The sequence below is a fragment of the Planococcus sp. BI3 genome (genome assembly GCF_056680115.1).
This window is the reverse complement of sequence record NZ_CM155266.1, coordinates 2,102,501-2,158,662: the sequence shown is the minus strand read 5'-3', so window position 1 is coordinate 2,158,662 and position 56,162 is coordinate 2,102,501. Positions and strand designations below refer to the sequence as shown.

The 56,162-nt window shown below is 45.8% G+C and carries 63 protein-coding genes (2 of these 63 running past the window's edge); 46 read left to right on the top strand and 17 right to left on the bottom strand.

All coding sequences use genetic code 11. From position 1 onward, the window contains the following. Positions 1–6, bottom strand: partial view of a hypothetical protein gene (locus tag AC1MEO_RS10770; RefSeq protein ID WP_480330242.1) — the 5' end (the start) only. The gene continues 354 nt to the left of window position 1, outside the view; 6 of the gene's 360 nt are visible here — the first part of the coding sequence; it begins with the start codon at positions 4–6; its stop codon lies off the left edge, out of view. A gap of 250 nt (positions 7–256) precedes the next feature. Here AC1MEO_RS10770 and AC1MEO_RS10765 point away from each other — a divergent pair, with 250 nt between their 5' ends. From AC1MEO_RS10765 to AC1MEO_RS10755, 3 genes are all read left to right on the top strand, one after another. Further along, positions 257–940 carry a hypothetical protein gene (locus AC1MEO_RS10765; protein ID WP_480330240.1) on the top strand — a complete coding sequence of 228 codons (684 nt, stop codon included), beginning with the start codon at positions 257–259 and terminating at the stop codon, positions 938–940. Positions 941–1,088: 148 nt separating this feature from the next. Continuing rightward, positions 1,089–1,442 carry a fluoride efflux transporter FluC gene (locus AC1MEO_RS10760; protein ID WP_480330238.1) on the top strand — a complete coding sequence of 118 codons (354 nt, stop codon included), beginning with the start codon at positions 1,089–1,091 and terminating at the stop codon, positions 1,440–1,442. Then, a complete protein-coding gene (locus AC1MEO_RS10755) occupies positions 1,439–1,771 on the top strand; it encodes a fluoride efflux transporter FluC (protein ID WP_480330236.1) in 333 nt (110 codons plus the stop codon). Before AC1MEO_RS10760 ends, AC1MEO_RS10755 begins: the two co-directional genes overlap by 4 nt. Positions 1,772–1,877: 106 nt before the next feature. Here AC1MEO_RS10755 and AC1MEO_RS10750 read toward each other — a convergent pair whose 3' ends face one another. Continuing rightward, complete coding sequence (locus AC1MEO_RS10750; protein WP_480330233.1) at positions 1,878–2,297, bottom strand: universal stress protein; 420 nt, start codon at positions 2,295–2,297, stop codon at positions 1,878–1,880. A gap of 11 nt (positions 2,298–2,308) precedes the next feature. Next, positions 2,309–3,775: a SulP family inorganic anion transporter gene (locus AC1MEO_RS10745; RefSeq protein WP_480330231.1), complete on the bottom strand. Its 1,467-nt coding sequence runs from the start codon at positions 3,773–3,775 to the stop codon at positions 2,309–2,311. A 247-nt stretch (positions 3,776–4,022) separates the two neighbouring features. On the opposite strand from AC1MEO_RS10745, the gene AC1MEO_RS10740 reads away from it, so the two are divergent. Genes AC1MEO_RS10740 through AC1MEO_RS10730 form a run of 3 tightly spaced genes read left to right on the top strand, consistent with a single transcriptional unit; the run spans position 4,023 to position 7,581 of the window. Then, entirely contained in the window at positions 4,023–4,379 is a 357-nt protein-coding gene (locus tag AC1MEO_RS10740) for an ArsR/SmtB family transcription factor (RefSeq protein WP_480330229.1), read from the top strand. Then, on the top strand, positions 4,372–6,441 hold the full coding sequence (locus AC1MEO_RS10735) for a heavy metal translocating P-type ATPase (protein WP_480330227.1): 2,070 nt from the start codon (positions 4,372–4,374) through the stop codon (positions 6,439–6,441). The genes AC1MEO_RS10740 and AC1MEO_RS10735 overlap by 8 nt, the downstream gene beginning before the upstream one ends. Before the next feature lie 21 nt (positions 6,442–6,462). Then, positions 6,463–7,581 (top strand): GNAT family N-acetyltransferase, encoded by a 1,119-nt coding sequence (locus AC1MEO_RS10730; RefSeq protein WP_480330225.1) that lies wholly within the window; start codon positions 6,463–6,465, stop codon positions 7,579–7,581. A gap of 163 nt (positions 7,582–7,744) precedes the next feature. On the opposite strand, the gene AC1MEO_RS10725 is transcribed toward AC1MEO_RS10730, so the two are convergent. Beyond that, positions 7,745–7,900, bottom strand: coding sequence for a lmo0937 family membrane protein (locus tag AC1MEO_RS10725; protein WP_146558271.1), 156 nt, complete (start codon positions 7,898–7,900; stop codon positions 7,745–7,747). Between the two features lie 175 nt (positions 7,901–8,075). Here AC1MEO_RS10725 and mntR point away from each other — a divergent pair, with 175 nt between their 5' ends. The 6 genes from mntR to AC1MEO_RS10695 all read left to right on the top strand — a co-directional run bounded on the left by mntR (position 8,076) and on the right by AC1MEO_RS10695 (position 12,680). Continuing rightward, positions 8,076–8,498 (top strand): transcriptional regulator MntR, encoded by a 423-nt coding sequence (mntR, locus tag AC1MEO_RS10720; protein ID WP_480330223.1) that lies wholly within the window; start codon positions 8,076–8,078, stop codon positions 8,496–8,498. Between the two features lie 22 nt (positions 8,499–8,520). Then, positions 8,521–9,381, top strand: a complete 861-nt coding sequence (locus AC1MEO_RS10715) for a CvfB family protein (protein WP_480330221.1) — start codon at positions 8,521–8,523, stop codon at positions 9,379–9,381. 53 nt (positions 9,382–9,434) lie between these two features. Further along, positions 9,435–10,322, top strand: a complete 888-nt coding sequence (locus AC1MEO_RS10710; protein WP_480330219.1) for a DUF1002 domain-containing protein — start codon at positions 9,435–9,437, stop codon at positions 10,320–10,322. A 131-nt stretch (positions 10,323–10,453) separates the two neighbouring features. Beyond that, positions 10,454–11,422, top strand: a complete 969-nt coding sequence (locus tag AC1MEO_RS10705) for a ring-cleaving dioxygenase (protein ID WP_480330217.1) — start codon at positions 10,454–10,456, stop codon at positions 11,420–11,422. Between the two features lie 18 nt (positions 11,423–11,440). Next, positions 11,441–11,722 carry a GNAT family N-acetyltransferase gene (locus AC1MEO_RS10700; protein WP_480330215.1) on the top strand — a complete coding sequence of 94 codons (282 nt, stop codon included), beginning with the start codon at positions 11,441–11,443 and terminating at the stop codon, positions 11,720–11,722. A gap of 370 nt (positions 11,723–12,092) precedes the next feature. Beyond that, complete coding sequence (locus tag AC1MEO_RS10695; RefSeq protein WP_480330213.1) at positions 12,093–12,680, top strand: DUF4064 domain-containing protein; 588 nt, start codon at positions 12,093–12,095, stop codon at positions 12,678–12,680. Positions 12,681–12,764: 84 nt separating this feature from the next. Here the strand turns inward: AC1MEO_RS10695 and AC1MEO_RS10690 are convergent, their stop codons facing one another. Beyond that, entirely contained in the window at positions 12,765–13,256 is a 492-nt protein-coding gene (locus tag AC1MEO_RS10690; RefSeq protein ID WP_480330211.1) for an N-acetyltransferase family protein, read from the bottom strand. A gap of 95 nt (positions 13,257–13,351) precedes the next feature. Here AC1MEO_RS10690 and AC1MEO_RS10685 point away from each other — a divergent pair, with 95 nt between their 5' ends. Together AC1MEO_RS10685 and AC1MEO_RS10680 are read left to right on the top strand one after the other, a co-directional pair. Beyond that, positions 13,352–13,798, top strand: coding sequence for a GNAT family N-acetyltransferase (locus tag AC1MEO_RS10685; RefSeq protein WP_480330209.1), 447 nt, complete (start codon positions 13,352–13,354; stop codon positions 13,796–13,798). A gap of 93 nt (positions 13,799–13,891) precedes the next feature. Further along, a complete protein-coding gene (locus AC1MEO_RS10680) occupies positions 13,892–14,287 on the top strand; it encodes a hypothetical protein (RefSeq protein ID WP_480330207.1) in 396 nt (131 codons plus the stop codon). Positions 14,288–14,454: 167 nt separating this feature from the next. On the opposite strand, the gene AC1MEO_RS10675 is transcribed toward AC1MEO_RS10680, so the two are convergent. Beyond that, the gene (locus AC1MEO_RS10675; protein ID WP_480330205.1) at positions 14,455–15,582 is read right to left on the bottom strand and encodes an MFS transporter; all 1,128 of its coding nucleotides are present in this window, start codon (positions 15,580–15,582) and stop codon (positions 14,455–14,457) included. A gap of 102 nt (positions 15,583–15,684) precedes the next feature. Here AC1MEO_RS10675 and AC1MEO_RS10670 point away from each other — a divergent pair, with 102 nt between their 5' ends. The 5 genes from AC1MEO_RS10670 (at position 15,685) to AC1MEO_RS10650 (ending at position 20,131) form a co-directional block, all read left to right on the top strand. Further along, a complete protein-coding gene (locus AC1MEO_RS10670; protein WP_480330203.1) occupies positions 15,685–16,578 on the top strand; it encodes a diacylglycerol/lipid kinase family protein in 894 nt (297 codons plus the stop codon). 351 nt (positions 16,579–16,929) lie between these two features. After that, the gene (locus AC1MEO_RS10665; RefSeq protein WP_215100132.1) at positions 16,930–17,715 is read left to right on the top strand and encodes a helix-turn-helix domain-containing protein; all 786 of its coding nucleotides are present in this window, start codon (positions 16,930–16,932) and stop codon (positions 17,713–17,715) included. A 173-nt stretch (positions 17,716–17,888) separates the two neighbouring features. After that, the gene (yidC, locus tag AC1MEO_RS10660) at positions 17,889–18,668 is read left to right on the top strand and encodes a membrane protein insertase YidC (RefSeq protein WP_480330201.1); all 780 of its coding nucleotides are present in this window, start codon (positions 17,889–17,891) and stop codon (positions 18,666–18,668) included. Between the two features lie 52 nt (positions 18,669–18,720). Then, positions 18,721–18,966, top strand: a complete 246-nt coding sequence (locus AC1MEO_RS10655) for a hypothetical protein (protein WP_480330199.1) — start codon at positions 18,721–18,723, stop codon at positions 18,964–18,966. A gap of 334 nt (positions 18,967–19,300) precedes the next feature. Continuing rightward, positions 19,301–20,131 carry a M15 family metallopeptidase gene (locus AC1MEO_RS10650; RefSeq protein WP_480330197.1) on the top strand — a complete coding sequence of 277 codons (831 nt, stop codon included), beginning with the start codon at positions 19,301–19,303 and terminating at the stop codon, positions 20,129–20,131. Between the two features lie 100 nt (positions 20,132–20,231). Here AC1MEO_RS10650 and cls read toward each other — a convergent pair whose 3' ends face one another. From cls to AC1MEO_RS10625, 5 genes are all read right to left on the bottom strand, one after another. Then, positions 20,232–21,686 (bottom strand): cardiolipin synthase, encoded by a 1,455-nt coding sequence (gene cls, locus AC1MEO_RS10645; RefSeq protein WP_480330195.1) that lies wholly within the window; start codon positions 21,684–21,686, stop codon positions 20,232–20,234. A 354-nt stretch (positions 21,687–22,040) separates the two neighbouring features. After that, positions 22,041–22,871 carry a squalene/phytoene synthase family protein gene (locus AC1MEO_RS10640; RefSeq protein WP_480330193.1) on the bottom strand — a complete coding sequence of 277 codons (831 nt, stop codon included), beginning with the start codon at positions 22,869–22,871 and terminating at the stop codon, positions 22,041–22,043. Positions 22,872–23,059: 188 nt separating this feature from the next. Then, positions 23,060–23,761, bottom strand: coding sequence for an HAD-IIB family hydrolase (locus tag AC1MEO_RS10635; RefSeq protein WP_480330191.1), 702 nt, complete (start codon positions 23,759–23,761; stop codon positions 23,060–23,062). Then, positions 23,721–24,986 carry a glycosyltransferase gene (locus AC1MEO_RS10630; protein ID WP_480330189.1) on the bottom strand — a complete coding sequence of 422 codons (1,266 nt, stop codon included), beginning with the start codon at positions 24,984–24,986 and terminating at the stop codon, positions 23,721–23,723. The genes AC1MEO_RS10635 and AC1MEO_RS10630 overlap by 41 nt, the downstream gene beginning before the upstream one ends. Positions 24,987–25,166: 180 nt before the next feature. Continuing rightward, positions 25,167–26,012: an MBL fold metallo-hydrolase gene (locus tag AC1MEO_RS10625; RefSeq protein WP_480330187.1), complete on the bottom strand. Its 846-nt coding sequence runs from the start codon at positions 26,010–26,012 to the stop codon at positions 25,167–25,169. A 165-nt stretch (positions 26,013–26,177) separates the two neighbouring features. Here AC1MEO_RS10625 and AC1MEO_RS10620 point away from each other — a divergent pair, with 165 nt between their 5' ends. The 4 genes from AC1MEO_RS10620 to AC1MEO_RS10605 all read left to right on the top strand — a co-directional run bounded on the left by AC1MEO_RS10620 (position 26,178) and on the right by AC1MEO_RS10605 (position 29,599). Then, entirely contained in the window at positions 26,178–27,293 is a 1,116-nt protein-coding gene (locus tag AC1MEO_RS10620; RefSeq protein WP_480330185.1) for an NAD(P)/FAD-dependent oxidoreductase, read from the top strand. Positions 27,294–27,308: 15 nt separating this feature from the next. Beyond that, positions 27,309–28,862: a GNAT family N-acetyltransferase gene (locus AC1MEO_RS10615; RefSeq protein ID WP_480330183.1), complete on the top strand. Its 1,554-nt coding sequence runs from the start codon at positions 27,309–27,311 to the stop codon at positions 28,860–28,862. Between the two features lie 15 nt (positions 28,863–28,877). Next, positions 28,878–29,090 carry a hypothetical protein gene (locus tag AC1MEO_RS10610; protein ID WP_480330181.1) on the top strand — a complete coding sequence of 71 codons (213 nt, stop codon included), beginning with the start codon at positions 28,878–28,880 and terminating at the stop codon, positions 29,088–29,090. Positions 29,091–29,275: 185 nt separating this feature from the next. Then, the gene (locus AC1MEO_RS10605; protein WP_480330179.1) at positions 29,276–29,599 is read left to right on the top strand and encodes a DUF5658 family protein; all 324 of its coding nucleotides are present in this window, start codon (positions 29,276–29,278) and stop codon (positions 29,597–29,599) included. Between the two features lie 72 nt (positions 29,600–29,671). Here AC1MEO_RS10605 and AC1MEO_RS10600 read toward each other — a convergent pair whose 3' ends face one another. The 4 genes from AC1MEO_RS10600 to AC1MEO_RS10585 form a co-directional block, all read right to left on the bottom strand. Further along, the gene (locus tag AC1MEO_RS10600) at positions 29,672–30,853 is read right to left on the bottom strand and encodes an MFS transporter (RefSeq protein ID WP_480330177.1); all 1,182 of its coding nucleotides are present in this window, start codon (positions 30,851–30,853) and stop codon (positions 29,672–29,674) included. Between the two features lie 115 nt (positions 30,854–30,968). Further along, on the bottom strand, positions 30,969–33,356 hold the full coding sequence (locus tag AC1MEO_RS10595; RefSeq protein WP_480330175.1) for a heavy metal translocating P-type ATPase: 2,388 nt from the start codon (positions 33,354–33,356) through the stop codon (positions 30,969–30,971). Positions 33,357–33,432: 76 nt separating this feature from the next. After that, complete coding sequence (gene copZ, locus AC1MEO_RS10590; RefSeq protein WP_480330173.1) at positions 33,433–33,654, bottom strand: copper chaperone CopZ; 222 nt, start codon at positions 33,652–33,654, stop codon at positions 33,433–33,435. 15 nt (positions 33,655–33,669) lie between these two features. Continuing rightward, complete coding sequence (locus tag AC1MEO_RS10585; RefSeq protein ID WP_480330171.1) at positions 33,670–33,993, bottom strand: metal-sensitive transcriptional regulator; 324 nt, start codon at positions 33,991–33,993, stop codon at positions 33,670–33,672. A 231-nt stretch (positions 33,994–34,224) separates the two neighbouring features. Between AC1MEO_RS10585 and AC1MEO_RS10580 the strand changes: the two genes are divergently transcribed. Further along, positions 34,225–34,365, top strand: a complete 141-nt coding sequence (locus AC1MEO_RS10580; protein ID WP_186759981.1) for an Lmo0850 family protein — start codon at positions 34,225–34,227, stop codon at positions 34,363–34,365. 27 nt (positions 34,366–34,392) lie between these two features. Here the strand turns inward: AC1MEO_RS10580 and AC1MEO_RS10575 are convergent, their stop codons facing one another. Further along, positions 34,393–35,574, bottom strand: a complete 1,182-nt coding sequence (locus tag AC1MEO_RS10575) for an FtsW/RodA/SpoVE family cell cycle protein (RefSeq protein WP_480330169.1) — start codon at positions 35,572–35,574, stop codon at positions 34,393–34,395. Between the two features lie 158 nt (positions 35,575–35,732). Between AC1MEO_RS10575 and AC1MEO_RS10570 the strand changes: the two genes are divergently transcribed. From AC1MEO_RS10570 to AC1MEO_RS10530, 9 genes are all read left to right on the top strand, one after another. Next, positions 35,733–36,503, top strand: coding sequence for a hypothetical protein (locus AC1MEO_RS10570; protein WP_480330167.1), 771 nt, complete (start codon positions 35,733–35,735; stop codon positions 36,501–36,503). An 86-nt stretch (positions 36,504–36,589) separates the two neighbouring features. Further along, positions 36,590–36,937 (top strand): DMT family transporter, encoded by a 348-nt coding sequence (locus AC1MEO_RS10565; protein WP_480330165.1) that lies wholly within the window; start codon positions 36,590–36,592, stop codon positions 36,935–36,937. After that, complete coding sequence (locus tag AC1MEO_RS10560; RefSeq protein ID WP_480336082.1) at positions 36,937–37,254, top strand: DMT family transporter; 318 nt, start codon at positions 36,937–36,939, stop codon at positions 37,252–37,254. The genes AC1MEO_RS10565 and AC1MEO_RS10560 overlap by 1 nt, the downstream gene beginning before the upstream one ends. Before the next feature lie 73 nt (positions 37,255–37,327). Beyond that, complete coding sequence (locus AC1MEO_RS10555; RefSeq protein ID WP_480330163.1) at positions 37,328–38,398, top strand: D-alanine--D-alanine ligase; 1,071 nt, start codon at positions 37,328–37,330, stop codon at positions 38,396–38,398. A 13-nt stretch (positions 38,399–38,411) separates the two neighbouring features. Beyond that, positions 38,412–39,770 carry a UDP-N-acetylmuramoyl-tripeptide--D-alanyl-D-alanine ligase gene (locus AC1MEO_RS10550; RefSeq protein ID WP_480330161.1) on the top strand — a complete coding sequence of 453 codons (1,359 nt, stop codon included), beginning with the start codon at positions 38,412–38,414 and terminating at the stop codon, positions 39,768–39,770. 76 nt (positions 39,771–39,846) lie between these two features. Further along, on the top strand, positions 39,847–40,545 hold the full coding sequence (locus tag AC1MEO_RS10545; RefSeq protein ID WP_480330159.1) for an alpha/beta hydrolase: 699 nt from the start codon (positions 39,847–39,849) through the stop codon (positions 40,543–40,545). Positions 40,546–40,878: 333 nt separating this feature from the next. Beyond that, on the top strand, positions 40,879–42,408 hold the full coding sequence (gene cshA / locus AC1MEO_RS10540) for a degradosome RNA helicase CshA (protein WP_480330157.1): 1,530 nt from the start codon (positions 40,879–40,881) through the stop codon (positions 42,406–42,408). Positions 42,409–42,553: 145 nt separating this feature from the next. Beyond that, positions 42,554–43,033 (top strand): PH domain-containing protein, encoded by a 480-nt coding sequence (locus AC1MEO_RS10535; RefSeq protein ID WP_480330155.1) that lies wholly within the window; start codon positions 42,554–42,556, stop codon positions 43,031–43,033. Continuing rightward, entirely contained in the window at positions 43,026–44,537 is a 1,512-nt protein-coding gene (locus AC1MEO_RS10530; protein WP_480336080.1) for a PH domain-containing protein, read from the top strand. The genes AC1MEO_RS10535 and AC1MEO_RS10530 overlap by 8 nt, the downstream gene beginning before the upstream one ends. Positions 44,538–44,591: 54 nt before the next feature. Here AC1MEO_RS10530 and AC1MEO_RS10525 read toward each other — a convergent pair whose 3' ends face one another. Next, on the bottom strand, positions 44,592–45,200 hold the full coding sequence (locus AC1MEO_RS10525) for a rhomboid family intramembrane serine protease (protein WP_480330153.1): 609 nt from the start codon (positions 45,198–45,200) through the stop codon (positions 44,592–44,594). Between the two features lie 68 nt (positions 45,201–45,268). Between AC1MEO_RS10525 and acpS the strand changes: the two genes are divergently transcribed. The 13 genes from acpS to AC1MEO_RS10460 form a co-directional block, all read left to right on the top strand. Continuing rightward, on the top strand, positions 45,269–45,622 hold the full coding sequence (acpS, locus tag AC1MEO_RS10520) for a holo-ACP synthase (RefSeq protein WP_480330151.1): 354 nt from the start codon (positions 45,269–45,271) through the stop codon (positions 45,620–45,622). Positions 45,623–45,637: 15 nt separating this feature from the next. Continuing rightward, positions 45,638–46,795, top strand: a complete 1,158-nt coding sequence (alr, locus tag AC1MEO_RS10515) for an alanine racemase (RefSeq protein ID WP_480330149.1) — start codon at positions 45,638–45,640, stop codon at positions 46,793–46,795. A 332-nt stretch (positions 46,796–47,127) separates the two neighbouring features. Next, positions 47,128–47,478, top strand: coding sequence for a type II toxin-antitoxin system PemK/MazF family toxin (locus tag AC1MEO_RS10510; protein ID WP_008432415.1), 351 nt, complete (start codon positions 47,128–47,130; stop codon positions 47,476–47,478). Between the two features lie 169 nt (positions 47,479–47,647). Further along, entirely contained in the window at positions 47,648–48,475 is an 828-nt protein-coding gene (locus tag AC1MEO_RS10505; protein WP_480330147.1) for an RsbT co-antagonist protein RsbRA, read from the top strand. After that, a complete protein-coding gene (locus tag AC1MEO_RS10500; protein ID WP_006830185.1) occupies positions 48,475–48,837 on the top strand; it encodes an STAS domain-containing protein in 363 nt (120 codons plus the stop codon). Before AC1MEO_RS10505 ends, AC1MEO_RS10500 begins: the two co-directional genes overlap by 1 nt. 2 nt (positions 48,838–48,839) lie before the next feature. Next, entirely contained in the window at positions 48,840–49,241 is a 402-nt protein-coding gene (locus AC1MEO_RS10495; protein WP_006830184.1) for an anti-sigma regulatory factor, read from the top strand. Positions 49,242–49,253: 12 nt separating this feature from the next. Next, on the top strand, positions 49,254–50,255 hold the full coding sequence (locus tag AC1MEO_RS10490; RefSeq protein WP_480330144.1) for a SpoIIE family protein phosphatase: 1,002 nt from the start codon (positions 49,254–49,256) through the stop codon (positions 50,253–50,255). A gap of 94 nt (positions 50,256–50,349) precedes the next feature. Beyond that, complete coding sequence (locus AC1MEO_RS10485) at positions 50,350–50,679, top strand: anti-sigma factor antagonist (RefSeq protein ID WP_480330142.1); 330 nt, start codon at positions 50,350–50,352, stop codon at positions 50,677–50,679. 1 nt (position 50,680) lies between these two features. Further along, positions 50,681–51,151 carry an anti-sigma B factor RsbW gene (rsbW, locus tag AC1MEO_RS10480; RefSeq protein WP_006830181.1) on the top strand — a complete coding sequence of 157 codons (471 nt, stop codon included), beginning with the start codon at positions 50,681–50,683 and terminating at the stop codon, positions 51,149–51,151. Further along, positions 51,129–51,911, top strand: coding sequence for an RNA polymerase sigma factor SigB (gene sigB, locus AC1MEO_RS10475; RefSeq protein ID WP_146558232.1), 783 nt, complete (start codon positions 51,129–51,131; stop codon positions 51,909–51,911). Before rsbW ends, sigB begins: the two co-directional genes overlap by 23 nt. Next, a complete protein-coding gene (locus tag AC1MEO_RS10470; RefSeq protein WP_480330139.1) occupies positions 51,911–52,510 on the top strand; it encodes a PP2C family serine/threonine-protein phosphatase in 600 nt (199 codons plus the stop codon). Before sigB ends, AC1MEO_RS10470 begins: the two co-directional genes overlap by 1 nt. Positions 52,511–52,715: 205 nt before the next feature. Beyond that, positions 52,716–53,963 (top strand): MFS transporter, encoded by a 1,248-nt coding sequence (locus tag AC1MEO_RS10465; protein ID WP_480330137.1) that lies wholly within the window; start codon positions 52,716–52,718, stop codon positions 53,961–53,963. A gap of 437 nt (positions 53,964–54,400) precedes the next feature. Continuing rightward, positions 54,401–56,162, top strand: partial view of a Tex family protein gene (locus tag AC1MEO_RS10460; protein ID WP_480330135.1) — the 5' portion only. Its footprint extends 404 nt past the window's final position; only the first 1,762 of its 2,166 coding nucleotides appear in the window; its start codon is at positions 54,401–54,403; the stop codon falls past the right edge of the window.

Genomic DNA, 56,162 nt, shown 5'->3' with positions numbered 1-56,162 from the left:
GTTCATCATGATCCTCCTTTAAAGCTCTGTTGATGTAAGTATTCATGTATTTCGTTAAATTGGTTGTTCAAAATAGGGACTTTCATTGATAAGTACACAGTACCATAACGGGATCCACTCCTATAAGCTTAATGAGACCCACATAGTTCAAGTCGCGCATGTTAATTGTCCCAATTTCATTTGTAATTATTTGTACTTGGACATTCTCCTTCGTAATTAATGCAAAAAGCACAAAAATGAAATGAGGGCTTTTAGAATGCTTGGAAAAATTTTTAAGAAATTATTTTCTAGAGATTACGGGCTATCAGCAACTGATTTCGCATCATTATTAGGTTATAAAACATGGAAGGAAGCTCAAGAAAATACAACTGCCATTTTCTTTACGCAAGCGGATGACTGTTGGTTTGCGACAGAGCTTCTTGACGGTCAATGGGCGGTATGGAAAGAAGAAGGAGAAATGCCATATCCTTTTACGGTGTTTTCTACTCAGAATGAAGCGATTGAACACTTACGAGTCTTGTTCATGAAAAGTGCCTTACCTGAACGCAATTGGATCGAGGAAGCGCCAAAAAAGAAAGGCAAAGCTTTAGTTGATAAAGAAACTCAAATGCAAATATTGCTCTTTGGTAACGCCTTACAATTTGCTTGTGAAACACTGGGTGTGAAAGATATGAGAATTCGTAAATACTCGGAAGTTTTTACAGTAAGCATGGATGAAGTGTATGCCTATGCATTGAATCATGGTCTTCCGCAAAGTGGCTCGACACGCGACGATATGCTAATTGAAGGCTTCCATTATTACAAGAAAGACGGCAAATGGCACACTTTTTTCAGCGAGAGAGGCCAGACATTCGACGGAAAGAATTTTGATGATGAGGAGCTTGGAAAAAGGTACATCATTAAAACCCTGGTGCAATTGAGTGGCACGGGACTGTACTGACACTTACAAGTGCAAAGGGTCACTAGGCGTTAATTTCTTAAGCGTTTAGCCAAGGTTTTTATGAGTTTAAATATGAAGGATTATCGGAAGTAAACATGTTTCTTTTTAATAAGTTATACTGAGGAAAAACAGATACGGGGCGTGTGCAATGAAACGGATACTGGCAGTAGGGTTTGGCGGAATGATCGGCTCGCTTTTGCGGGCAGGGATCTATATGGCGGTCGCAGCAGGGCTTGGGCTTTGGGTCGTCAATATAGCTGGCAGTTTTCTAATCGGCGTCGCAGCAGTTCGCTTGAGCCGCCAATCGGCAGAACTGCGGTTATTGGTGTCGACCGGCCTGTTGGGGTCGTTTACGACGTTTTCCGCATTTTCTGCTGACTGGTTCCATTACCTGGAGTCATCCATTTGGCTGGGCTTGGCATTTGCCATCAGCATGACAGTTGCTTGTATTGCGTCAGCCGGAGCAGGGCTGTGGATTGGTCGGAAAGGGGTGCGGCCATGATCGGCATTGCGATTGGCGGATTTTTGGGAGCGGTCACGCGCTACTTGTTTTACTTGTTGATTGAAAGCAAGGCGTGGCAGCCGAAAGCCGCAACCTGGCTGGTCAACAGCCTTGGTTCATTAGTGCTTGGAATGTTTGTCGGCAGCGGCAGCTTGTCCGCTTTCTGGATCACCGGTTTTCTTGGGGCCTTCACAACGTTTTCGACGATGGCTTTGGACGTTGTCAAAGACCTGGAAGACGGTAGATGGCTACGGGCTGCCGCTTACGTTTTTGCCACTTTAGCCAGTGGAATCGTCCTGTTCAGTCTGGGCTATATTTGGATGCAATAAATTTTGGAAAGGGCTGCGTTGGCTGCAGTTTTTTTGCGAACGCCCACAAATCGAAAATAAACTAAAAAACAGCCGCTCTTCGCAGATTCACGAAGAGCGGCTGGATTTATTTAACGATGATGACAGGTGCTTGGACACGTTTGGCCACTTTATGGCTGACGCTGCCGAGCACCATTTCCTGGAGTGCATTCAAACCGCGGCTGCCGATCAACACGACATCATAGCCGGTTTCATTGGCATGCTTGACGATGGTCGGTCCCGGAACGCCGTGCAGCGTTTTGGTTTCAAAATCAACGCCGGCAGAACGGAAGATTTCTTCGAGCGGCATTAAGTGCTTTCTGCGTTCCAAGTGGACTTCATCACTGCTTTGGCCATGCAGGATTTCGGTTCGTGCTTTTTCGTAATCGATGACATACAGCAAAGTGATGAAAGCTTGTGGGTTGGCTTGGGCCATTTTGACCGCTTCGTGAGCAGCCCGCTTTGAATGGTCGGAGCCATCAGCCGCAACTAAAATTTTCTCGTACATACGCATCCTCCTTAATGTGTGCTCTTGCCTGCATTGCCATATGTCGCTAATTTGTCGACGAGCTTTTGGCTGGAGGCGTTCAAACCGGTAATTTCAACGGTTTGGCCTTGCGCCTGCAGTTTGTTCATGACCCGGTCAATGGCACCTACGCCTGAATCGTCCCAGACAGTGGCGTCTGAAAAATCCAGGATAACTCCTTCAGAAGCTTCCACTTTATCGAATGCGGATACAAAGTCCTGGGAAGATGCGAAAAATAATTGTCCATGTATGGTATACCTATTCGACGCATTGGACTCCAATCCTTCTTTGCGGACCTCGACTTTGGAAATCTTGGCAGCAAACAGGATAGTGCTTAAAATGACGCCGGCAAAAACGCCTTTGGATAAATCATGGGTGTAGACGACAACGACAACAGTCAGCAGCATGACGATGGCATCCGATTTCGGAGCTGTTGCCAAGTATTTGAACGAACCCCAATCAAAAGTGCCGATGCAGACCATGACCATGATTCCGGCTAAGACCGGCATCGGTATTTGGACGACCCAATTGCCGAGGACGATAATCAGGAACATCAGGAAGACGCCGGCGGTAAAGGTGGATAAACGCCCTCGGCCGCCGGAACGGACATTGATGCCGGACTGGCCAATCATCGCGCAGCCTGCCATGCCGCCAAAAAATCCAGTGACGATGTTGGCGATTCCCTGGCCGCGCGCTTCCTGGTTTTTATCGGACCCGGTCTCAGTTGCATCGTCAAGTATCGATGCCGTCAATAAGGACTCCAGCAAGCCGATGATGGACAAAGCCAGTGCGGTCGGGAAAATGATCTGCAGAGTTTCAAAGTTGAACGGTACATTCGGAATAAAGAAACTCGGCAAGGTTTGTGAAATCGTACCCAGGCTGCCGACATTCTGCATATCCATTCCGCTGTACATGACGACTCCTGTTAATACCAGGATGGCGATCAAGGGAGCCGGTATAGCTGTGAAAAAGCGTGGCAAAATATAGACGATCGCCAACGTGATTCCGACAAATACATAGGTCATGGCATTGATTCCAAAAATGAATGGCACTTGTGCCATGAAAATCAGGATGGCCAGTGAATTGACAAAGCCGATCATGACAGCCCGCGGAATGAACTTCATGAAGCGGGCAACTTTCAACAGTCCGAATATCAGTTGCAGCACACCCGTCAAAACGGTCGCCGCGAGTAAATAATCCAATCCATGGTCTCGCACCAGCAATACCATAGCCAGTGCCATGGCACCAGTCGCTGCTGAAATCATGGCTGGGCGGCCGCCGACAAAGGAAATGATGACGGCAATGGAAAACGAAGCGTACAGTCCGACCATCGGATCGACTCCGGCAATGATGGAAAAAGCGATCGCTTCCGGGATAAGTGCGAGAGCCACTACAATGCCAGCCAGAATATCCCCGCGGATATTGCCGAACCATTGTTCTTTATAAGTAACGGTATTCAAAAAACTCCACTTCCTTCTATATTAATTGAACTCATTTTTAATTGAGGATTATTCCATGCACCGGCTGCTTTTTCCGGTTCAACAGATACATGAGGACCGAAGCTTTCAAATAATAACTTTAAAACTGTAGCACCTTTTTTTATTGATGTAAATACACTTCATTCAAATGTTCGTTTGACTGTTATTGCCAAGGGAGATATACTAGAGTTAACAATCAAATCCTTATTTGAATGAAAGAGGTGCCGGCATGAAAGAAGTATGTGAAGTGACGAAAGTCCATCCCGAAGCGGTCGATCGTGTACAGAAGAGCATGACCGATTTGAGTGAGGTGGCAAACCTGTTTAAAGCGCTGGCCGATGAAACCAGATTGAACATTGCCTATGCCTTAACCATAGAAGAAGAGATGTGTGTCTGCGATATCGCCGCAGTCATCGGATCTTCCACAGCAACAGCTTCCCATCATTTACGGTATCTGCGGGAGCGTTCACTGGCAAAGTCCGAGCGTAAAGGGAAACAAATCTATTATTCCTTGTCTGACGACCATGTTCGCCAATTGGTGACAATCGCTCACGAACACACGAAAGAAGGTGTGGAAAATGGTTAAAACTTATCGTCTTGAGAATTTATCCTGCACCAGCTGTGCGGCTAAATTTGAGAAAAATGTCCGAGAACTGCCCAATATAAAAAATGTCAATCTAAATTTCGGTGCTTCCAAATTGACGGTCGATGGCAATGTAACGATTGAAGCGCTTGAAAAAGCCGGAGCTTTCGATCACATCCGCGTCCATCCTGAAAAAGAAAGAGTGAAACACGTTCCTTTCTATCAACGGCGCCAGACGATAGAGACAGCTCTTTCACTGCTGCTATTGATAGCCGGAATCATCGTTTCGTTCCAAATTGGCGAAACGCATCCTTGGTCCATCGCGCTGTTTGGCGGGTCAATGGCAATAGGCGGCTACCATATGTTCTGGACAGGGCTGAAAAACCTCAGCACGCTCCAGTTCGACATGAAAACATTGATGACCATCGCCATTATCGGAGCTGTCATCATCGGCGAATGGCGTGAAGGGGCTGTAGTCGTATTTCTCTTCGCGGTCAGCGAAGCATTGGAGTCTTTCTCTATGAACAAGGCACGCCAGTCGATCCGCAGCTTGATGGATTTGGCTCCGGCAAGGGCGTTGATTCAACGGGGCGGGGAATTAGCCGAAATGGATACGGAAGACATCCGGATTGGAGACATACTGATCGTCAAACCGGGACAAAAAATCGCCATGGACGGCACAGTCCTTCGCGGGCAGTCCGCCGTCAACCAGGCAGCGATTACCGGAGAGTCGATTCCTGCAGTGAAAACTGTCGGAGATGAAGTTTTTGCGGGTACCATGAACGAGGAGGGGGCACTGGAAGTCACCGTCACGAAACGCGTCGAAGACACCACCATCGCCAAGATCATCCATCTTGTGGAAGAGGCCCAGGCTGAAAAAGCGCCAACCCAGAAATTCATCGACCAGTTTGCCAAATATTATACGCCAGCAATCATCGCCATCGCCTTTTTTGTGGTCTTGGTCCCAGGCTTTGTAACCGGCAACTGGGAACTATGGGTTTACCAGGGCTTGGCCGTCCTCGTCGTAGGTTGCCCATGTGCGCTCGTCGTGTCGACGCCGGTTGCCATTGTCACAGCCATCGGCAATGCCGCGCGCCAAGGTGTCCTCATTAAAGGTGGAGTTCACCTGGAAGAAACGGGCCGCATCAATGTGGTGGCTTTTGACAAAACGGGCACACTGACCAAAGGCTATCCTGAAGTGACGGATGTCCTTGCAGAAGGGACGGTTACAGACGAAGAACTGCTGAAACTGGCAGCGTCTGTCGAAACCATGTCGCAGCATCCTCTAGCCAGAGCCATCTCGAAAGAAGCAACAAGTGTCTATGCTTCTGAAAACTTCAATTCGGTTACCGGAAAAGGTGCTTATGCGACAGTCAATGAAGAACTCATTTACGTCGGCAGCCTAAACTGGGCGGAAGAAAAGGGCTTACGTATTCCGGACAAAGCGCGTAAACTGCAAGAGAGTGGGAAGTCAGTCACCGCTGTATTTTCAGAAACGGGGCTGATGGGCATCATCGCAGTAGCGGATGCCATCCGCACAGAAAGCCCTTCAATCATTCAGAAGTTGAAAGCGATGGGCATCAGCCAGACCATCATGCTGACCGGAGACCATCCAGCTACGGCCAAGGCCATTGCAGCAGAAATCGGCGTAACCGATGTCCGTGCAGGGTTGATGCCGGAAGATAAATTAGCAGCCATCAAAGACCTGCAAAAACAATATGGCCGAGTCGCTATGGTCGGCGATGGCATTAATGATGCGCCGGCGCTGGCTGCGTCAAGCATCGGCATCGCAATGGGCGGAGCGGGGACAGACGCCGCGTTGGAAACGGCGGATATCGCCTTGATGGCGGATGATTTGGAGAAACTTCCTTATACGATTCGACTCAGCCGAAAGACATTGCGTATAATAAAAGAAAATATCGTCTTTGCGTTAGGGCTCAAGATCATCGCATTGCTATTGATCATTCCAGGCTGGTTGACCCTATGGATTGCGATTTTCGCAGATATGGGTGCTACGCTGTTGGTGATCATGAATGCATTGCGTCTTGTAAAAGTTCAGAAGTAAGGCAAGTTTGGGGGTTTTAGGTTGAAGTTAACAGAATGGACAATGGAAGAGCAGGAACAGCTGATTCATTTTATGACAACAAATTCATGGCCGTTTCATGGCCATGAACACCCAGTGCGGGCTTTGATTGAGAAAACAATTGAAGAAGGTGGCTATAAATCAGATCAGGTGACAACTTTCTGGATTGAAAACGACGAAGGCCAGCAGGTGGGATTAGTGAAAATCTTTGATTTGCAGGATGATATCCCGCTTTTCGATTTGCGGATTGCGGATCCTTACCGCAGCAAGGGCTATGGGCCAAAAGCATTGAAAATGGTCGCTGATTTCGTCTTTTCGCTGCCGGAGAAGAAAATTCGGCTGGAAGGCAATACGCGCCATGATAATTTTGCGATGCGCAAAGCTTTCGAACGGACCGGCTTTGTCAAAGAAGCCCATTTGCGCCAGGCCTGGTTTTCTCCGCGGGAAAATCGGTATTACGATGCGGTTACCTATGGCATGACACGTGAAGACTGGCAGGCGGGAATCACCACACCCGTTCTGTGGGACGATGGCGCAACAGTAACGAATGAACTTCCTTTCAATCCGGTATTGCTCGATTTTCCGGAAGAATTCGAGTCGGAGCGGCTGCTGATACGGGGAGCAAGAAGAGAAGATGCACAAGCCAGTTATGAGGCTGTTTTGCATTCCCTGGAAGCATTTCGGCCATGGCTGCCATTTGCTCAGCACAAGCCCGATCTTGCAAAAACAGAGGCGACATTAATTGAGGCAGAGGCTGATTTTATGCTGCGCAAGGATTTGCGGCTGCATTTCTTTCTGAAGGACACAGGGCAATTCATCGGTTCTACAGGGCTTCACCGGATTGACTGGGAAGTGCGCAAGTTCGAAATCGGCTATTGGATCGACAGCCGCTATGAAGGCAAAGGATATGCCACAGAAGCGGTGGAACGCATCACGCGCTTTGCTTTTGAGGAGCTTGAGGCCAATCGCGTCGAAATTCGCTGTGATCCGGACAATGTCCGCAGCCGTGCAGTTGCCAACCGCCTCAAATTCGAGTTGGAAGGTATTTTGCGCAATGATACAGTTTCCCGGTTGGGCAACAAGCTCCGGGATACCTGTGTTTATGCTAAAATCAAACAGTAAAAAGGCTTTTTCCATGAGTACTAAAAAAGCAGGAAGAGGAAATCATCGATTTCCTCTTCCTGCTTTTCATATTAAACGGATATGTAGCAGACAAAAAAATTGCCCCGAAGTCATTTATCATGACTTTCGGGGCAATCCTGTATTTCTTCATCGAATGCTATGGCTATACGCCCTTACGTCCAGTCACTAAGTTGATAACTAGTACGATTGCAGCAATAATAAGAAGGATGTGTATTAGTCCGCCTGCTACGTCCATTAAGAATCCGATAAGCCATACTACGATAATAACTGCTAAGATAATCCAAAGAATGCGTCCCATGTTTTTCACCTGCCCTTTCAAAAATAACTATTTTGTTTATAGTAATAAGTACCCCGAGCATTGTGAGCTTAAACCTTTCTGAAAAAACGGACTGTTATCAGGACGCCTAAGTCCAGTTGTTTCAATGATGGCGGTATAGTAAACTGAACATAGCTACGTGAGGGAGGAACGAATTTTGCCTACTCCAAGTATGGAAGACCATATTGAAATCATTTATTCATTAATTGAGCAAAAGGGCTATGCGCGTGTGTCGGATATCGCAGAGGCCTTATCAGTATTGCCTTCTTCTGTCACCAAGATGGTACAGAAGCTGGATAAAGACGGCTATTTGATATACGAACGCTATAGAGGCCTTGTGTTGACGCCTAAAGGCCAGAAGCTGGGCAAGCGGCTATTGGAACGGCATGGCTTGCTCGAGGAATTTCTTCGGTTGATCGGTGTGGATGAAGAACGGATCTACGTGGACGTTGAAGGAATCGAGCATCATTTGAGCTGGAATTCAATCGATCGGATTGCCGATTTGGTCCAACTGCTGGAAGAACACCCGGATTTTACGGAAAAGCTGGAACAGATGAAAAAAGAAAGAAAAGAAAGTTAAGAAAAAGTAGGAGGAACTCATTATGGCTTTACACCCAGGATTAAAAGCGACATTACAAGTGAAAGACCGTTCGACATCGCAATGGATTTTATCGGATGGTTCAGGAGACGAAGTAATGATGAACGCATCAGAAATAGAAGAAGGCCAGGAAATTGGTGAAGAAATTGAAGTTTTCCTTTACCGTAACCGTCAGGGAGGCGTTTCAGCAACACCGATGATTCCCCATATCCTGCCAAGCGAGTATGGCTGGGCAAAAGTGTTGAAAGTGTCGCCGCGCGAAGGCGCAGTGGTTGATATCGGCACGACACGCGAAGTTTACCTGCTGCCGGCTGACCTTCCGCAAATCATGGAGCTATGGCCAAAACAAGGAGACCATATTTTCATGACGCTTCGTACGGATCGCCACGGCGACTTGTACGGACGCCTTGCAACAGAAGAAAAGGTTCTGGAATTGATGCAGCCCGCACCGGAAAACCTCTTTAACCAAAATGTGCAGGCGCGCGCTTACCGCCTGTTGCCGGTTGGTACTTTCATGCTGTCAGTGCCTGACATGTACCGGATCTTCATTCACGAAACAGAACGCCATGAAGAACCACGCCTTGGTGAAGAAAAAACCGTCCGCATCATCGATGTCAAAGACGATGGTACTCTAAACGGTTCGTTGCTTCCGAGAAAACAGGAGCGTTTGTCAGACGACGCGGATGAAATCATGCGCTATCTCGAAGAATCGGGCGGCAAGATGCCGTTCACCGATAAATCTTCACCGGACGAAATCCAGGAAATCTTCGGCATGAGCAAGGCCGCTTTCAAGCGTGCGCTCGGCAAATTGTATAAGAACCGTCAGATCATCCAGGAAGAAGGATGGACCAAGTCGACGAAGTAAAGGAACCTTTTCAGATTAATTTCGTATTAATTTGAAGAAAGGGGCAATAAAAAATGAAAAAATTACTCACTGCCATAGCATTACTGTTTACTTTGTCTGTTATCCTGCCATCCTACAGTTCGGCAAATGTCGGCATCAATGAAAAGTTCGGCCTGCCAATCGTCGTTTACGGAGGCAACCTGTCAGCTGATGAAAAAGCTTCTGTTGCTGAAAGCCTGGATGTTGCGGGAGAAGTGGACGTGGAAGAAATTGAAGTGACGGGCCAGGATTTGGTCAATTACATCAAAGATGGCGATTCTCGCGCCAATATGTATTCATCCGCTAAAATCACCCGTAAAGATGAGGGCAACGGACTGGTCATTGAAATCGTAACGCCTGATAATATCACACAGGTGACGTCTGAAATGTACGCCAACGCCATGCTGACTGCTGGGATTGAAAACGCTACGGTTGAAGTGGCTGCACCCAAAGCGGTAACCGGCCATTCTGCGCTCGTAGGAATCTACAAAGCCTATGAAGTGAACGGCGAACAACTGGATCCGGAGCGCACGGATGTCGCAAATGACGAACTGACCGTTGCCACTGAACTTGCAGACGGCGGCGTGGAAGATGCCAAAGTCAGTGAGCTGTTAACTGAAATCAAAAAACAGATTGCCGAGAAAAATCCGGCAACGCGTGAAGAAGTGGAACAGATCGTCGAAGAGCAATTGAACAAGCTTCAAATTGAATTAAGCCCGGAAGACCGTCAATTGTTGGTTGATTTGATGGACCGCATCCGTCAGCTTGATATCGATTTCTCACAATGGTCAACGCAATTGGAAGACTTGAGTAAGACCATCGAAGACAAAATCGGCACCATCGTCAACGATGAAGGGTTTTGGGAAAGTGTGAAAAAATTCTTCAGAAATATTGCCGATACAGTACGCGGCTGGATGAATTAATTGGAACAAGCAAACCTTGGAATTCAGGGTTTGCTTGTTTTTTTATTGGAGTTTAATGGCTTGTGCCCACTAAAAGACAATGATAATATGGAGTTAATATCTCGAATTCAAGATAAATAGGAGGAACTCATATGAAACTAGAAGGAATTCACCATGTTTCAGCTTTGACGGCCAATGCCGATGCCAATCATGATTTTTTCACGCGGATATTGGGGATGCGCTTAGTGAAAAAAAGCGTCAATCAAGACAATCCATCTTCTTATCATCTGTTTTACGCGGATGCAGTCGGAACTCCGGGCACTGACATGACGTATTTTGATATCCCGATGGCGGGACGGACGCATCCTGGTGTTTCGAGCATCAGCAACACTGCATTCCGGGTGAAAAACGAAAAAGCATTGGATTATTGGATCAAACGCTTTGATGAATTTGAAGTTCCACACGGGGAAATCGAACAGCGTTTCAACCGTTCGACTTTGACGTTCCAGGATTTCGAAGGCTCCCGATTGATGCTTGTTGCTGATGACGGCAGTGGCATTGAATATGGAATACCATGGACCAAAGCTGGTATCCCGGAAGAGTTTGCGCTTGTCGGATTGGGGCATGTCCGCCTGACGATCCGGAAAAGTGACAAGACAGCCGCTGTTTTAACGGAGATTATGGGATTTGAAAAAATAGGGGAATATCCATCTACTGTAGAAGGGCAAAAAGATATTTTGGTCTTTTCGACAGGAAAAGGTGGTCCCGCTGGCGAAATACACTTAGAGGAGCGTTCGGATCTTCCGCCAGAACGTCCAGGCAGAGGAAGTGTCCATCACGTTGCGTTCCGAGTAAAAACGTTCGAAGAGTACAGCAAATGGAATGAGCATTTGCGTTCGAATGGATTTGTGACTTCTGGGGAAGTCGACCGTTATTACTTTAAGGCAATTTATTTCCGGGAACCTAATGGGATTCTTTTTGAATTATCAACAGACGAACCGGGATTTGCAACGGATGAACCGATGGATAGTTTAGGGGAAAAGTTGGCGCTGCCGCCATTTTTAGAGCCGAAACGCACTCAGATCGAAGCATCTCTTCGTCCGTTGAGCATCAATCAGTGAATAGGAGGAGAATAAAAGATGGATTTCAAATTAATTGAATTGGGCAGTGACGAATTTGCGTACCGACTTGAAGAAGAAGGTGCGACAAAAGCAGAGATTACGTGGACAGAACTGGCTGATGTCATGGTCATCGAACATACCTTTGTCGATGAATCAATGCGCAATCAGGGAATTGCCAAGAAGCTTTTGGACCGTGCAGCAGACTATGCACGTGAACACAGCTATAAAATGGAACCGGTCTGTTCTTATGCAGTAACGGCTTTTGACCGCTACAAAGAATATGATGACGTCAAAATATAGAAAACTCGCACCAACCCAATAAGTGAACACACAAAAAGCAATCCGCTATCAATTAGAGTGGATTGCTTTTGCTAGTTATCGATTATGTAGTTATCCATTTGTTCCCTCCACTTTAAATGCTGGTCATAAAGAAAACGATAGCTGTTAAAATCGAAGCTCCACCAACACCGTACATGAAATCTGCTTGACTAAAAATTAGGTTTTTTTCCATTTTATAGAACTCCTTTCAAATCTTTGTTAATAATAAAATACCCGGTCCTCGTCATTTTAAACAGGTTTTATTAATTTTATTAGGGGAACAGAAGTATTAAGCAACCGAAACGCTATCCATACGTATACTTAAAAGAAACTAAAGGAAGAGGTGGATTGAATGAATCAGGAAACAGTGAGTAGAGCAGGAGAAAAAGTGCTCGGCATTATTGGAATTGTCTTTAATATTTTAGCGATTGCTTTAATCGGTTTTGCAATGGCGAGTTACTCGAACGTTCAGGGCACTCCAGAATTCCAGCAATTTATCGAAGAGGAGATTATGTCAGATCCGGAATTTTCAACTCCAGAAGAAGCGCAGATGGTCATGGATATGATGTCGACTAGCTTTGGTGTAGTGGGATGGGTGCTGATTGCGTTATTGGCGCTCAGTACAATTTTAGCAATTGTTGCTTTAGTTAATCTCCGCAAAACAGAAAAAGCATCCATTGCCGGTGTCCTCTTTATCGTAGCTGGTTTGTTTGCAGGGCTGTTATCATTAACTTCCATTCTATTCTATATCGCTGCAATCATGTGTTTTGTCCGCAAACCGCGTATACAAAGCAATCAAAATATGCGCGATGATGATTTCAAGTATCAGGAAGATCAGCTGCGCCGGAAAGAAGAGTCCGTGCGCCGTGAGGATGAAGTGCGCCGCGATGACACAACAACCCGCAGTAATGACGATGATACTCCTTACCGTCCGCTGTAAAGAAGACACATGCACCAAAAAAGAGACGTCCAGGCTGGAATTTCCTTGGACGTCTCTTTTATGGAGTCTGTAAAAAACAGCCGCCTATAAGGCTGCTGTTTTCAAGTGGTAGACATATTTGGCGGTCTGCAGTGGGTGGCCTTCGAATAATTCTTCAAATTCCTCGAGCAGCTCAAAGCCGTTCGCTTCATAGAAATTACGGCCTTTTTTGTTTTCGCTTTCGACATAGACAAATAGCTGGTTGCCGTTGAGCAGATAGCTGAGGCCGCTGTTCAATAATTGCTTGCCATAGCCCGAGCGTTGAAATTCGGGTTTCATGTAGATTGCAATAAGCTCGGCATCCCCATCTTCATCCACTTTCGTGAAATTGGCGAAACCGATGGGCTGTCCTTCATGTTCTGCAAGCAATATGATCGTTCTTTTTAAACGCATCTCCATCATAGGAGTAGAATATGATTTATCTAAAAAACTTTCTTGGACTGTAGAGGGAATGATTCCAGCGTACGTATCATTCCAACTAACTTTGGCAATTTCCTGAACAGATGCAATATCTGCGGATGTACCAGTACGAATCATGCAATCACCTCTGAAATTCTTTCTGCAATCATATCAAAAAAAGAGCCCAATAGCCACTAATGTGGAATAATAGAAACAAAAGGAGTGTGTCAGATATGGACTGGAAGACTTATCGTTTCGACGATTTTACAGCAAGGGAATTATATGGCGTGCTGAAGCTGCGGGTAGATGTATTTGTGGTTGAACAAAATTGTGCTTACCCGGAGTTGGATAACTTAGATCAACAGTCCATTCATCTGCTTTACCGTGAAAATGGTGAAGTATTGGCCTATGCGCGGCTGGTTCCTGCGGGCGTCAAATATGAATTGCCTTCCATTGGCAGGGTTATTGTACGGGATGATGCCAGAGGGCGCGGCTTGGCAAAGCAGCTGCTGGAGCGAAGCATCGAATATATTGCAGGGGAGTGGCAGGCTCAAGCCATTCAATTGCAGGGACAAGTGTATTTGCAGGAGTTTTACCAATCTTTCGGATTCCAACCTATCTCGGACAGCTATGATGAAGATGGAATTCCGCATGTAGATATGAAACTGATCTACAAGTAAATGTAATACTTTTGACATATAAATAAAGGATTAGCTTTATGGAGAATAGGGTAAATAATGAATAGTATATAAATTGATGAAGGAGTGCTGCAAATGGCAAGAGGAAGAGGTCTCTTATTAGCAGGATTAGCTGCTGGAGCATACGCATATTTCAAGAATCCTGAAAATCGTGAAAAAGCTACGAAAGCGTTCAATGATACGAAAGTGAAGGTGAATTCTTACATGGAATCACAAAACCTGGATAAAGAAGGCAAACCGGCTTCAAAAAATGCCGACACGAAAAGCACTACAGAAAAACGTGAAGAAAAAATGGTTTCCGAAGGCGGCGCATCAGCAAGTGTCCAATATTATAATGAACAGGAGCAAAAAAAGCTGGACAACGAAAAGCGTGGCGACGTTAAACTGTCATCAAACGATGTCAGCAAAGAAAAAGCTGAAAACACAGATTCAGCTGCTCCTGAAAACAAAATCAGCACCGATAATTTATAAAGAGAAACTTCAATCAGTGGGGGATTCTTCATCCCCCACTGATTGTTAGTTGATCCAATCGGACTTTTACGGTCAGTGGATCTCCCGCTTGTAGAAGCGGGAGTCTTGCTGCCCGTTAAAGCGGGATAAGAAAAAGGATGGTCCCGGACCATCCTTTTTACTGCCTACTATTTTTTAACTGTCAGTACATTAAGCAAAGCGATAACCAATAACAAAAAGCCGCTGACGATGAATCCTTCATTAGGGCTCAAGGCAAAAGCTCCCGTAATGCTGGAACCGGCTACGACACCGATGGAAAAAAAGGCGTAAAAATATCCATAAGCACGACCTCGGGAAGAAGGGCCGGTTGAATCGATCAGTATGGAATTTATCGATGGGAACAGCAATGCGAAGCCCAGTCCATAGGTGCACATGCTGGCATATAGCAGCAACTCAGTCGATACAGCACTCAGGAAGAATAGTGAAGCTCCCATGACTGCAAATCCGGCAATTAAGGTATAGATGGGTTTAGCGGCATCAAAAATCCGATTGATGGGAAGCAGGAACACCAAAATGGCCGAGATTCCGAAGGTGCTCAACAGCAAACCGCTGAGCTGGGAATCAAAACCGAGTTCTTCAACTTTAAGGGGCAGCATATAAGCCAGGACTCCCTGTGAAAACATCAAGAAAAAAGCGCCAGTAAAAGAGCGAATCAAGCCGCTGTTCTGTAAGATATCGTTGAAGGAAACTGCGTCTTTGGCAGCTTTTTTTTTCTTTATGGCAGTTTGCCGTAATATGAAAAATGCGGCAATCCCAATCAGCAGAATCAGCGTGCCGGTAAGGAACATGGTCTGTGGAACATCGTTGCGGCTTGTATAAATTGCGCCATAGGCCGGTCCAAGAATTGCTGCGAGCCCGACAAAAGCGCCTGATAAAGCGGCCCCTTTGCCGCGTTTGGCGGATTCTGTTCGATTGGCCAGGTAAGTGAAAGCGGCAGGAACTGTCAGGCCGGCTGCGAGGCCATGGATAAACCGTACAGCCAGCAGACTATACGGACCATCGATTGAAGAATAGGTAAATAAGGTGAAGCTGGTGGCCAATAAGCCGATGACTAAAATTGCGAACGGCCCTTTTCGATCTGAAAAAATACCGGAAATGACGTTCCCGAAGGTATTCGACAGCGAATACATGCCGACTGCCAATCCGGCGATAAAAGGAGTGGCACCCAAAGACACCGCATAGGTGCTCATGATGGGCAGCTGGGCGAATAAGTCAAAAAAAGCAAAAAAGATAATAACATAAATGAAAATTCGCAAGGCGATTCCTACTTTCTTAAACAACTTACCTTTGCAGATTTGTTCATCCCGATACCAGGATGAAAATCACTATAGTTGTATTATACCATCGGAGGTCTGATGATGAAAAAAGCTATGTTTATATTGAATCCATCTTCCGGAAAAGAACGCGCTTCGGAGTACCGTGGACAAGTAGAAGAAACGCTCGCTTCAATGGGCTATGAAGTTGACACAAGAGAAACGGAAAAGGCAAAAGATGCGACCCATTTTGCAGCTGAGGCCTGTGAGAAGAAATACGATTTCGTGGTAGCGATGGGTGGCGATGGCACAATCAACGAGGCCGTGTCCGGACTTGCAGAACAACCACACGAGCCTTTGTTTTCATTGATTCCACTGGGCACCGTCAATGATTTTGCACGGGCTTTAGGAATTTCCCTAAATCCGCAGGAAGCCATTGAGGCACTCAAAACCGGCTATGAAAAGCGTGTGGATATTGCCAAAGTCGGAAAGCATTTCTTCATGAACATATTGGCCATCGGGGATATTGCGGAATCCACCTATGATGTGGATCCGGAAAAGAAAACCAGATTAGGATCATTGGCCTATTTTATTGAAGGCATAAAAGCTATTACAGCGGATACAGAAACCCATTTTGAAATTGAACATGACCATGGGGTATGGTCCGGAGAAGCAAAACTGGTTTTGGTCGCTTTAACAAATTCAGTAGGCGGTTTTGAGAAATTAGCGCCGGAAGCCCTGACAGATGATGGTCTGCTGCATCTATATATTGTGAAGAATGCGGCCTTGCCTGCTTTTATCCGTATTGCGACTTCGGTAATAAGAGGCAAGCTGGAAGAAGATCCGGCAGTGGAAGCGGTTCATACGACCAAAGTATCTATTAAGACCAACGAACCGTTGGCCTGCAATATAGATGGGGATGAAGGCTGTATGACACCTTTTGTCATTGAAATTCTACCTCGCCATATCCGTGCACTTGTCCCACCGGACAAAGAATAATAATAGTGAAATATTATATGGAGTGGATTTTAGGCGGCTAAAAGCTGAAATCCACTCGACTGCCAAACAGGAATTCAAAACAAACTATCTTATTTCTATGGTTTGTTTTGGATTCCTGTTAAAATTGAGTTTTATGAAGTAAAAATGAAACCTTTTTTAGGCGATTTCGTTATGTATAGTATAAAATTTGTATTAAAATGTTACTGATGGCATAAGAAAAGTATTTGGTTACTAGAGCAAATTACACAAAAAAATTACAAAAACAGAAGCATAACTCTATTATTTTGCGGTGCTACAGTATATAGTTGAGGAAATGCTGCAAAAACTTGTACAAAGAAAGACGGGGAAACGATGAATATAATTACAGCACCATCTATTCAAGAAACTATTTCAAAAATTTTTATGAATGAAACAGAAAGTTTAAACCAAATTGAAGGGTTGGATAAATTTTTTGAAATTGAAACACAACTAATGTACGAGATTCATCATCTTGAAAAAGAGCGTGCAAAAGAGACTTTGAGAGAATTGATCGACATGCTCTCACTTCGGTCGGAAAAAGACATCATCCGTTCTATCCGCAACTATTACATCATCTTGTCTTCGGTTATGGCGCGCAAACTTTATGAAATGCGTGTACCGCCCAAAAAAGCATTTGCCTTCAATTCAGCTTGTGTGGAATTAGTGGACAAGCATATGAATGACTCTGAATTCATGTTTGTAGCCGATGAACTGATCGAGTTCTTTGTGTCGATCATTTCTGAACGCAAGCAGCCTTCTTTCGGACATCAAACGGTCAATAAAGTGGTTATCTACATCAATGATGAAGTAGAGCGCGATTTATCCGTCGAGGAAATTGCCAAGCATTTCAATATTTCGACAAGCCACCTGTCCCGCATCTTCAGAGAACATGCAGGCATTACCCTTGTTGAATATTTGAATGTCCGCCGTGTTGAAGAGTCCCAATACTATCTTCGCCACTCCGATAAAGGGATTTCAGACATTTCGAAGCAGTTCCATTTTTGCAACCAAAGTTATTTCACACGAATTTTCAAAAAATATACTGCGGTCACGCCAAAGCAATTTCGTGACAGCCAACACATACCGTATTTCCGCTATACATTACCAAATGCCAAGTAAGGAGAAGCAATTCTCCTTTTTTTCTTGCTTACTATTCATCCCAACCCAGCAAAACGGATGCCGTAATTTTGTCACAAAACTTAAAAAATCCAACAGTGTTCAGTACATGGATTGAATTTTGCAGCGCTTATCGTTATACTTCTTAGTAGTTGAAAAAGGTGAAGGTGACTAATTTGAAAAAGAAAATTACATTATTGATGATGATGGCATTAGCCGTTGTTCTTTTGAGTGGTTGTTCGGCTGTTGAAAACAAGGAAGGATTCTTTTATTCCATTTTTGTTAAACCATTTGATTTTTCATTGGATTATTTAGGGAATTTGTTTGGCGGCAGCTACGGTATGGCGATCGTTGTCATTACGATCATCATCCGTTTGGTATTAATGCCTTTCATGCTGCGCACATATAAACGCCAGCAAGGCATGAAAGTGAAGATGGATAAAATGCGTCCAGAAATGGAAGATATCCAAAAGCGTTTGAAAGAAACAAAAGACAAAGAAGAACAGATGAAACTGCAGCAGGAAATGATGGGGCTTTATAAGAAACACGAAGTAAATCCTCTGAACATGGGCTGTCTGCCGGTCGTTATCCAAATGCCGATCATCATGGGTCTTTATTTTGCGATTCTCTACTCACCAGACGTTCGTGCGCATGAATTCTTATGGTTTAACCTCGGTTCACCAGATGTTGTCATGACCTTGATTGCGGGAGCAGTTTACTTCTTCCAGGCAAAAGTATCGTTATGGACAATGCCTGAACAGCAGCAAAAACAGATGAAACTGTTTGTTTACATTTCTCCGATCATGATCATGTTCATCTCATTCACATCGATGGCAGCTTTACCGGTTTATTGGGCAGTCGGAGGGATTCTGTTGATCATCCAGACTTTCATTGGCCGTAAATTCTATTCAAACCATCCGGAAAAAGCACTTGAAGCAGTAGAAGAGAAAAAATAATATGGAAAGAGCCGGCAACCATTGCCGGCTTTCTTTTTTGGGGGATATTCACATGAATATGAAACTTCTGCAGGGAATAGGAATTGCACTTCTGAGTATTACTGCATTGACATGCCTGATATTCGGCTACCTGGAAGTAGCAGTACTGTTTATGACTTTACTGTTCGTTCTGACGAACAGCTTCCGGTACCGCCACATGAAGGCTCAGGGCATGCACCGGGAAGCCAAGTGGATGCTTGGTATGAGCATTATGTTTGGCATCTTGTTTTTTGTTGTGTTAGCAACTATATTGATATAGAAAAAACAGCGCGATCTCATTAGTGAGATTGCGCTGTTTTTATATATTCGTATTTTTCTTTCATTCGCTCTTCCAATAGTGTATCCAGTCGATTCATTAATGCCTGGATATCACATTCCGATATTCGATCCAATGTTTCCATCTCCTTATAATTTATACTATTCTTTCGTAATAAGCCTCAGATTTGTGGGGGTCGTAAGGCTGCTTTGTTCCTGGAATCGTCTTCAAGTTTTAAGGTGGAGAAAAAGCATAGAAAAAACGCGGCTTGTTAAGGAGGAAATTCATCGATAAGAATGATAGAATAATAAAGAAGTTGACAGAAGGAAGGCCTGGCATGAAGTTTATAAATGAAGGAAAACAAAAAGATAAAAAGTTCTATATAAAATGGATGGTGATCAGTTTGTCAGCAATTATGGCTGCTTTAGCAGCAATGTGGTTTTATATACATGACTGGGATGTCGAACAAAGCATGAAAGCGTTGGCGGAGTCGGTGGCAATCGAAGAGCCTGCTACAGAAGCGCCAAAAGAAGAAGCTGCGATACCTGTTGAACCTGAAGAAACAGAAATACCAGAGGAAGAAGAGCCGGCAGTTGAAGAAAAAACGGATGCGACCATTTATCCTGCAGACAGCACTTTGCCCGCAGAGCCGACCTTGATCAACGGTGTGTTGCTGGCGAATAAACAGCACCCATTGCCGGCAACATACGCTCCGGGAGAAGTACCGGAAGCGCGCACAGCTTTTGAATCCATGAAAGCGGCGGCAGCGGAAGCAGGCCTCGACCTCACAGCATTCAGTACCTATCGTGATTTTGCGCGGCAAAAGCAATTATACGAAGGCTATACAGCGAAAGACGGCCAGGCAGCAGCAGATCGATACAGTGCACGCCCCGGCTACTCAGAGCATCAGACAGGCCTCGCGTTTGATATCGGCGAAGCTGGTAAAGAGCACCACTGGGCTTCCGCGTCTTTTGGTGAGACTGAAGGCGGCAAATGGCTGGCGGCCAATGCGCATGCATATGGATTTATCCTGCGCTACCCGGAAGGCAGTGAACAAATTACAGGCTATATGCACGAGTCCTGGCATTTCCGATATGTCGGAAAAGATGTTGCGGCAGATATTCATCAAAAAGGCATTACACTGGAACAGTATTTAGGGGTTCAGTAAAATAAAAAACGTCTCCGTTTTTATTTCGGAGACGTTTTTCTATGGGCAGAAATAGCAGGCAGAGAGTTGACGCACTATTTGAAAAGGAAGGTGATTTTCATCACAGAATAGGTGCCAGCAGACGGGCGATGGATTCTTTGGTTTTGATCATACGCGTGCGGTCCAAATACATCGTATAAGTCAATTCGGTCGAAAGTTTCATGTCCCGGTGAAACAGTTCAGCGAGATCAGTGGATACTTTTTCATCGTAAATAAAAGCGTTCACTTCAAAATTCAACTTAAAGCTTCTGACATCAATGTTGGCAGTGCCGACCGTGGATGCCTTATTATCTGTGACAATCATCTTCGTGTGTAAAAATCCGTTGTCGTAGATGAAGACACGGGCTCCCGCCCTTAACATCTGGCCGACATATGAATAGGTAGCCCAATAAACGAATGGATGATCAGGCTTGTTGGGAATCATGATACGCACGTCGATGCCCGATAAAGCTGCGATGCGTATCGCATCGTAAAAACTGGCATCCGGTATAAAATAAGGGGTCTGTATGTAAATATACTCTTTAGCTAAGTTAATCAGCTTTAAGTAACCATCCTTGATCTGCTCCCATTCCTCATCGGGTCCGCTGGAAACGATTTGCATGGAAGTATTTCCTTTTCCCTGCTTGATGGGGAAGAAGGACTCGTCATATTCAATATCATGGCGAGTGGAAGCCTGGTTCCAGTCCCGGATAAAGCGTGTCTGCAAAGGGTGAAGGGCACTGCCTTCGAGGCGCAGATGAGTATCCCGCCAATAGCCGAATTTTCGGCTCAGTCCAATGTACTCATCACCGACGTTAAAGCCGCCGATATAACCCACTTCTCCATCAATTACAACGATTTTCCGGTGATTTCGGTAGTTCAGCCGCGGATTAATGATTGGCATAATCGAAGGAAAGAAGGTTTCAACTTCTCCGCCTGCCTCCATAAGAGCTTTGAAGTGCCGTTTGCTCAATCTTCTGGAGCCCATATCATCATATAGCAATCGGACCTTAATGCCTTCTTTTGCTTTGATGGTCAAAGCATCCACAATTCGTGTACCCAGTTCATCCAAACGGAAAATATAATACTGCATATGAATGTGGTGCGTGGCATTTTCAATGTCTTGAATAAGTGAGTCGAATTTTTTTCGTCCGTCATTAAAAATCTGAACGCTATTATCCTGAGTCAGCAAAGCGCCATTATTACGGAGATGAAGATAAACCAGGTCCGTATAGTTTTTTGCATTGGGATCCTTGAATTCAAACCTGCCTTCATTCAATTCATCCATCTGATGGGCAATCCGGCTTTCAATACCGACCCGTCTGCTGCCTTCCCATTTGAAGAGTGTTTTTTTGCGCAATTGCCTCCCCAAAAGAAGGTAAATAAAGAATCCGAAAATAGGAATGAAAAACAAGACCAATAGCCAGGCCCAAGTAGAAGAGGCATCTCGTCTTTCAAGAAAAACCAGAGCCGCTGCAAGCGCAATGTTGAATATGAAAATTGCGGCTGTAAAAACACTTAAAAAGGTTACAGTCATCGGAATGCTCCTAACTTATAAATCTTCTATTACGAGTCGAACTAAAGGCTAACTTCTCCCCGTTTCCGCAGTTACTATCGGCATAGCTCTTGTCGATCCGCAGATGCATCAGTTTTTAAAAATCGTTTGTCTAAAAACGTCAATGGAAAAACTGGGATATGTGGTTTTGAGAGTGGGTCAGTGGAATATAAAAGGTTTAAAATCATACCTTCAACACATTATAGCGCAAGTACCGACTACCTGGAAAATAGAAAGAAGAAACTAACATAAATAGAAAGGATTCCCTATATTATGCAAGCAAAATACAGAATTCAAAAAAATCCGGCCTCTTTGTAAAATCAAGGCCGGAAAACTTTAACTTAAGCGTTCTTCTTGTTTTAATTGTTCAACGATGCCTTCCACTTCCTGGCGGCTCATCTTTTCTTTACCGGACTTTAATGCTTTCAATGTGCTGTGGGCTAGAGCCAAAGGAACTTTACAGAACATCAATATGCGTTTGTTTTTAATCGGTTTAACATACAGGTCGGCTTTTGCCAAATTGTTTTTGGCATAGTTAAACATGTCTTCACGCGTCCAGCCTTCTGGCACGAAGGTTACACCCCGCTCAAAGTCTTCGTCGTAATTGCGCAGCATGTTGACTGCCTGCAGTCCGCGGCCGAAAGCGATGGCATGATCGGGGTCGGTTTCAGTGCCGTCATACCAATGCCAGATGTCTGAGAGCATGGTGCCCACGAGACCGGCTACGTAATACGTATATTCGTCCAGATCTTCTTTCGTCTTGATAACCCAATCCTTTTCGACCCATTTGGACATGCCACCGGCCATGATGGCGGTAGATTCCATGACTTTTCCTTTTATGTCTTCAGGGCATACGCTAATCCAGTCAGCTAAGCGCATCGTGACAGGAGGAAGAAACTGTTCGTAGGGAGTAACGAGTTCCAAATAGCGTGCCTCGTCAAAATCTGTTGCCAGCATATCTTGAATGCTGCTCAGCAGCTTGATTTTTATCTGATCCTCCAGCTCTGGGTGGTCTTCAATTTCATCAATCGCCCGCATACAAAGGTAAGCAGAGCCGACGGTTTTCTTTAAAGTGGGTTCCAAAAAGCTGATTGGGATGAAAAAGGTCCGGCTTGTTTCTTTTAGCATTAGCAAGGACTCTTTTTGTAGATTCGAAACTTTGCTCATCTCAATTTCCTCCTGTTGTGGATTGACGTTAATTGATTTTATGTACGAAAATCTTCGTGCCTTAAAAAGGGCTTCCTACTAAATATAAACCATCTAGACAAAAAAACAACTGATTACCCCATAAGCTCGTGTCGCGAAAAAAAATAACCCCTCTGAACAAGTTTTTCATGCTCAAAGGGGTGAGGGGGTTAATCCGTATGGAAATGGCTCCATGCCTCATGGATGCCACTTGCAAAGTTCTGCTTGGCCCGGTAGATAGATGGATGTTCAGGCTGCTCAAGCAGTTCAGGTTGGGCATTTCCGACAATAACAGATGGGAAGCCCATCGTCAGCATCTCCACGTCGTTTCCGGAATCGCCAGCTACCAACAATTTGGCTTCTGACAGCTTGTATTTATCCAGGATGTACTGGAGAGCTTTCCCTTTGCCGCTTTCGGATGGAAGGATATCGACATCCTTGCCGCCGCTGTAAATCAGTTTATGCGGAATGCCGGTTTTGTTCAACTGGGACTGGAAAGCTTCTACGACCGCTGAATCAGAAGCGAAATACGAACAACGGTTGGTGATGGGCAAATCTTGGGAAGTAAGACCTGAAATCTGGCTGGCGATAGATTCTATTTTGTCAGGCATCCAGGATTTTTCCAGCTTTTTGGTCCATTCCAAATCCGGTTTCAAGAGATCGCCTATATAAATGCCAGTTCCTACGTCTGTAATCAGCACGTGGGGAACCGGTAAATTTTCTTCTTCTATAAGAGACCAGGCCGATTGATAATGGCGCCCGGTAATATAGATCAGATGAACTTCATAGGTCTGGCTGTCGTAAAAATCGAGCAGCGTCTTTAATCCGCTTTTATCGCCGACCAGTGTTCCGTCCAAATCTGTTGCTAACAAATGCGTTGCTCCGTGCACCGATGATCACCTCATACAATGAATTTATACGCGTGGAAATGGAATCCCAGTCAAAATCTTTACGGGCGATCTGCACCGCCTGACGGCTCAGCCGCTCAGTCAACAATGTGTTGGCTGAAAGGACTTCCATTGCGATTGCCAGGTCGATTTCATTTTTTGTTTCAACGAGCAGACCGGTAATGCCGTCCTGGACAACATTCTTCAAGCCGCCGACGTCTGATGCGATGACCGGACTGCCGCATGCCTGCGCTTCTGCAGCGACCATTCCAAATGATTCATAGAAGCTTGGCACAATCGTTGCCGTAGCCGAATTGAATAATAGCGCCAACTCATCTTGAGATTGCGGTCCGAGAAACTCGACCCGATCTTCAATGCCTCGGATGGCTTCCCGTAACTTTTTGTCTTTAGGCAGTTTGGTCTCCATATCGATAGATTCTGCATCTCCGCCCGCAATAATCAGGTGCGGAGTGTTGGAAGACCCGGTTTTTTCTGTCAGCAGTTGAAAAGCTTTCAATAAGGTGAAAATGCCTTTGGTCACTTCGAGTCTTCCAGCGAAAACAAAGAGAGGATTGTTAAAGGCGAACTTTCTGCGCAAATGTGTCCGGTTGCCCCGCACTTTAAATGCCTGGTCTACACCGATGGGGATGACTTTGATGGGAGAAGGAGAATCAACAAAAGTTTTGATCAATTGCTTTTCGTTATTGGTGGTAGCCAGTACTTGGTCAGCATTTTTCAAAATTGCTTTTTCTGCATTGATTCGGCGCTGATCATGGACTCCCGTTGCTTTTTCTTTAGCCCATCCGAGTGAATGTGCAGTATGCACGTATGGCAGACCAAATTCTTTCTTCAGTTTTTTGCCGATCAAGCCCGACAGCCAATAGTGAGTATGGACGATATCGTAGGATTCAAGGTTGATTGTACTTTTCAATTCTTCATAAAAAGCTGGAAGCATCGAGTACATCTCATCTTTCGAAACAAATCCTCTATGCCCAGCTTCGAGTCTGATGACACGGCATGCGTTTCCGAATATTTCTATTTGAGGAGCTGAAGAATCGCACCAATGAGTGGCGACATCAACTTGCCATCCTTTATCTTCTAGTGCAAGTGCTAATTGTTTTACATAATTATTTTGGCCACCCGCTTGTTTGCCACCGAGTTTAGCTAAAGGATCACCATGATCCGAAATAAATAATGCTTTCTTACTCATCAAAGCTCAACTCCTTTTTATCGTGCTTAAGGTCCTGTTAAACAGAGACTGCTTAATTAGTATACCCGTATTCTGAGGGTGTAAACATTGTATTTCGAATTTTCCTTCATTTTAGATAACGTGAAAACCAGCAATAAGCAGCGATCCTTGTGGTCCGCCGTCTATTGCTGGAGAATCCCGTTATTTTGTATGAACGTACTTTCCATGAGCTGGAACAGCTTCTTTCTGGAAATTTTCAGCTAAGGAAACCAGCCCTTTTGCGAGGACGGCGCCTTTCACTGGTTTTCCATGTCCTGTTGCAGCTATGGAAGGTTCAAGATCCGCCAGCTTACAGACCGATTCCCAGGCAGCACGCCAGTTGGTCGTCAAATACACCGGGGGACCATGAATTTCTTTTTTCTGCCGCAGCACTTTATATAACGAATCCTGTTTCACGGTAACGAAAGCGTCTCCGGCAATCAGGAGGTGATCCAGCTTCCGGAACAGGGAAATGTGTCCTTCCGAATGCCCGGGCGTATGAATCCATTGCCACCCGGACATTCCGGGCACGCTGCCATCTGAGGGCAATTCGTGCAGACGGGCCGAAATGTCAATAGCTTTGACAGGGAAAATCCCGGACATTTTGGCTACCATGCCGCCTTCAACAGAAGTATCGGGATGTGGATAATCGGTTACGCCCGTCAAGTAGGGAAATTCAAGTGGATGTGCATAGACCGGAACTTTGTAGTGCTCCAGAATGTCGATCAGACCGCCTACATGATCGAAATGGCCATGTGTCAGAATGATTGCTTTCAATTGGTGTTCGGGGCCAAAGCGTTTTTCTGCCGCCTTGAGGATTTTGTTTGCGGAATGGGGCAGGCCTGCATCAATCAACACCCACTCGCTGCTGACTTCCGGATTGCCGATAAAGAAGGCATTTGCTATTTGTACGGTATAGCAGTAAACATCGGGGGCCAACTCAACCCCTGACCCACTTCGAATGGATGTCATAGGCAAAATATTTTCGGTTGCTGAACTTCTTTCCATAAAACTGATTCCTCCTCCTGTAGACTCCGCTGACTTTCTACTTATAGCTTTACCCCAAAATCAAAATTCAAATCCGTTAACGGTTAAATTCGTGGAATGGATTTGAGTCTCCCGGCTGACTGGATTAGAATGAAGACACAAGACTTTGTGAAACTGGGTGTAAAAATGAAATCATTGATTATTATCGGATCAGGAATTTTAGGGGCCTCTGCGGCGTACCATGCGGCAAAGGCGGGAGCATCAGTCGTATTGGTGGACCGGGGCGACAAAGGGCAGGCGACAGGAGCGGCAGCGGGCATCGTCTGTCCCTGGATTTCACAGCGAAGAAATAAGGCCTGGTATGGCTTGGCGAAAAATGGCGCCAAATACTATCCGGAATTGATCCGCGAACTTGAAGATTTAGGGGAGACGGATACGGGTTATAAGCAAGTCGGCATCGTCAGCATCCATGAAGACAGCAAATTGGATAAGATGGAGCAGAAAGCGTACGAACGGCGATTGGATGCCCCGGAAATGGGGGACATCAAGCGATTGTCTCCAGATGAAACGAGAGAGCTTTTCCCTTTTGCAACAGAAGAATATGGATCATTATGGGTCAGTGGGGCTGCGCGTGTCGATGGCCAATCCATCCGAGATGCTTTGATTTCTGCAGCGGTCAAATTGGGGGCGAAACGCCTGGCGGGCGATGCGGAACTGCTGATTGAGAATTCGCAAGTTGTTGGAGTGACAGTAGACGCCGAGGATTTGCTGGCGGATCGGGTCGTTTCGACAGGAGGTGCCTGGGCAGCGGAATTGTTCAAACCTTTAGGAATGGATCTCGATATCGTGCCGCAGAAAGCCCAAATTCTTCATTTGCAGGCGGACGGGCAGCAGACTGGCAAATGGCCGGTAGCCATGGTGCCTTATGGACAGTATATCGTTCCTTTTGATGACGGCAGAATCGTCGCGGGGGCGACGCATGAAAATGGTGCCGGCTTTGACGGCAAGCTGACAGCAGGAGGCATGCATCACATCCTGGATAAAACGCTGGAAGCGGCACCTGGACTTGGGCAGGCGGAAATAGCCGGTGCCGCCACTGGTTTTCGGCCGGCAACAACAAGTGCACTGCCGTTCATTGGGCAAGTACCCGGGCAACCAAACTTCTTTGCGGCGAACGGTCTTGGGGCATCCGGCCTAACTGCTGGCCCTTATCTGGGAGGACAGCTGGCAAAGCTGGTGCTCGGGGAACCTATTGAGATTGATTTAAGTCTCTATCAAGTAGAAGGCGCATTCAGAAAGTGAAGGGGATGGAAAGCTGTGTATTGGTGCAAAATTGCCCGGACAAAAACAGAGTTCGATGAAATCGCGTGCCTGAATTATGAAACGTTTGTCGAAGAGATTCCTCAACATCAGGCAGATGGCAGCGGCATGCGCATCGATCCATTTCATAAGCAGAACACCTATTTGATTGTCTTGTCGGGAGTAGAAGTGGTGGGGATGATCGCATTGCGTGATGAGCGTCCTTTTTCCCTGGATCTGAAGATTGGAAAAGTAGAGGATTTTATACAGGGTGCCGGTAAAATCTGTGAAATCCGACTGTTGGCCGTCCGCAAAGCACATCGCAATGGACGTGTCTTTTTTCTTATGGCCCGGGCATTATCTGATTTTTGTCTGGAGCAGGGCTTTGAATCCGCCATCATTTCGGGGACTACACGCCAATTGAAACTATATGGCCAATTAGGCTTCCGTCCGTTTGCCGAGCCGGTGGGTACAGGTGAAGCTGTATTCATTCCGATGATCACGACACGCCGACAGTACAGCGACTCTGTTGCGGCGAGGCTACAGGCAAAACGCCGGCTGTTCGTGCCAGGTCCGGTTACGCTGACGGAGCAAATCGCGGCGCCGTTCCAGGAACCACCAACTTCTCATCGATCAGCGGCTTTCCAGGGAGTTCGGCAGGATGTCAACCGCCTGCTCGTTGAAATGGCGGCATCCACGCCTTATTTGCTGGCTGGAAGCGGAACCTTGGCCAATGAAGCGATGCTCGCGCAAATCAAGCGGCTGGGCTCCAAAGGGCTGATTTTGGTGAATGGTGAATTCGGCAAGAGGCTGGTCAACCAGGCAGAACGCTTGGGGCTGGATTATGTGGTGGATGACGAACCATGGGGCCAGGCTTTCGATTTTGAAAAGACAGTAGAACAGCTGGAAACAGGAGACTACGGATGGGTGCTTATGGTCCACGGTGAAACTTCGACTGGGCAGATAAACGATTTTCGCCCCTTAGCGGATATCTGTGTACAACAGGGGATCCGGTTATGCCTGGACTGCATCAGCAGTTTCGGCGCATTGCCATTCTCGTTGAGGAATGTCTGGATGGCGACTGCGGCGAGTGGAAAAGCCATCGGAACGATGAGTGGAATCGCCATTGTCTTTGCACATCACAAGATTATGGTGGATGAAAAGCTGCCAAGCTATTTGGATCTGGGCCTTTATTCTGAAGGTGTCCCTTTTACGTTTCCCTCAAGCCTGCTGGAAAGCTTGAAGCGTGCGTTAAGCGCCTATCCCGAGCGCTACGGGATTTTGGACAGGCGTTTCAGTAAACTGCAGGAGGATACGAAGGACTGGCCCACTCTTGCAGCCGGCTATCCGACGTCCCGGACTTTCGAAGCGGCCGAGGAAACCCGTTTCCTGGTGCTGGACGCCCACTTATCCGGATTTGAGCTTCATTCGGCGAGCGGCTATTTAAAATCCCGTGCCTTATTTCAAATTTCCTGCATCCAGCCGGAATTTGAAAAGGACTGGCAGCAATTCCTGGAATTCCATGAAATTTATAAGCGCTACCATACCACTGAAAAAGCCCGCCATATCTGATGGCGGGCTTTTGCTATGCAGTCACTTGTTCATAGACTTTCTGTACAAAGAAAAGCGCAAGCAGCCGTTAAGCTCCGACAAGCGCTGGAAGCCTTGCCGGTAATGGCGTTCTTTGCCATTGCTGGAAAGGCTGAAGCGACTCGAGGGGCTGGCTGCTGGAGTCTGGACAATGAAGAAAAGCGCAAGCACCCGTCAAATTCCTCTAACCCTATGACAAAAATCAAATAGATGGAAAAAAACAGACAGGCATCCTTTTGAGGTGCCTGTCTGTTTTTCTGTGGATTTCTTCTTTACTTACCAAAGGAATTTAAAAAACGCATGACAAAATACCTTTTTATATTGTCTAAAAATTCTGTTTATTGGGTAATCCATTACTAAGGATATATGACTGATGGAGCGGGTGAGGTGTGGCTATGGGAGGGGTTAGGCGGAATGAACCGTTAAAAAAGCATGTCTGGAGCTTGGTTGTGCTGAATTTTCTCGATGGATTATTGACTTATATAGGGCTTTCATTGGGTGCCGTAACCGAAGCCAATCCAATTCTGGCATCCCTTTCTCCCTTTGCCCTCCTGATGACGAAGCTCTTGTTATCCCTTTGCCTTTTCAGCTTTCTCTATACGCCTTTCGTCCGAATCCAGTCCCGCAGCTGGCGTTACAGCCTTATTTTCGTCAACACGCTCTATTCTTCCGTTTTACTTTTGCACTTCCTCTGGCTGATCCTATTCTTCATCGGATAGGCCGGGGGCATTTTTTTGTAAAATAAAAAGCACCGCTGAGTGCGATGCTGTGGTTATTTATCTGACCAGCGATTAAGCAGAAACGCTGGCTTTTTCTGTAGTCCGTAAAGTCTTAGTGGAAGCTTTGTACAGTACGATCAGCAGGATGCTGGCAATTGCCAAAGCTGCTGACAAATAATAGATGCTGCCGGCTTGCATGGTCAGAAGCCAAGTGAATGTCAAAGGCCCGATGATGCGGCCGAGGTTGTCCATTGAGTAGGTCATTCCGGCAGCTGCGCCGTACTTTCCGCCGGATTCCTTTGATGTCAGCGACACTAAAGCCGTCCGTGCCAAAGCATTGCCGGCAGTAAAGATGCTGAGTGCGACACCGGCAAAAACCAGGCTGCTGGTAAAGGGCAGAAGCACCAGCCCAAGGGCGGTGACAATTTGTGCACCGATGATCCATGTCGTTTCGGTGCCGTCTTTTATGCGGCGAACGACACCGCCTTGTATGGCAGCATCCACGAATCCGCTCGCCATGAATAGATAACCGAGCTGAAGCGGCGTAATTTCAATTTTGTCGATTTGGAACAATTGGAAAGTCGATTCCAATCCGGCCAGCAAAAATGTCACCATAAAGGAGAACAGGAACAAATACCGGATACGGAATTGCCAAAACGTGCTGGAACCTTTCGGCAAGAGGGCGCGTTTCACCGCTTCGCCTTTGCGGACAGGCTCTTTTAAGACCAGGCTCGCGTAACCCATCAACACCAGAATGAGAATAGCAGAAGCTGTAAAGGGCAAGGACAAGGAAACTGCTCCAAGCAAGCCGCCGATTGCAGGCCCGAAAATAAAGCCAAGGCCAATCGACATGCCAAGAAGCCCCATGTATTTATTGCGTTCTTCATTTGTGGTGATGTCTGCTACGTAGCCGGTCACAGCCGTGTAGAGCGCGCCGGAGAACAAGCCCCCGACAATGCGTGACGCATACAAAAGAACGAGGTTATCGAGAAACAGCGAGAACAGGAAGAAACTTAAGCTGAATCCGGCTAAGCCCAAAAGAATAAGCTTTTTGCGGCCGGTTCTGTCGGAAAGTTTCCCCCACAGTGGTGCGGTGAAAAAAGAAGACAGGGCATAGATGGTGATCAATCCACCAACATGGATTTCCGAATAGCCTTGTTGAACAATGACTTCAGGTAAAATCGGTATAATAATGCCGAATCCCAGGTAAACGAAAAACTGGACGGACATCAGCAGTAGAATAGTTTTTTTCATAATTAGGAATTCCTGCTTTCTCAAAAGAATATGTACTCATTTTACCCTTGTTTTATGTTAAGGACAATGACAGGAAAAAAGAGGCCCATTTCTGGACCTCCTGGAAAACTCATATTTATTTATTCAACTTCACACGTTGGAGGCGCAGGGCATTCATGACAACTGATACGGAGCTGAATGCCATGGCTGCACCGGCGAGCCACGGAGCCAGAAAACCGGCTGCGGCAATCGGGATGCCGATGGAATTGTAGGCGAGTGCCCAGAACAGGTTCTGCTTGATGTTGCGGACAGTCAAGCGGCTCATCTGAATCGCATCGACAACTCTCATTAAATCGCCTTGCATCAAGGTGATGTCCGAGGCTTCCATGGCAATCGCAGTTCCCGTGCCCATGGCCATTCCGACATCGGCGCTGGCTAGTGCCGGCGCATCGTTCAACCCGTCTCCAGCCATCGCGACGCGGCGGCCCTGTCCTTGAAGCTTCAGGACAACATCCGCTTTTTCAGCAGGCAGGACGCCTGCGAACACTTCGTCGATACCGACTTGTTTGGCGATGGCAGCTGCTGTACGCTCCTGGTCTCCTGTCAGCATGACAACATGGAGCCCCATGTCCTTCATTTCCTGAATTGCTTGTTTAGCAGTTTCCTTGACGGTGTCGGCAACTGCGACGAGTCCGCTGTAACGGCCATCAACGGCAATGAACATGACGGTTTTGCCGTCGCGTTCAAAAGCTTCAGCCTGAGCTTCGTCAACCTCAAGGCCATCCATCAAGCGGCGATTTCCCATGACCACTTGGCGATCTGCTACTGTGGCCCGGATGCCGTGTCCTGGCACTGCTTCAAAAGTGCTGACGCTCAGGTTGGACTCCCCAAACTCAGAGATTGCCTGTGCGACTGGGTGTTCAGATTGGCTTTCAGCGCTGGCAGCGAGATTCTTCAAGTCAGCTAGGTCAACACCGTCCGCTGGAATAAAGTCTGTTACAACAGGACGGCCATTGGTGATAGTGCCTGTTTTATCCAGGACAATGGTGTCGATGTGTTTGGTGTTCTCCAGGGATTCCGCTGTTTTAAAGAGGACGCCTTGCTCGGCAGCCCGTCCGGATCCCGCCATGATTGAAGTTGGTGTAGCCAAGCCGAGGGCACAAGGGCAGGCGATGACAAGAACAGCAATGGTACTTTCAAGTGCGGCGGCAAAATTGCCAGGTGCGACCAGGAAATACCAGACAATAAATGTAATAACGGCGATTCCCACGACAATCGGTACAAAGATGCTGGAAATTTGATCCGCAAGCCGCTGTATTGGCGCTTTAGAGCCTTGAGCCTGTTCAACGACGCGGATAATATTCGACAAAACAGTATCTTTCCCGATTTTATCAGCACGCACACGGAGCGAACCATTCGAATTGACAGTTGCAGCGAATACCGCATCGCCTGTCTCTTTGTCGACCGGCAAACTTTCACCTGTCAGCATCGATTCATCAACAGCTGAGTTGCCGGAAAGAACAGCGGCATCGACCGGAATAGATGCTCCCGGTTTAATCAGCAGGACATCTCCGCTTTTAACTTCTGAAATCGGCAGGCTGACGAATTCGTCTCCGCGTTCGACCAAGGCATGTTGCGGCTGCAGCTTCATCAGCTTTTTGATGGCATCTGAAGAACGGCCTTTTGCTCTTGCTTCAAAAACTTTCCCCAAAATGATCAACGTGATCAGGACGGCACTGGTTTCAAAATACAAGCCCATATTGTGGCCCATGCTCCAGTTGGCAAGAACCAGGTAGACACTATAGAAATAAGCAGCGGATGTGCCGAGTGCAACCAGAACATCCATATTGGCTGATTTATTTTTTAAAGCAAAATAGGCACCTTTATAGAAGGAAGCGCCAATCCAAAATTGAACCGGTGTTGCCAATGCCCATTGAACGAGTGGATTCATCAGGATGTCGGGTACATACATCCAGGATGTAAAGGAAAAATGGCTGAACATCGTCCATAACAAAGGAAGGGAGAGAGCAGCCGAAATCCAGAACAGGCGAGTTTTCTTTTTGATTTCATGTTCTTTGTGATCAGTTGCTTCTTCACTTTCCTGGTTGAGGATCGCATCATAGCCAAGTGACTGAATCCGTTTGACGAAATCTTCAGGAGTCACGGTGTCTGGATTATACGAAACATGCCCGGTCTCCATCGCCAAATTGACATTAGCCAGTTGAACGCCTTCCATCTTATTCAAGACTTTCTCAATGCGTGCAGAGCAATTGGCGCAAGTCATGCCCTGGATGGAAAAATCGATTTCTTCCTGCTGGACACCGTATCCCAATTGTTCCACTTTTTTCTGCATATCGGTCATGGATGCCTGCTCATCATCGTAAACCACGGAAGCTTTTTCGGTGGCAAAGTTGACGCTGGCCTCTGAAACGCCGGGCAGCCTTTGAAGCCCCTTCTCCACGCGGTTGGCGCATGCCGCACAGGTCATGCCGGTAATCGCCACTTCAGTTTGTTTGGTACTCATTATCATCCCGCCTTTTCTGAAACTGTATACCTATTGGGGGTATCTTATTTTGAAAAAAGTAACTGCGTTTCCGCAGTTACTCACTTAATGTTGCAACATCGTATCCTTGATCTTCAATTGCTTCTGCAATTTGCCCCACTTCTACGGCTGAAGCATCGTACGCAACATCAACAGAACCGTTTTCGAGAGAGACCTCTACTTTTTCCACTCCCGGCAACGCCATGACGCTGTCTTTTACAGAGCTTACACAATGCTGGCATGACATGCCGCTGACTTGCAGGTTGATTTGTTCTTTCATAAAAAATTCCTCCTCTTATTTACGCATCATTTTTTGGATGGTGACAAGCAATTCATCCAATACTTCTTCTTCGCCGTTTTCCAGGCGATCTTTAACACAGCCTTTTAAATGGCCCTCCAGCAAAACTTTGGTGACACTATTTAATGCGGATTGGGTAGCGGCAAGCTGCGTGATGATGTCATCACAATAAACATCTTTATCCACCATACCTTTAATGCCGCGGATCTGTCCTTCCACACGATTCAATCGGTTGGTCAAATCCCGTTTCACAGAAGCAGGATGGTGGCTTTTTCGGCAAGAGCTATCCAGTACCAAGGCTTCTTCGATCAATTCGCTCATCTGAAGATCCTCCTATCTTATTTCTAACTCTAGTATACCCATTGGGGGTATGCAAATCAATTGATTTACATCAACTTTGCAATTGTCATCAAAATGATAAGTTTATAATCCTGAAATGATGGTATTATAAGCATAGACACAAAAAAGTCAACGGTTTGAATCTTGCGCATGAAACTTGGCAAGTTTCAATACGTTCCTATATGTAACGAAAAATATAAAGAGGTGATATGGATGGCGAAAAATGTAGATGTTCGCAACATTGTTTCAAATCTATCGAAACTTGGAATCCAAGCAAAAATCACAAAATCCCGTGTGGAGTTAATAAAGGCGATTGCATTGCCTCAACCAATTCAAACGCAGTCTCAACAATAAAAACTCCGACGCAAGACGTCGGAGTTTTTATTTTTTGTTTTTATCGAACATATAATTCTTATGATGGAATTTCATGCTGAAGACAATTCCGAGTGCCAGCATATTTCCGATCAACGAACTGCCTCCATAACTGATGAAAGGAAGCGGAATCCCCGTAATCGGCAAAAGCTGAATGGTCATGCCAATGTTCTGGAACACATGGAATGTAATCATGGCAATAATCCCTGCGCATACATAAGTACTGAATGTATCTTTAAATTGCAGCGTAATTTTGGTCAAGTGATAAATCAGCATAAAGAATAGGATGATGACGGCACTGGCTCCGATAAAACCAAAGTCTTCCGAGATGACAGTGAAGATGAAATCCGTATGGTTTTCCGGGACATAGACCTGGCGCCCCTGGTAGCCTTTTCCAAACACTTCTCCGGATCCGATCGCGTTCATCGCGGCAATCAGGTTGTACCCGCCGGATTCTGCATACGAGTATGGGTCAAGCCATGTGTAGATCCGCTCGAACATATAGGGCTTTAAACCGAAGGCGCTGGACAGGAAGTTCTGGGCATTGATGGTCATCCATAACAGCAAACTGCCAATGACCGCAACACCGCCAAAGCTTGGAACGATGATTTTCCAGGAGATGCCGGAAACCACAACGATGGCCAGAGTAATGGCGATAAACACAAGAGCGGTTCCTAAATCTGGCTGCAGCAGGATGAACCCTAATGGCAAAGCCAGACAAAGGCCGATTTTTCCCAATAAGTAAAAATCAGATTTGATGGTTTTCAACAGGTTTTGTTCGTGGTGGGTAGAAATCATTTTCGCCAATGCTAATATATAGAAGGTTTTCATAAATTCAGCAGGCTGGATATTGACGAAGGGCGTATGGAACCAGGCTTTAGCGCCATTTACCGGTTCGGCAATCTGGCCGATACCGTCCGGCGAAATCATTAGAAGAATCAGCAGGAAAATACCGAAACCGTATAAATAATAAGCCATCTTCTTATATTGTTCGGGATCAAAATACATCAGGACCCCAATCATTCCAACAGAAATGATATAAAACAAAGCTTGTCTCGGAACGAAATTCGTTAAATACTGGCCAGAAGTCTGAGCAGAAGAAATAGCCACCAGACTGACGATAAAGAACAGAAATAAGATGAAAGCCAACGACCAGTCAATCCGGTCGGTGAAGCTTTTGTTAGTTTGCATGTAATTTCACCTGTACTTTTTATTATTATGAGTCGGAATATATTATAACGTATATATCTGTAATATGCGCATGATAAAAGTAATGACGCAATCGAAGCACGTATGTTTCATATTTAGCCCTTTGGTCGTATAATAAGAAATGGAATGGAGTGGGGGATATGGTGAAAAAACCGTTGAGCACGGATACCTACATACAGCATTTATATATTTATCTGAACGAATCTGATCAATTTGCCTTATTCAGCGGACTTACCTTCGCCCATTTTTTGGATGCCATGAAATTACCTAAAAACCTTCTTTTGTTGAAGCACCCATATGAAGATGCATCCTTCAATATGCACACCCATATGGAATTCGCCACGCAGGAAGAGTTTGGGCAGCTGCGGAAAGCGCGTGCAAACAAAAAAAGTGAATTTTGCTGGATTGATTTTAAAAGCGAAAAACAATTAAATTCCCTGACGCCGCAGGAACAGGCTGAATTGCTGTATATCGGCCATAAAAAAGAACCGGTTAAATCCCCGTTCTATTCGACTCTTCAAAATGAATTTGTGTACTTGTCCAGCGAAGAAGAAGAAACCACAAAAATTTACTTCCGCAAATTGGAACGCTTGAATGAGCTTGTCGGAAATTACTTTACATACTTGATCCGCCGGGAGGAAAATGGACAGAATTTCTGGCGCCGCAAATCAAAAGACCTAATTCCGGAATTGCCTGCTGAAATTCTGCAATCCTTAAAAAAGAATTACCGTGAAGGCGTACTCATTTCCTTGGCGGACCCTGAAAAAACAAAAAACACCATCGAATTGCACATTCGGCCAGTAGAAGAAATTGCCTTTCTCGACGAATTTTGGTCTGATATTGAAGAATACACAAAACAGGGGATTTCACGTAAAATTATCTACGACAGAAAACAAAAAGTATGGAAATGATACCTGGAAACAGGTATCATTTTTTTGGGCTGGCTTTGCATCCGAAGTTTGAGGAAAGCAATCAGCAAATGAAAGTAGGAAACTAAATGGCTTGGATTTATCTTTTGATTGCAGGAGTTACGGAAGTTGTTTGGGCGATCGGCTTGAAACTGGCTGATGGCTTTACAAATTTAGTCCCTTCCATTGTGACATTGGTTTTTATCGTCATGAGCTTTTTGCTGTTTGCCATATCGATGAAGACCATCCCGATTGGCACAGCCTACGCAGTTTTTACGGGGATTGGTGCCGCTGGGACAGCTGTTCTCGGCATTTGGTTATTCAATGAAAATGCCAGCGTGGAAAAATTGTTCTTCTTGAGCTTACTGCTGTTCGGCATTATCGGGTTAAAGGTGATGGATGGGAAAGCAGCGTCCGGCAAGGGTGTGCAGCCATGATGGACTGGCTGATTTTGATTGCTGCGGGATTATTTGAAGTGGCTTTTGTCACAACGATGAAATTATCGGATGGCTTTAAAGTGAAGTTATACACGGGATTGACCATTTTAACCGGTGCACTCAGCTTCTATTTACTGTCGCTGGCTCTGACAACTATTGCACTCGGAACCGGATACGCTGTGTGGGCCGGTATCGGCGCGGCTGGCAGTGTTATGGTAGGAATGGTGTTTTTTAACGAAAGCCGGCAACCGGCAAAATTATTTTTCCTATCCTGTATTATTGCAGGAGTAGCCGGCTTGAAAATTTTCGGCGGCTGACATGAAAAAATTATTAGTCCCTGTAGGTTAGTGATAAACTAAGCAATATGGACAATGAAATGAGGTTTCTTAGATGAAAAAACGAATTGGTTTATTATACGGAGGCAAATCGGCGGAGCATGAAGTTTCTCTGTCTACAGCCCTGGCAGTTACAAAAGCAATTGATTTTAATGCATATGAAGTGTATCCCATTTACATCACGCAAGATGGGGAATGGCGAAAAGGCGCCCGCCTTATAGAAACAGCAAAAACGATTGAGCAGCTTCAACTGGCTGGCGAATCTTCAAAGCCGAATGATATTTCCGGATTCCTCCCGGCACAAAGCGGAGAAGCGCTGGATGTCATCATTCCTTTGCTGCATGGGCCAAACGGAGAAGATGGAACTGTGCAAGGCCTTCTTGAAGTTATGAATATTCCTTATGTTGGAAACGGAGTATTGGCATCTTCAGCGGGGATGGACAAGGTCGTAATGAAGCAATTGTTTGAACAGGCAGGTTTAGAACAAACGCCATATGTGTATTTTATAAGAAGAGACTGGGATAAGAACCGCGACGTTTGGTTGGATAAGATAGAAGCGGAACTCACTTGGCCAGTTTTTGTGAAGCCCGCCAATTTAGGGTCGAGTGTCGGTATCAGTAAAGCGGATAATCGCGAAGAGTTGATTGTTGCGATAAAGGAAGCGTTGAAATTCGACCGTAAAATTGTAGTTGAACAAGGAGTGGTCGCCCGCGAAATCGAATTGGGCGTTCTGGGCAACGATGAGCCTGCTTGTTCAGTAGCCGGTGAAATCAAGCCATTAAAAGCTTTCTACGATTACGAAGCGAAATACCAGGATGGCAATGCAGCAATGATCATTCCTGCTGAATTGGACGAGGCGGTCTACGCGAAATTAGAGGCGGATGCCAAGAAAGCTTTTAAAATCCTGGATTGCTCCGGACTCGTACGTGCAGACTTTTTCGTAACAGAGGACAATGAAATTCTGATTAATGAAGTGAACACCTTGCCGGGCTTTACGCCTTACAGCATGTTCCCTTTGCTTTGGGAACACACGGGTTTACCATATCCGGAGCTGATTGAGCGGCTTATTGCTTTAGCAATTGAACGGCATGAAGAAAAACAGTTACTGCAAGTTAAAATAGATTGAGTGGAGAAGCCAAATGAAAAAAAAGATTGAGCAAGTAGCCAAGTGGCTAGATATCAAAACTAATTTAAAAGGCTTTGACGTTACAGGTGTCTCGATCAACACGAGAACGCTCAAGCCGGGCGATTTGTTCATTCCTTTCCGTGGCGAACAAGTGAATGGGCATAAGTATGTCCGTTCAGCCATCGAATTAGGTGCAGCAGCTTCTTTATGGCAGCGCGACGAGCCGGGGGCGCCGGAAGATCTGCCTTTGCTTTTCGTGGATGACTGTGAAGTTGCCTTGCAGGAGATGGCGCGGGCTTACCGCGATGAATTGCCGGCAATCGTCATCGGTATCACTGGTTCCAATGGCAAGACTTCGACAAAGGATCTGGTAGCGAGCGTTTTGAAACCCTATTTCAAAGTGCAGAAAACCCAGGGCAATTTCAATAACGAATTGGGCTTGCCGTTGACCATCCTGTCTTTGGATGAAGACACCAAAGTCGCCGTTCTGGAAATGGGCATGAGCGGCAAAGGGCAGATTGAATTTCTGTCTGAGCTGGCGCGTCCTGACTATGCCATCATCACCAATATCGGGGAAGCACATTTGCAGGATCTAGGATCCCGCGAAGCCATTGCTGAAGCGAAATTCGAAATCACGGCGGGCCTGCAGCAGCACGGCAAACTTTTCTATGACGGCGATGAGCCATTGCTGCAGCCGTTCATGGAGTCTTTCCCGCAGGCCGTTTCTTTTGGATTCGACGACAACAACGAATTGACGGTGACGGACATTAAAGCTACGGAAAATGGCAGCAGCTTTATGGTCAGCGGAATCATCGATGCCGCATTTACCATTCCTGTATTGGGCGAGCATCAGGTGAAAAACACCTTGGCAGCTATTTTGATCGCTCTCGAAGCCGGCCTGTCAGAAGAACAGATCCGTAAATCCTTGAAGGATGCAGCTTTAACTGATATGCGCATGCAGATGATCCAAGCGGACAATGGAGCCATTTTTATAAACGATGCCTATAATGCAGCTCCTTCCTCAATGAATGCAGCTTTGAACTTCATCCGTGAAACAACGATGAAAGAGAAGAAGTGGATTGTGCTGGGCGATATGCTTGAACTTGGAGAAGACGAGCAAAGCTATCACGAAGCGCTCAGCAAGTACATCTCCAATAATTTGGCTGGGGTCTGCCTGTATGGACCACGCATGAAATGGCTATACGATAAGCTGAAGCCTGTCTATAGCGGCAAGTTGCTGTGGAGTGAAGCAGATTATGGCCCGATTATTGATTTGTTGAAAAGGTATACCAATAAGGATACCGTCATATTAGTCAAAGGTTCCCGTGGTATGGCACTGGAGAAGATCATTGAACCTTTCAGCAGACAGTAAAAAAAGAACAGGCGAAGGCAATGGCTTATAAACTGGAAAGCTCTATGCTGTCAGGCAGTGAAAAGAGGGGAATGATTTGAAGACCGGGGTTCTTTGTATCCATGGCTTTACAGGAGGCCCGTTTGAAGTGGAACCGTTTGCTGATTTCCTAAAGGATGAAACCGACTGGGTTGTAGAAATACCGACGCTTCCAGGACATGGCGAAAAATTGGCATTAAAGAGCATTTCAGCTGAAAGCTGGATGATGGAAGCGGAACTGGCACTGAAAAGGCTAAAAAAATCAGCGGACCGCATCATCATTGTCGGCTTTTCGATGGGCGGCTTGATTGCGATGTATTTGGCAATGCGCTATAAGGTCGACCGGCTGGTCCTGCTGAGTGCCGCTGCCAAATACATCAGTCCTGCACAGATTTTTGAGGAAGTGCATGGAGCGATGCGGGATGTGCTGGCTGGAAGAATAGCGGAAAATTCATCTTTTCATCTTTATGAATACAAGCTGATGAATACACCTGTGAGTTCTGCTGTTGAATTTCTGCGGGTCGTAAAGATGGTGGAACCATATTACGATAAGATTAAAGTGCCGGTCTGTATTGTGCAGGGCGGCAAGGACAGTATAGTCCCTGCTTCTGCGGCAGACTTCATCTATGACCACATCGGTTCGGCTGAAAAATGCATGATCCATTCAGAATCGGGCAAGCATTTAATCTGTTACAGTGACGATTGCGACGATTGGTTCAAGAAAGTTTTCGCGTTTATGAAAAAAGGCTCAGAGTAAACTGATTATTAGAACCTTTGCATATTGATTGCAAAAAAAAAAAAAACATGTTATTCTTTTGAGAGCAATGGATACATTTTTGAATTACTCTTCCCTGTGAAGAGTATTTTTTTGAGCAAAACGGTTTGTTCTATAGATAGGGTATCAAGTACCCGCCGATCAGACCGCTCGGCAAAGCCCGAGCTTTTCCTGTTCACACATCCCCTCTGACTTAAAACTACAGAGTATGATTTTCGACGTGAAACTTCCTCATAAAGGCTCGCCCTTGTCACTATTCATCTAAAATGTACACCATTTGTAAATCAGATGAAGACAAAAGGAGATTGAAAAAATTTGGTAAAATTTTCAGAGTTAAATATTAGCGAAACAACTTTAAAGTCCGTAAAACGCATGGGGTTTGAAGAAGCAACACCGATTCAAGAAGGCACAATCCGTCTAGGTATGGAAGGCAAGGACATTATCGGACAAGCCCAAACGGGAACTGGTAAAACAACTGCATTCGGTATTCCGTTGATTGAAAAAATCAACACTAAAGATGGCAGCGTTCAAGGATTAGTAATTGCGCCAACTCGCGAATTAGCAATACAGGTTTCAGAAGAGTTGTACAGACTGGGCCAAGATAAAAACGTGCGCATCCTTTCAGTATACGGTGGCCAAGAAATCAGCCGTCAAATCCGTGCACTTAAAAACGGTCCACATATTATCGTTGGTACGCCTGGACGCCTTTTAGACCATATCAACCGCCGTACGCTTAAATTGGATAATGTAAACACATTGATCCTTGACGAAGCAGACGAAATGTTGAACATGGGCTTTATCGAAGACATTCAAACAATCATGTCAAGTGTTCCTGACACTCGCCAAACATTGTTGTTCTCAGCAACTATGCCGGATGCAATCCGCCGTATTGCAGAGAAATTCATGAAGACTCCTGAAATCGTTAAAATTAAATCAAAAGAAATGACTGTTGAAAACATCGAGCAATTCTATGTTAAAGCAGTAGAACGCGAAAAATTCGATGTTCTTTCACGTCTTTTGAATGTTCAACAGCCTGAACTTGCGATCATTTTTGGACGCACGAAACGCCGGGTTGACGAATTAGCTAAAGCTTTGAATATCCGCGGCTATCTTGCTGAAGGAATTCATGGCGATTTGAGCCAAGCTAAACGTATGTCAGTTTTGAAGCAGTTCAAAGCAGGCAAAATCGATATTTTGGTTGCAACAGATGTAGCAGCTCGTGGACTTGACATCTCAGGCGTATCACACGTATACAACTTTGATATTCCTCAAGATCCTGAAAGCTATGTCCACCGTATCGGCCGTACTGGCCGTGCAGGTAAAAAAGGAGTCGCAGTCACGTTTGTAACACCACGTGAAATGGGCTACTTGGGCATCGTTGAGCGCACAACTAAGAAAAAAATGGAAGCATTGGTTCCTCCAACAGCTGACGAAGCCGTACTTGGCCAAAAACGTGTTGCTATGGAACAATTGCAAGCAATGACAGAGAAAAATAATCTTGGCGAATATCGCGAATTTGCGACTAAAATGCTGGAAAACTTTGACGCTGTCGACTTAGTTGCTGCTGCACTTAAAACAATGACTAAAGAACCGGAAGATGTTCCAGTCTCTATCTCCGAAGAACGTCCTTTGCCATCACGCGGAGGCGGCGGATATAAAGGTAAGAGCGGAAGCGGACGCAGCGGCGGAGGCGGCGGCTATAAAGGCAATCGTTCTTCATCATCAGCTCGTCCATCTTCATCAAGCCGTGGAGCGAGCTCAGGCGCAAGCCGACGCCGTGAAGGCGGAAGTGGTGGAACTGGCGGCGGACGTCCAGGACGTACGACTCGCCGCAGTGAATCTTAATACCGATCTATCCAAGGGCGTATGCTAAACAGGAAACTGTTTGGGCATGCGCCCTTTTTTGCTGTCCGGATTTCAGTTACAATAGACTGAAACGTTTTGATAGGTAAATCGTATAATGGATAGGCACGCGATTGGAGAGAAGGAAATGGACAACCAACCGAAAAATCAAATTTCACGAAAAGGCTTAACCGTCTGGCGTGTTTACGGCAGTATGGAAACTGTGGTTATCGCTTTGATTGCAATTGGAGCAGGCGTTTTAACGTATTTCTTTGACTGGCCGCAATGGCTGTACGCTGTTTACGCGGCAGTGATCCTGCTGTTCGGCTTCCTGATGATTTACTTGTTCCCGAAAATACGCTGGCAGCGCTGGCGCTATGAGGTAAGGGAGCAGGAAATCGAATTGCAGCATGGGCTGTTTATCGTCACCCGGACATTGGTGCCGATGGTGCGTGTTCAGCATGTGGATACGGAACAGGGGCCGATATTACGGAAATACGACTTAGCGGAAATAACAATTTCAACAGCGGCAACCACTCATACGATTCCTGCACTGGTTACAGCGGAAGCCGATGAGTTGAGGGCGAGAATTTCCGTATTGGCAAGGGTGGCGGAAGATGATGTATGAAGAACGTTATAAGCTGCATCCCATCTCCGCATTTTTAAATTTCATCAAAGGCTTAAAGGAATTGATCCTTCCGTTTATCATCATTTTTGGTGTTAATCTATTCCGGGACGGCGGAGTCAGTTCGATGTTTAACCAGGGCTGGCAGGGTTTGATTCCAATTATAGTGGGCAGTGTTGTTCTGGTCTTCCTGCTGATTGCTGGAATCATCAAATGGAAGCGTTTTGTTTATTGGTTTGAAGACGGAGAATTGCGCATTGAATACGGCCTTTTTGTAAAGAAAAAGAGATATATTCCTTTTGACCGGATCCAAAGCTTGAATTATACAGAAGGCATCTTCCATCGGCCGCTCGGCTTGGTGAAAGTGAAGGTGGAAACAGCAGGTTCCGGCAAAGTAGGGCAGGCTGAAGCAGAACTGACGGCTATTTCGCGGGAAGATGCGGACCGCATCGAAAGCGAAATGGAGAAAGCAAAGCACCACCTTCCCGAAGAAGGCGGTGCAGTTATGGGGCCTGTGGAACTAGTGGAAGCACCGCCTAAAAAAGAGACAAAGGTGCTTTACCGCATGTCCATGAAAGAATTATTGATTCTTGCAACCACTTCGGGTGGGATTGGGGTCGTAATTTCTGCAGTGGCGATTTTTCTTTCTCAGTTTTCCGAGCTGATTCCGTATGATGCCATTTACGAAGAAGTGATGCTGTTTTTGCGTTTTGGTGCATTGATTGTGGCATTGACGATCTTTTTTGTCCTGTTGATCGCTTGGGTCATTTCGGTCATTATGACCATCGTAGCGAATTATCAATTTACTATTCAGCGTGATGAGGACCATATCTATATCACCAGAGGATTATTGGAAAAGAAAAAGATTTCAGTGCCGCTGAAGCGTGTTCAAGGCATCAAGGTGAGCCAAAATCCTTTGCGTGAGCTTTTCGGATATGCCACAGTAGTGGTTGAAAGTGCAGGAGGTTCCATCGGGGATAAGGACGAAAAAATCCGTTTGTTTCCTTTGGTCAAAGCAGAGCGGATGATTCCGATACTGGCTGATTTGTTTCCCGAGCTGGAATGGAAACCCGAACTGGTCAAGGCTCCGAAGCGCAGTATCCACTTTTTCTACCGTCTGGACTTGTTGTGGCTGTCCCCGGTGTTTGCTGGCATAGGGTATTTTTTCTATCCGTACGGCCTGCTGGCACTGATTTTTGTGCCAGTTGTGGTAGCTATCGGAATCTGGCAGCACCGGACTGTGGGCTATGCGTTGGGCGAAAAACAATTGACGATGCAATTTAGGGGGATTAGCAAGCACCGGTTCTTTATGTTAAAGAAACGGGTGCAGGTTGTCCAAGTGACGCAAAGTTATTTCCAACGCCGCAAAGGCATTGCTTCCATCAATTCGACGATTAAATCCGGCATGATGGGGGCGACTGCCGCCATTCCGCATATGGAAAAAGACGATGCCAGCCGAATTCTGGCGTGGTATGAACCTTTCGGAGCCAAAGAAATAAAGCAGTGAATGTTCCTGATTTCCCATAAAAAAAGACAGCTGGGATTTTACCCCCATCTGTCTTTATTTTTTTGCCCGCCAACTGACAATCCGTTTTGGGTGGAAATAACTGAGCCCGATGATGAACCCGGTAATCATTCCGGCGATATGTGCCGTAACATTGACGTTGGGGGTCAGGAAAGTCATGACTATACTAATCACGATAATTGGGAGTATAATTTGTTTGAGCTGAGGCAAGGCGCGTCCACCATAATACACCAATGCACCAAATGCGCCAAACACTCCGAAAATCGCACCGCTTGCGCCTACGTGGGCATAATCGAGCGGCTGCAAAAAGTAGGTGGCTGCTGAAGCGAAGAATCCTGCCAGCAGGTAGATCGTGATAAAGCGGACTTTGCCGGTTAAGCGTTCCAATTCAGGTCCAAACAGGAACAGTGAAAACATATTGAACAGCAAATGCATCAATCCGCCATGCAGAAATATCGGTGTGAAGAAACGCCACCATTGGCCTTCTGCAATGTAGAAGTTGGAGCCGACGCCATAAAAGTAAAGCCAATCACCGAGCAAAGGCAGCAATGCCAGTACATAGACCAATAGATTAAGGGCGATCAAAGTGGAAACGACCGGATACAGGCGCAGGTATTGCTTAAAGCTTTCTGTTCGAATAAACATCTAGTCACCTCTATTTCATATCTTCAATTATACCTGTTACCTGTTTGCGATTGAAAGGAGAAACATTTATGATTACAGGAATCGGGTTGGATATCGTTGAATTGTCACGAATTCAGCGAATGGATGCAAAATCACCGAAATTTCGTGAACGTATATTAACCGAATCTGAACAAGCCGAATATCGAGGGTTGGCAGCTGCGCGGAAAGTCGAATTTCTGGCAGGCCGCTTTGCAGCAAAAGAAGCGTTCTCCAAAGCTAAAGGAACTGGAATTGGAGGCGCCTGCTCTTTTCAGGATATCGAAATCAGAAAAGACAGCAAAGGAAAGCCTTCCGTTTATTTCCGGAATACCGAAACGGGTCTGGTATCCATTACGCATTCAAAGGAATTTGCAGCAGCACAAGTGCTTTTACAAACAAATTAATTGGGCGGTGTTACGATGACAGAATATTATCGGCCGACAAAAGCGGTCATTGATTTAGGTGCCATCAAAAAGAATTTAACAGCTTTTCAGAAAAGAAGCGGGGATGCGGAAGTGATTGCGGTAGTAAAAGCGGATGCCTATGGACATGGAGTTCTGGCGGTAGCCAAGACGGCAATTGAGAATGGCGTCAGCATGCTGGCAGTGGCGACACCCGACGAGGCTCTTTTTCTGCGCAATGAAGGGATTGAAACGGAGTTGCTGGTGCTGGGTGCGACACCATCGAATTTCATTCCGGTCGCACAGCGGCATAACATTATTGTTGCCGCTGTTTCTCTTGACTGGCTGTCGATGGCGGCAAGCCATTTGGCAACTGATCTGAATGCATTGAAGATCCATCTGAAAGTGGATACCGGAATGAGGCGCATCGGCATCCAAGTGGACGAAGTGGACGAGGCCTTCGGTTTTATTGCAGATCATGATTTTGCTTTTAAAGGGATCTTCACGCATTTTGCTACTGCAGACGAACAGGATTCTTCGTTGTTCACCCAGCAGGTGCGGGCGATGAATAGCGTAATCGATAAATTGGATGATCCTTCCGTTATGGTCCATGTATCCAATAGCGCAGCGGCCATCATGCATCCCGAGTTGTATTGTGATGCGGTCCGTGTAGGGATTTCCTTGTATGGCATCGCGCCGTCCCCTTATGTCGGCGAGGAAATGCCATTTGAACTTCATCCGGCGCTTAGCCTGGAAACCGAAATTATTCACGTGAAAAAAGTGAAAGCCGGTGAAGGGCTGAGCTATGGCGCCACTTACCGTGCCGAACAAGACGAATGGATTGCGACCTTGCCGATCGGTTATGCGGATGGCATGCTCCGCGGGCTGCAGGGGCAGGAAGTTTTGGTGAAGGGCAAACGCGTGCCGGTTGTGGGGCGGATTTGCATGGATCAATGCATGATCCGCCTTTCTGAAAAAATGGCGGTCGGAGAAAAAGTGCAATTGATCGGCGCTCAGGGCGGACAGCGCATTTTCATCGATGAATGGGCGCGCAGGCTGGACACCATCCCTTATGAAATTCCCTGTATTTTAACAAAACGGGTGCCTCGGGTATACTCGGACAACACTGAAGTTTCCGATTTGCCTTTTCAGGAACCCGATACAATGTTAAGATGAGAAAGACAAAGACAGAAGAACGGGATTTTCGGAGGTGTCGGCTGTGTACGAGAAGTCAAAGACAAAAGAAGTGGTTGTAAAATTACCAAAACAATTTATTTCGGAGTTGACAACTCATTCAGATGAACGTGTTCAAGAAAGTGGAGATTTCATTTATGTTTCCACGCACCGGGTGACTAAGAATCTGTACGACTCATATCATATTCGGGAAGCGATGATCAAGGGCTACGTGGAGATGTCACAGATCAATCTATCGATTGCTTGTGAATGTTCTCACGCTGAGTACGAAGCGGAGCACACGACAGTGCGACTCGTAAGCGGAGGGTGACAACTTGATTGTAAAACGCGGGGATGTTTTTTTTGCGGAATTATCACCGGTCGTCGGGTCTGAGCAAGGTGGGACCCGCCCTGTCCTGGTGATTCAAAATGATATTGGCAATCGTTTCAGTCCTACTGTAATCATTGCTGCAATTACTGCACAAATTCAAAAAGCCAAATTGCCGACTCATGTAGAAATCAATGCCAAGAAGTATGGCTTTGAACGTGATTCAGTTATTCTGCTTGAACAATTGCGGACTATTGATAAGTCGCGGCTGACCGATAAAATCACCCAACTTGATGACACGTTGATGGAAAAAGTGGACGAGGCATTGGAAATCAGTGTCGGCCTAGTGAAATTTTAAGCATACATACTCCTTGAAAGGCACCTTGAGAATATTTCTCGAGGTGCCTTTTTTCAGAAAATAACCAGACCGACAAAAAAGATGTGAAAAAAACGAATTTCCGATACAATAAAGGGTAGCAGATAAAATTTGAAGATACATAGTGTCACAGGGAGGGTTTTTAATCTATATGAATAAACAGATGGCTCAATATATACAGGGCAACTTAACCGAGATTATTTCACGATGGCAAGAAAAAATGAAGAACGAGGAAGGTGAACGTTCTTTTCAAGTAATGCCCACTGATTTGATGAATCAGACAAGCCAAGAATTCGCTGAGCTGATGATATCCAATTTACTGGAAAGCCATCAAGCCTACGAAAGCCGGTTAATCGATTTTGCGGAAAAAGTTGTTCGCCTTGGGTGGTCCATTACATTCGTTACGAAAGCGATCAATCATTTTGCTGAAATTGTCTATGAAGGCATGACGAAAGAAGAGATCATTCACGAAGGCAATATTACCGCATTTGTAGAAGAGTTCAATAAATGGATTTCACCGATCCGCGACAGCACCATTCAGGCATACTCCAAAACATGGGAACGTACAGTCAGCCTCCAAAAAATCGCGTTGCAGGAACTTTCAGCATCGCTTATTCCAGTCTTTGAGAAAGTGTCAGTTATGCCGCTTGTCGGCACGATCGATACAGAACGGGCAAAATTAATCATGGAGAATCTATTGGAAGGTGTCGTCAAGCACCGGGCAGAGGTTGTGCTGCTCGATATTACCGGTGTACCCGTAGTAGATACAATGGTCGCCCATCACATTATCCAGGCAGCAGATGCTGTCCGTCTGGTTGGAGCGAAATGCATGCTCGTTGGAATTCGTCCCGAAATTGCCCAGACGATTGTCACGCTAGGCATTAACCTGAACGACTTTACGACAACAAGCACTTTACAGCGAGGTGTGGAACAGGCACTGGCTTGGACAAACCGAAAAATTGTGGAGGTTGAAGACTGATGAATTTTAGAATTCCGATTTTAAAGCTAAGAGATACCTTGATTGTTTCAATCCAATGGGAACTTGATGACCAGACAGCTCTTCAATTTCAAGAAGACTTATTGGCCAAGCTGCATGAAACGAGTGCGCGAGGTGTCGTGATTGATTTGACGTCCATTGATTTCATTGATTCATTCATCGCGAAAGTTCTGGGAGATGTCATCAGCATGTCAAGCTTGATGGGGGCCAGAGTAGTCATTACTGGCATCCAACCAGCAGTCGCTATCACTTTGATCGAGTTGGGAATTCGACTTGAAGACGTTATGACAGCACTGGATTTAGAAAATGGTTTGGATAAACTTCAATTGGAATTGGAGGCTTAAACATGAGCGACCAGTCCTCGGTGGAAATTTTGACAGAATGGGATATTGTTGCTGCAAGACAACTCGGGCGTAATGTGGCGAAAGAGCTTGGCTTTGGCACGGTTGACCAGGCACGCATAACGACGGCCATCAGTGAGCTTGCCCGCAATATTTATTTGTATGCCGGAAAAGGCAGAATCGAAATTCAACAATTAACAGAAAACGGCATTAAAGGAATCCTGATCATAGCTGCAGACAGCGGTCCGGGAATTCCAGATATCCGCAAAGTCATGGAAGACGGTTTTACGACTTCCGGTGGACTCGGAGCGGGTCTACCTGGTGTTAAAAGGTTGATGGATGACTTTAAAATCGAAACGATATTAGGTGAAGGTACAGATATAAGAGCTACAAAGTGGCTTCGTTAGGGGGAACACCCAATGGCTCAAGAAATTGAGAATCAATACAAAGAGATTCTAAATGAATACATGAAAAAACAGACAGAACAAAATCTGTATGTTGGCCAAAATTTCAGCCGCCAGCTGATTTTGGAGAATATCGCACCTGAAGAGGTCATCAGTATGCACAAAGTGGCAATTCAGGAGCTATACGGTGAGTTGCCGGATATTGTCTGGCATTCTTTTGATTTTCTGATTGAAATGATGATCAATTACGGTTTGGCGCTGCAAGAGCGGCAAAGCCTCTTGAAGCAGCAGGAAGAACTGAAAGTGGAAATGGATCTTGCCGCCAACGTGCAGGAAACCTTGCTGAAAACCAAATTGCCTCTATTGGAAGGTTTGGATATCGGCCTTCTTTCTATTCCTGCGCGAAAAATGAATGGGGATTATATTTATTTTGTCAGTGATCATGATGGTTATGCTGGGGTGGCGGTTGCGGATGTAATCGGCAAAGGCCTTCCGGCTGCTCTTTGCATGTCTATGATTAAATTTGGTATGGACAGCTTGAGCAGCACACACGCACTTCCGAAAGACGTTTTGAGCGTCATCAATCGGATTGTAGAAAAAAGTGTCGACGACTCCATGTTCGTGTCCATGTTTTACAGCAATTACGATGCCAAGCAGGCGCGCTTGACCTATGGATCCGCAGGGCATGAACCAGCTATCTTGTATCGTGCCAAAGACAACGAGTTCAGTGAGCTATTTGCAAAAGGATTGCTGCTGGGTGTATCTCCAGCCGCAGTCTATGAACAACATAGCATCGATCTGGAAAAAGGCGACTTGGTGATCATGATGACCGATGGTGTAACAGAGGGCCGGAATGAAGAAGGCTTTATCGAACGTGAAGTTATTTTTGAATTGATTGAACAGAAAAAAGATGAGCCTGCCCAAACCATTGTGCAATATGTCTATGACGAGCTTGAGCGGATGCAAAATGCTCAGTTTCAGGATGATTTTACTTTGGTGATTTACAAAAAGGTCTAATCGCAGGTTTAACTATGGGTCAAATGTGGTATTAATGCTTAGAACAGCTTTTTTAAGCGGGATTGAATTTTAAAAAACGGGGTGTCAAAATACAATGAATATTCAAGTGGACTTAACTGAATCAGACAATATACTTGAGGGCTTTATACGTGGAGAAATTGACGCGCATACTGCACCGGTCCTACGGGAAAAATTAGAGGCTTACCAGAATCACCAAGGATTGAAAGCAGAGTTGGATCTTTCCGACGTTAATTATATGGATAGTACAGGATTGGGAGTTTTTGTGGCTTTTTATAAATCGGTCAATTCAAATGGCGGACATGTAAAGTTAAAAGGGCTCTCTGCGCGATTAAAACGACTCTTTGATATTACAGGTTTAGGCGATATTATGGATATCGAATCAGTCGGGAAGGGTGGTAACTGATATGCGTCCTTTCGATTACGTAGAAATGAGGGTCCCTGCCAAATCCCAGTATGTCGGGGTTGCAAGACTTACGATTTCAGGATTGGCGAGCCGTATCGGTTTTTCATTTGATGATATAGAGGATTTGAAGATCGCTTCAAGCGAAGCAGTGACTAACGCAGTGCAACACGCTTATGCAGAAGGTGAAGAAGGCGAAGTAGTCATTGGCTGTGCGTTATATGAAGACAAGATCGAGATTATGGTAGCAGATCATGGCCAAAGCTTTAATTTTGAAGAAACTAAAGCAAAAGTGGGTCCTTATCACGATCAAGAAGAAGGTGCTTTTCTTCGTGAAGGAGGTCTCGGCTTGTATTTGATTGAAACATTAATGGATGAAGTCAAAGTTCATCATCAAGAAGGAGTAACAATCTTCATGACAAAGCATGTTGAAGGAGAGCAGGTGGAGAAGGATGTCGAAACAGTCTCATCCTAATCAGCCTACTAAAGAGCAGGTGCTGGAGTGGATTGAAGCTTATCAAAAAACAGAAGATGAAGAAGCCCAGACTAATTTAGTATTGAATTACAAGCGTCTTGTTGAATCCATTGCGCGAAAATATTCTAATGGTAAATCTTACCACGAGGACATTGCGCAAGTGGGCATGCTTGGGCTTTTAGGAGCGATCAGACGTTACGACCCTTCATATGGCCGTAGCTTTGAAGCTTTTGCTGTGCCTACAATTATCGGCGAAATCAAACGCTTTTTGCGCGATAAGACATGGGCAATCCATGTTCCGCGGCGCATAAAGGAATTGGGGCCCCGTATTAAAGCGACGGTTGAAGTGCTGACAACAGAACTTCAGCGTTCGCCGCAAGTATGGGAAATCGCTGAATACCTGGATGTCGAAGAAGACGACGTTTTGGAAGCGATGGAAATGGGCAAAAGCTATCAGGCACTTTCAATGGACCACTCTTTAGAGGCGGATTCAGATGGCAGTACCGTCACATTGTTTGACGTAGTAGGCCAGGAAGATGATGGTTACGAGAAAGCGGATCAGCGCATGCTTGTAGCTGAAGCGATGAATGTGCTTTCTGAACGGGAAAAGCAGATCATCCAATTCACTTACATAGAGCAGCTGAGCCAAAAAGAAGCCGGAGATAAACTCGGTATTTCTCAAATGCACGTTTCCCGTCTGCAAAGAAAAGCCATCAAGAAACTTCAAGAAGCTATTTTAGCAGCCGGTGGGGTTTCGTAGTGGAGAAAATTCAGCATAGTTTTGTAGATGCTTTTATTTTCAACGAAGCGAAAAAAGGAAACCATGAATCCGGAGACAGCTACCACACTGTGTTGACGGATGATTATTTCATTTGCTCCGTAGCCGATGGATTAGGGAGTGGGCCTGTGGCGCGTGAATCGTCTCAAGTCATTCCTCAAATTTTACGTGAATACCATCACGAAACAATCGATCAATTAATGCATCGCTTTAACGGCTTAATGCTCCAGAAGCGGGGAGCTGCCGTGGCCATCTTTAAAGTTGATTTCAATAAAAAAACGCTCGAATACAGCTGTGTCGGCAATATTCGATTTTATCTGTACCGCAAAGCGACAGATGAAATCATTTATCCATTGCCGGTGATGGGGTATCTGTCAGGGCGTCCACAAAAATTGCGCACGCAGCTCTACACATATGTGGAAGACGATTTGTTTTTGATTCATTCTGACGGAGTGGATCTAAGGAATCCGAAAGCCATGATGCGAAAAGCTGCTGTACCTCAACAACTATATCGCGATATTCTGGCTTCCATCCAAACGGGTGATGACGCCACGTTCATAGCAGGGAGCCTTCTCAAATGAGAGGGCTTCTTTTTTTTGCCTAAATGAATATAGAAAACCAAATAAGTTTAGTTAAAATTCTGAAAAAATAAGAAGGTATTTATTCTATAATTTGAAAGCGCTTTCTCATACAATTCAGTTAGTACAAATGCAGAACTGAAAAGGAACGAGGTGGAAGGGCAAGCAACTGGAGCAAAATAACGGACTAATCGAGGAGGCTGGCAGAATGGCAAAAATTAAAAAAGGGTTAAGTTATGAAACTGTATTGGTAATGCTCTTTTTCGTAGCATGGGGTTTTCTGTATTTGGATAGACAGGCAATTTCCATGCTGATGCCTTTTATCATCGAAGATATCGCTTTGACGAACACAAAAATCGGTCAAATCAATATGTGGCAAACCATAGGATTTGCGCTGGCAGCTCCAACCTTTGCGATTCTCTCGGATCGATTGGGGCATAAAAAAATGATTCTTTTCTGGGCGATGATCGTCACATCCGTACTGGCGCTTTTGACGATGTTTGCAGAAACATACACGTTTATGTTGATTGTCCGTACGCTGCTGGGGGCCAGTGAAGGAGTCATCCTTCCGATTTCACTTTCGCTTCTGGCTTCTGTATCGCGTCCGACGACTTTGGGGCGTAATATGGGCTTGGTTTATGCAGGGGCCGCGGTAATCGGCGTCGCGATTGGTCCGCTTGTTGTGACGCAGTTGGGCGACTTGTTTGGCTGGCGTTATGCGTTTCTGTTTGTCAGTATTCCAAGTTTCGTTGTCGCTTTGTTGATGCTCCGTTTTGTAAAACCACCTGAAGCTGTTGTGAAAACAGAAGCTGTGACTGCTTTTAATGTAAGCACAATCTATAATAGTGTGAAAAACCGCAATATCCTGATCTGTATTCTAATCAGCATCTTCTGTATGGGCGCCATGTGGACATTCAATGCATTCTTGCCGCTTTATTTGACGCAAGTGAGTTTATTGTCCAATACACAGATGGGCTTGGTCTTCTCGCTCTTTGGATTGTTGACTATCATCTGGCAAATATTCATTCCTTATTCTTCCGATAAAATTGGCAGGAAACCGGCGATGTCTGGTTATCTGGCCATGGCGATGGTGACGCCGCTCGTCTTGTTCATCTTCCCGCAATCTGCAGTAAGCCTGGTGGTTCTGGTGTTGTTTGGCGGAATTATTCTGGCTATGAATACGCTCTACCAAAGCATCATACCGGTTGAAAGTGTACCGGTTGCCGTCATGGCTACGGCTAATGCGCTCATCATGGGGATCGGCGAACTGGTAGGTGCCTTCTCAATCGGCTTATCCGGCGTACTGGCTGACTCGTTTGGATTGACTGCTGTAATGGTCGTCATTCCGATTTCCTATCTGATCGCCTTCATTATTTCGTTTGGATTGATTGAAACGCTGAAAAGCAAGGCGGCGCGCAAAGAGCCTGTACTGGTCGAAGTTCCGACTGAGACTTGAAGAAAGATGCAATCGAAAAAGGCCGACTCCTAAACGAGTCGGCCCTTTTTCAAATTGATGGAAGAGGTGCTTCTTGCAGGCTAGCGGGTGTCTGCCTGTTCCTCAGTTCAAAGCTTTCGGACGTTGCCGCGGACCAGAAGATTCATATCGGCCGTGGAATGGGCAAAAAATGATTAGAATGGCCAACGCACAGAAGCCCTCTTTCAAGAGGCGCTTCTTTTTTATGCTCTCCCGCTAATGCCCGTCGAATCTGCACGGCTGCTTCCGCTTTTCTATTGTCCAGACTCCAGCACCCAACTCTTCGGGTCATAAGCCAACCCAGCGTCGTGGCAAAGAACGCCACTCTGCTGGTCTGTCTTATGCCCGTCAGAGCTACACGGCTGCTTCCGCTTTTCTGAATGTGTTAAAATAGAGAGGAACTGAAGGGGAGTGTCCAGATGGAAGTGCAGCAAATTCATACATTAATCGCAAAAGAAACGGGTGTGCGAAACAATCAGGTCGCGCAAGTCATCGCGTTGATCGAAGATGGCAACACCGTACCGTTTATCGCGCGTTACCGTAAAGAAGCCACCGGATCTTTGGATGAAGTCCAGATCAAAGCAATCGATGACCGGTATACATACATTCAGAACTTAGAGCAACGGAAAATAGATGTCATCCGTTCCATAACGGAACAGGAAAAGCTGACAGATGAACTGGAAAAGGCGATCCACAATGCCACAGTCCTGCAGCGCGTTGAAGATTTATATCGTCCATACAAGCAAAAACGAAGAACCAAAGCGACCATTGCAAAAGAAAAAGGCCTCCAGCCGCTTGCAGATTGGCTGATGGAGCCTGGCAATGAAAAACTAATGGATAAAGCACGGTCATTCGTAAATGAAGAAGCAGGCGTCGCTTCTGTTGAAGAAGCAATCCAAGGAGCACAGGATATCTTGGCGGAGTTATTTGCTGATGATCCGGATATCCGCGAAAAAATCCGATACATGACGCGAAAAGACGGAACCATCGCAACCGTTGCCAAGAAAAATCATGAAGACGAGAAGCAGGTCTTTCAAATGTATTACGAATACGAAGAAGCCATCCAGAAAATTGTGCCGCACCGGATTTTGGCCATCAACCGCGGAGAAAAAGAAGATGTTTTGAAAGTTTCCATCCATCCTCCGGCTGACCGTATCGTCACGCTGATGAAAAACAAATGGATGAAACAGACGCGCTCGACAGGTGAAGTGGTGGCTGCAGCTATTGAAGACAGCTACAAGCGGCTGATCCAACCATCAGTTGAGCGGGAAATCCGGACTGAACTGAGTGAAAAAGGGGAAACCCAGGCGATTCACATCTTTTCGGAAAATCTACGGAATCTTCTATTGCAGCCACCGATGAAAAACAAAATGGTATTGGGTGTCGACCCGGCATACCGGACAGGCTGCAAGCTCGCAGTCATTGATGAAACCGGCAAGCTGTTGGAAGTGGCCGTGATCTATCCGCATCCCCCAAAATCAGACCAAGCCGGCTCGAAGAAAATCATGGAGCGTCTGACAGCCAAGTATCCGATTGAAATCATGGCGATCGGCAATGGGACAGCTTCTCGCGAGACCGAGCAGTTTGTTGCAGACTTCCTGTCGGAAACTTCGGCGGATATTTCGTATGTCATCGTCAATGAAGCAGGCGCAAGTGTTTATTCGGCATCGGATATCGCTCGTGCAGAATTCCCGGACTTGAAAGTCGAAGAGCGGAGTGCGGCATCGATTGCACGCCGGTTGCAGGATCCGTTGTCTGAACTGGTGAAAATCGACCCCAAAGCTGTCGGTGTCGGACAGTATCAACATGATGTTTCCCAGAAGAAATTGGCGGACCAGCTGACCTTTGTCGTCGAAACAGCGGTCAACCAGGTCGGCGTCAACGTCAATTCAGCCTCTTCTTCTTTATTGCAGTATGTGGCAGGTTTAAGCAAAACAGTAGCAGAAAACGTTATCAAGGTAAGGGATGAGAATGGCCGCTTTACGTCCCGTGTCCAGCTGAAAAAGATTCCGCGTTTGGGGGCGAAAACCTATGAACAGGCAATCGGGTTCTTGCGGATTCCAGAAGGCAAAAATCCGTTGGACGCAACAGGCATCCATCCGGAAAGCTATGACATCGCTGAGAAATTACTGCAGCTGGTTGGAGAAGACAAAAAGTCTGTTGGAAAAGCAGGGATCTCTG

Excerpts from the sequence above, each read along its gene's own strand:
- AC1MEO_RS10765 (WP_480330240.1), top strand. The coding sequence starts at position 257 with ATGCTTGGAAAAATTTTTAAGAAATTATTTTCTAGAGATTACGGGCTA.
- AC1MEO_RS10760 (WP_480330238.1), top strand. The coding sequence starts at position 1,089 with ATGAAACGGATACTGGCAGTAGGGTTTGGCGGAATGATCGGCTCGCTT.
- AC1MEO_RS10755 (WP_480330236.1), top strand. The coding sequence starts at position 1,439 with ATGATCGGCATTGCGATTGGCGGATTTTTGGGAGCGGTCACGCGCTAC.
- AC1MEO_RS10750 (WP_480330233.1), bottom strand. The coding sequence starts at position 2,297 with ATGTACGAGAAAATTTTAGTTGCGGCTGATGGCTCCGACCATTCAAAG.
- AC1MEO_RS10740 (WP_480330229.1), top strand. The coding sequence starts at position 4,023 with ATGAAAGAAGTATGTGAAGTGACGAAAGTCCATCCCGAAGCGGTCGAT.
- AC1MEO_RS10735 (WP_480330227.1), top strand. The coding sequence starts at position 4,372 with ATGGTTAAAACTTATCGTCTTGAGAATTTATCCTGCACCAGCTGTGCG.
- AC1MEO_RS10725 (WP_146558271.1), bottom strand. The coding sequence starts at position 7,900 with ATGGGACGCATTCTTTGGATTATCTTAGCAGTTATTATCGTAGTATGG.
- AC1MEO_RS10715 (WP_480330221.1), top strand. The coding sequence starts at position 8,521 with ATGGCTTTACACCCAGGATTAAAAGCGACATTACAAGTGAAAGACCGT.
- AC1MEO_RS10710 (WP_480330219.1), top strand. The coding sequence starts at position 9,435 with ATGAAAAAATTACTCACTGCCATAGCATTACTGTTTACTTTGTCTGTT.
- AC1MEO_RS10705 (WP_480330217.1), top strand. The coding sequence starts at position 10,454 with ATGAAACTAGAAGGAATTCACCATGTTTCAGCTTTGACGGCCAATGCC.
- AC1MEO_RS10700 (WP_480330215.1), top strand. The coding sequence starts at position 11,441 with ATGGATTTCAAATTAATTGAATTGGGCAGTGACGAATTTGCGTACCGA.
- AC1MEO_RS10695 (WP_480330213.1), top strand. The coding sequence starts at position 12,093 with ATGAATCAGGAAACAGTGAGTAGAGCAGGAGAAAAAGTGCTCGGCATT.
- AC1MEO_RS10690 (WP_480330211.1), bottom strand. The coding sequence starts at position 13,256 with ATGATTCGTACTGGTACATCCGCAGATATTGCATCTGTTCAGGAAATT.
- AC1MEO_RS10685 (WP_480330209.1), top strand. The coding sequence starts at position 13,352 with ATGGACTGGAAGACTTATCGTTTCGACGATTTTACAGCAAGGGAATTA.
- AC1MEO_RS10680 (WP_480330207.1), top strand. The coding sequence starts at position 13,892 with ATGGCAAGAGGAAGAGGTCTCTTATTAGCAGGATTAGCTGCTGGAGCA.
- AC1MEO_RS10670 (WP_480330203.1), top strand. The coding sequence starts at position 15,685 with ATGAAAAAAGCTATGTTTATATTGAATCCATCTTCCGGAAAAGAACGC.
- AC1MEO_RS10665 (WP_215100132.1), top strand. The coding sequence starts at position 16,930 with ATGAATATAATTACAGCACCATCTATTCAAGAAACTATTTCAAAAATT.
- AC1MEO_RS10655 (WP_480330199.1), top strand. The coding sequence starts at position 18,721 with ATGAATATGAAACTTCTGCAGGGAATAGGAATTGCACTTCTGAGTATT.
- AC1MEO_RS10650 (WP_480330197.1), top strand. The coding sequence starts at position 19,301 with ATGAAGTTTATAAATGAAGGAAAACAAAAAGATAAAAAGTTCTATATA.
- cls (WP_480330195.1), bottom strand. The coding sequence starts at position 21,686 with ATGACTGTAACCTTTTTAAGTGTTTTTACAGCCGCAATTTTCATATTC.
- AC1MEO_RS10640 (WP_480330193.1), bottom strand. The coding sequence starts at position 22,871 with ATGAGCAAAGTTTCGAATCTACAAAAAGAGTCCTTGCTAATGCTAAAA.
- AC1MEO_RS10630 (WP_480330189.1), bottom strand. The coding sequence starts at position 24,986 with ATGAGTAAGAAAGCATTATTTATTTCGGATCATGGTGATCCTTTAGCT.
- AC1MEO_RS10625 (WP_480330187.1), bottom strand. The coding sequence starts at position 26,012 with ATGGAAAGAAGTTCAGCAACCGAAAATATTTTGCCTATGACATCCATT.
- AC1MEO_RS10620 (WP_480330185.1), top strand. The coding sequence starts at position 26,178 with ATGAAATCATTGATTATTATCGGATCAGGAATTTTAGGGGCCTCTGCG.
- AC1MEO_RS10610 (WP_480330181.1), top strand. The coding sequence starts at position 28,878 with ATGCAGTCACTTGTTCATAGACTTTCTGTACAAAGAAAAGCGCAAGCA.
- AC1MEO_RS10605 (WP_480330179.1), top strand. The coding sequence starts at position 29,276 with ATGGGAGGGGTTAGGCGGAATGAACCGTTAAAAAAGCATGTCTGGAGC.
- AC1MEO_RS10600 (WP_480330177.1), bottom strand. The coding sequence starts at position 30,853 with ATGAAAAAAACTATTCTACTGCTGATGTCCGTCCAGTTTTTCGTTTAC.
- AC1MEO_RS10595 (WP_480330175.1), bottom strand. The coding sequence starts at position 33,356 with ATGAGTACCAAACAAACTGAAGTGGCGATTACCGGCATGACCTGTGCG.
- copZ (WP_480330173.1), bottom strand. The coding sequence starts at position 33,654 with ATGAAAGAACAAATCAACCTGCAAGTCAGCGGCATGTCATGCCAGCAT.
- AC1MEO_RS10585 (WP_480330171.1), bottom strand. The coding sequence starts at position 33,993 with ATGAGCGAATTGATCGAAGAAGCCTTGGTACTGGATAGCTCTTGCCGA.
- AC1MEO_RS10580 (WP_186759981.1), top strand. The coding sequence starts at position 34,225 with ATGGCGAAAAATGTAGATGTTCGCAACATTGTTTCAAATCTATCGAAA.
- AC1MEO_RS10575 (WP_480330169.1), bottom strand. The coding sequence starts at position 35,574 with ATGCAAACTAACAAAAGCTTCACCGACCGGATTGACTGGTCGTTGGCT.
- AC1MEO_RS10570 (WP_480330167.1), top strand. The coding sequence starts at position 35,733 with ATGGTGAAAAAACCGTTGAGCACGGATACCTACATACAGCATTTATAT.
- AC1MEO_RS10565 (WP_480330165.1), top strand. The coding sequence starts at position 36,590 with ATGGCTTGGATTTATCTTTTGATTGCAGGAGTTACGGAAGTTGTTTGG.
- AC1MEO_RS10560 (WP_480336082.1), top strand. The coding sequence starts at position 36,937 with ATGGACTGGCTGATTTTGATTGCTGCGGGATTATTTGAAGTGGCTTTT.
- AC1MEO_RS10555 (WP_480330163.1), top strand. The coding sequence starts at position 37,328 with ATGAAAAAACGAATTGGTTTATTATACGGAGGCAAATCGGCGGAGCAT.
- AC1MEO_RS10550 (WP_480330161.1), top strand. The coding sequence starts at position 38,412 with ATGAAAAAAAAGATTGAGCAAGTAGCCAAGTGGCTAGATATCAAAACT.
- AC1MEO_RS10535 (WP_480330155.1), top strand. The coding sequence starts at position 42,554 with ATGGACAACCAACCGAAAAATCAAATTTCACGAAAAGGCTTAACCGTC.
- AC1MEO_RS10530 (WP_480336080.1), top strand. The coding sequence starts at position 43,026 with ATGTATGAAGAACGTTATAAGCTGCATCCCATCTCCGCATTTTTAAAT.
- AC1MEO_RS10525 (WP_480330153.1), bottom strand. The coding sequence starts at position 45,200 with ATGTTTATTCGAACAGAAAGCTTTAAGCAATACCTGCGCCTGTATCCG.
- acpS (WP_480330151.1), top strand. The coding sequence starts at position 45,269 with ATGATTACAGGAATCGGGTTGGATATCGTTGAATTGTCACGAATTCAG.
- alr (WP_480330149.1), top strand. The coding sequence starts at position 45,638 with ATGACAGAATATTATCGGCCGACAAAAGCGGTCATTGATTTAGGTGCC.
- AC1MEO_RS10505 (WP_480330147.1), top strand. The coding sequence starts at position 47,648 with ATGAATAAACAGATGGCTCAATATATACAGGGCAACTTAACCGAGATT.
- AC1MEO_RS10500 (WP_006830185.1), top strand. The coding sequence starts at position 48,475 with ATGAATTTTAGAATTCCGATTTTAAAGCTAAGAGATACCTTGATTGTT.
- AC1MEO_RS10495 (WP_006830184.1), top strand. The coding sequence starts at position 48,840 with ATGAGCGACCAGTCCTCGGTGGAAATTTTGACAGAATGGGATATTGTT.
- AC1MEO_RS10490 (WP_480330144.1), top strand. The coding sequence starts at position 49,254 with ATGGCTCAAGAAATTGAGAATCAATACAAAGAGATTCTAAATGAATAC.
- AC1MEO_RS10485 (WP_480330142.1), top strand. The coding sequence starts at position 50,350 with ATGAATATTCAAGTGGACTTAACTGAATCAGACAATATACTTGAGGGC.
- rsbW (WP_006830181.1), top strand. The coding sequence starts at position 50,681 with ATGCGTCCTTTCGATTACGTAGAAATGAGGGTCCCTGCCAAATCCCAG.
- sigB (WP_146558232.1), top strand. The coding sequence starts at position 51,129 with ATGTCGAAACAGTCTCATCCTAATCAGCCTACTAAAGAGCAGGTGCTG.
- AC1MEO_RS10465 (WP_480330137.1), top strand. The coding sequence starts at position 52,716 with ATGGCAAAAATTAAAAAAGGGTTAAGTTATGAAACTGTATTGGTAATG.